This window comes from Azospirillum sp. INR13 (genome assembly GCF_015390205.1).
GTDB lineage: Bacteria > Pseudomonadota > Alphaproteobacteria > Azospirillales > Azospirillaceae > Azospirillum.
In genome coordinates, this window is sequence record NZ_VUOI01000001.1 from 1 (window position 1) to 55,781 (window position 55,781).

53 protein-coding genes and 4 pseudogenes (1 of these 57 running past the window's edge) are annotated in these 55,781 nt (G+C 67.3%); 26 read left to right on the forward strand and 31 right to left on the reverse strand.

The window, feature by feature from the left end; genetic code table 11:
* Nucleotides 1-151: 151 nt before the first annotated feature.
* The gene (locus F1643_RS00005; protein WP_194909638.1) at nucleotides 152-376 is read left to right on the forward strand and encodes a hypothetical protein; all 225 of its coding nucleotides are present in this window, start codon (nucleotides 152-154) and stop codon (nucleotides 374-376) included.
* Nucleotides 377-607: 231 nt separating this feature from the next.
* Here the strand turns inward: F1643_RS00005 and F1643_RS00010 are convergent.
* The 5 genes and pseudogenes from F1643_RS00010 to F1643_RS00025 form a co-directional block, all read right to left on the reverse strand.
* Nucleotides 608-1,027, reverse strand: a pseudogene (locus F1643_RS00010) (EVE domain-containing protein).
* A gap of 17 nt (nucleotides 1,028-1,044) precedes the next feature.
* A complete protein-coding gene (locus tag F1643_RS00015; RefSeq protein ID WP_014248716.1) occupies nucleotides 1,045-1,329 on the reverse strand; it encodes a YciI family protein in 285 nt (94 codons plus the stop codon).
* Nucleotides 1,330-1,403: 74 nt separating this feature from the next.
* The gene (locus F1643_RS21870; protein ID WP_255542251.1) at nucleotides 1,404-1,541 is read right to left on the reverse strand and encodes a hypothetical protein; all 138 of its coding nucleotides are present in this window, start codon (nucleotides 1,539-1,541) and stop codon (nucleotides 1,404-1,406) included.
* 281 nt (nucleotides 1,542-1,822) lie between these two features.
* Nucleotides 1,823-2,047, reverse strand: a pseudogene (locus F1643_RS21875) (exonuclease); the annotation flags it as partial.
* Between the two features lie 22 nt (nucleotides 2,048-2,069).
* Nucleotides 2,070-2,672: an NUDIX hydrolase gene (locus tag F1643_RS00025; protein ID WP_194909640.1), complete on the reverse strand. Its 603-nt coding sequence runs from the start codon at nucleotides 2,670-2,672 to the stop codon at nucleotides 2,070-2,072.
* Between the two features lie 396 nt (nucleotides 2,673-3,068).
* On the opposite strand from F1643_RS00025, the gene F1643_RS00030 reads away from it, so the two are divergent.
* From F1643_RS00030 to F1643_RS00055, 6 genes are all read left to right on the forward strand, one after another.
* Nucleotides 3,069-3,992, forward strand: a complete 924-nt coding sequence (locus F1643_RS00030) for a cyclopropane-fatty-acyl-phospholipid synthase family protein (RefSeq protein WP_255542252.1) — start codon at nucleotides 3,069-3,071, stop codon at nucleotides 3,990-3,992.
* A gap of 360 nt (nucleotides 3,993-4,352) precedes the next feature.
* On the forward strand, nucleotides 4,353-7,040 hold the full coding sequence (gene acnA / locus F1643_RS00035; RefSeq protein ID WP_194909642.1) for an aconitate hydratase AcnA: 2,688 nt from the start codon (nucleotides 4,353-4,355) through the stop codon (nucleotides 7,038-7,040).
* Between the two features lie 253 nt (nucleotides 7,041-7,293).
* Nucleotides 7,294-7,515 carry a hypothetical protein gene (locus F1643_RS00040; protein WP_194909643.1) on the forward strand — a complete coding sequence of 74 codons (222 nt, stop codon included), beginning with the start codon at nucleotides 7,294-7,296 and terminating at the stop codon, nucleotides 7,513-7,515.
* Nucleotides 7,512-7,997, forward strand: coding sequence for a hypothetical protein (locus F1643_RS00045; protein WP_194909645.1), 486 nt, complete (start codon nucleotides 7,512-7,514; stop codon nucleotides 7,995-7,997). The genes F1643_RS00040 and F1643_RS00045 overlap by 4 nt, the downstream gene beginning before the upstream one ends.
* Before the next feature lie 377 nt (nucleotides 7,998-8,374).
* Nucleotides 8,375-9,358 (forward strand): MarR family transcriptional regulator, encoded by a 984-nt coding sequence (locus F1643_RS00050; protein ID WP_194909647.1) that lies wholly within the window; start codon nucleotides 8,375-8,377, stop codon nucleotides 9,356-9,358.
* Nucleotides 9,352-10,113 carry a hypothetical protein gene (locus F1643_RS00055; protein WP_194909649.1) on the forward strand — a complete coding sequence of 254 codons (762 nt, stop codon included), beginning with the start codon at nucleotides 9,352-9,354 and terminating at the stop codon, nucleotides 10,111-10,113. The genes F1643_RS00050 and F1643_RS00055 overlap by 7 nt, the downstream gene beginning before the upstream one ends.
* A gap of 18 nt (nucleotides 10,114-10,131) precedes the next feature.
* On the opposite strand, the gene F1643_RS00060 is transcribed toward F1643_RS00055, so the two are convergent.
* The 5 genes from F1643_RS00060 to F1643_RS00080 all read right to left on the reverse strand — a co-directional run bounded on the left by F1643_RS00060 (nucleotide 10,132) and on the right by F1643_RS00080 (nucleotide 15,751).
* Nucleotides 10,132-10,446, reverse strand: a complete 315-nt coding sequence (locus F1643_RS00060; RefSeq protein WP_194909651.1) for a hypothetical protein — start codon at nucleotides 10,444-10,446, stop codon at nucleotides 10,132-10,134.
* 63 nt (nucleotides 10,447-10,509) lie between these two features.
* A complete protein-coding gene (locus F1643_RS00065) occupies nucleotides 10,510-12,129 on the reverse strand; it encodes a TniQ family protein (RefSeq protein WP_194909653.1) in 1,620 nt (539 codons plus the stop codon).
* Nucleotides 12,129-13,154, reverse strand: a complete 1,026-nt coding sequence (locus F1643_RS00070) for a TniB family NTP-binding protein (RefSeq protein WP_194909655.1) — start codon at nucleotides 13,152-13,154, stop codon at nucleotides 12,129-12,131. Before F1643_RS00070 ends, F1643_RS00065 begins: the two co-directional genes overlap by 1 nt.
* Complete coding sequence (locus F1643_RS00075) at nucleotides 13,084-15,240, reverse strand: DDE-type integrase/transposase/recombinase (protein ID WP_194909658.1); 2,157 nt, start codon at nucleotides 15,238-15,240, stop codon at nucleotides 13,084-13,086. The genes F1643_RS00070 and F1643_RS00075 overlap by 71 nt, the downstream gene beginning before the upstream one ends.
* A gap of 7 nt (nucleotides 15,241-15,247) precedes the next feature.
* On the reverse strand, nucleotides 15,248-15,751 hold the full coding sequence (locus F1643_RS00080) for a hypothetical protein (protein ID WP_194909660.1): 504 nt from the start codon (nucleotides 15,749-15,751) through the stop codon (nucleotides 15,248-15,250).
* Nucleotides 15,752-16,374: 623 nt separating this feature from the next.
* Here F1643_RS00080 and F1643_RS00085 point away from each other — a divergent pair.
* From F1643_RS00085 to F1643_RS00100, 4 genes are all read left to right on the forward strand, one after another.
* Nucleotides 16,375-16,965, forward strand: coding sequence for a hypothetical protein (locus F1643_RS00085; RefSeq protein WP_194909662.1), 591 nt, complete (start codon nucleotides 16,375-16,377; stop codon nucleotides 16,963-16,965).
* 210 nt (nucleotides 16,966-17,175) lie between these two features.
* A complete protein-coding gene (locus tag F1643_RS00090; protein WP_194909664.1) occupies nucleotides 17,176-17,691 on the forward strand; it encodes a hypothetical protein in 516 nt (171 codons plus the stop codon).
* Nucleotides 17,692-17,705: 14 nt separating this feature from the next.
* A complete protein-coding gene (locus F1643_RS00095; protein WP_194909666.1) occupies nucleotides 17,706-18,134 on the forward strand; it encodes a hypothetical protein in 429 nt (142 codons plus the stop codon).
* Nucleotides 18,067-18,915 (forward strand): ImmA/IrrE family metallo-endopeptidase, encoded by an 849-nt coding sequence (locus F1643_RS00100; RefSeq protein ID WP_194909668.1) that lies wholly within the window; start codon nucleotides 18,067-18,069, stop codon nucleotides 18,913-18,915. Before F1643_RS00095 ends, F1643_RS00100 begins: the two co-directional genes overlap by 68 nt.
* A 139-nt stretch (nucleotides 18,916-19,054) precedes the next feature.
* On the opposite strand, the gene F1643_RS00105 is transcribed toward F1643_RS00100, so the two are convergent.
* Nucleotides 19,055-22,162, reverse strand: coding sequence for a PAS domain-containing protein (locus F1643_RS00105; RefSeq protein ID WP_194909676.1), 3,108 nt, complete (start codon nucleotides 22,160-22,162; stop codon nucleotides 19,055-19,057).
* A gap of 339 nt (nucleotides 22,163-22,501) precedes the next feature.
* Here F1643_RS00105 and F1643_RS00110 point away from each other — a divergent pair, with 339 nt between their 5' ends.
* Nucleotides 22,502-23,521 (forward strand): amidoligase family protein, encoded by a 1,020-nt coding sequence (locus F1643_RS00110; RefSeq protein ID WP_194909678.1) that lies wholly within the window; start codon nucleotides 22,502-22,504, stop codon nucleotides 23,519-23,521.
* Between the two features lie 14 nt (nucleotides 23,522-23,535).
* Nucleotides 23,536-24,312, forward strand: a complete 777-nt coding sequence (locus tag F1643_RS00115; protein ID WP_194909680.1) for a gamma-glutamyl-gamma-aminobutyrate hydrolase family protein — start codon at nucleotides 23,536-23,538, stop codon at nucleotides 24,310-24,312.
* Nucleotides 24,313-24,477: 165 nt separating this feature from the next.
* Here the strand turns inward: F1643_RS00115 and F1643_RS00120 are convergent, their stop codons facing one another.
* Nucleotides 24,478-24,873, reverse strand: a complete 396-nt coding sequence (locus F1643_RS00120; protein WP_194909681.1) for a hypothetical protein — start codon at nucleotides 24,871-24,873, stop codon at nucleotides 24,478-24,480.
* A gap of 1,013 nt (nucleotides 24,874-25,886) precedes the next feature.
* On the opposite strand from F1643_RS00120, the pseudogene F1643_RS21880 reads away from it, so the two are divergent.
* A pseudogene (locus F1643_RS21880) lies at nucleotides 25,887-26,372 on the forward strand (phospholipase); the annotation flags it as partial.
* A 573-nt stretch (nucleotides 26,373-26,945) separates the two neighbouring features.
* Here F1643_RS21880 and F1643_RS00130 read toward each other — a convergent pair.
* Entirely contained in the window at nucleotides 26,946-27,716 is a 771-nt protein-coding gene (locus tag F1643_RS00130) for an OmpA family protein (protein ID WP_194909683.1), read from the reverse strand.
* Nucleotides 27,713-29,029: a VTT domain-containing protein gene (locus tag F1643_RS21885; protein ID WP_255542253.1), complete on the reverse strand. Its 1,317-nt coding sequence runs from the start codon at nucleotides 29,027-29,029 to the stop codon at nucleotides 27,713-27,715. The genes F1643_RS00130 and F1643_RS21885 overlap by 4 nt, the downstream gene beginning before the upstream one ends.
* 160 nt (nucleotides 29,030-29,189) lie before the next feature.
* Between F1643_RS21885 and F1643_RS00145 the strand changes: the two genes are divergently transcribed.
* The 3 genes from F1643_RS00145 (at nucleotide 29,190) to F1643_RS00155 (ending at nucleotide 30,678) form a co-directional block, all read left to right on the forward strand.
* Nucleotides 29,190-29,861: an NnrU family protein gene (locus tag F1643_RS00145; RefSeq protein ID WP_194909685.1), complete on the forward strand. Its 672-nt coding sequence runs from the start codon at nucleotides 29,190-29,192 to the stop codon at nucleotides 29,859-29,861.
* A gap of 218 nt (nucleotides 29,862-30,079) precedes the next feature.
* Nucleotides 30,080-30,376, forward strand: coding sequence for a CBS domain-containing protein (locus F1643_RS21890; protein ID WP_370540420.1), 297 nt, complete (start codon nucleotides 30,080-30,082; stop codon nucleotides 30,374-30,376).
* Nucleotides 30,377-30,411: 35 nt separating this feature from the next.
* A complete protein-coding gene (locus F1643_RS00155; RefSeq protein ID WP_194909687.1) occupies nucleotides 30,412-30,678 on the forward strand; it encodes a DUF2934 domain-containing protein in 267 nt (88 codons plus the stop codon).
* An 18-nt stretch (nucleotides 30,679-30,696) separates the two neighbouring features.
* Here the strand turns inward: F1643_RS00155 and F1643_RS21895 are convergent, their stop codons facing one another.
* From F1643_RS21895 to F1643_RS00170, 4 genes are all read right to left on the reverse strand, one after another.
* Nucleotides 30,697-30,897, reverse strand: coding sequence for a cold-shock protein (locus tag F1643_RS21895; protein ID WP_255542254.1), 201 nt, complete (start codon nucleotides 30,895-30,897; stop codon nucleotides 30,697-30,699).
* A complete protein-coding gene (locus F1643_RS21900; RefSeq protein ID WP_255542255.1) occupies nucleotides 30,882-31,355 on the reverse strand; it encodes a hypothetical protein in 474 nt (157 codons plus the stop codon). Before F1643_RS21900 ends, F1643_RS21895 begins: the two co-directional genes overlap by 16 nt.
* A 302-nt stretch (nucleotides 31,356-31,657) precedes the next feature.
* A complete protein-coding gene (locus F1643_RS00165) occupies nucleotides 31,658-31,855 on the reverse strand; it encodes a hypothetical protein (protein WP_194909688.1) in 198 nt (65 codons plus the stop codon).
* A gap of 55 nt (nucleotides 31,856-31,910) precedes the next feature.
* The gene (locus F1643_RS00170) at nucleotides 31,911-32,498 is read right to left on the reverse strand and encodes a hypothetical protein (RefSeq protein WP_194909690.1); all 588 of its coding nucleotides are present in this window, start codon (nucleotides 32,496-32,498) and stop codon (nucleotides 31,911-31,913) included.
* Nucleotides 32,499-32,703: 205 nt separating this feature from the next.
* On the opposite strand from F1643_RS00170, the gene F1643_RS00175 reads away from it, so the two are divergent.
* Nucleotides 32,704-33,618: a DMT family transporter gene (locus F1643_RS00175; protein WP_014248737.1), complete on the forward strand. Its 915-nt coding sequence runs from the start codon at nucleotides 32,704-32,706 to the stop codon at nucleotides 33,616-33,618.
* 9 nt (nucleotides 33,619-33,627) lie between these two features.
* Here F1643_RS00175 and F1643_RS21905 read toward each other — a convergent pair whose 3' ends face one another.
* From F1643_RS21905 to F1643_RS00210, 9 genes and pseudogenes are all read right to left on the reverse strand, one after another.
* Nucleotides 33,628-35,196, reverse strand: a complete 1,569-nt coding sequence (locus F1643_RS21905; RefSeq protein ID WP_255542256.1) for an ATP-binding protein — start codon at nucleotides 35,194-35,196, stop codon at nucleotides 33,628-33,630.
* 121 nt (nucleotides 35,197-35,317) lie between these two features.
* Nucleotides 35,318-35,719, reverse strand: a pseudogene (locus F1643_RS24285) (PAS domain-containing protein); the annotation flags it as partial.
* 80 nt (nucleotides 35,720-35,799) lie between these two features.
* The gene (locus F1643_RS21915; protein ID WP_255542257.1) at nucleotides 35,800-36,219 is read right to left on the reverse strand and encodes a LytS/YhcK type 5TM receptor domain-containing protein; all 420 of its coding nucleotides are present in this window, start codon (nucleotides 36,217-36,219) and stop codon (nucleotides 35,800-35,802) included.
* A 151-nt stretch (nucleotides 36,220-36,370) separates the two neighbouring features.
* Nucleotides 36,371-37,021, reverse strand: coding sequence for a maleylacetoacetate isomerase (gene maiA / locus F1643_RS00185; RefSeq protein ID WP_194909692.1), 651 nt, complete (start codon nucleotides 37,019-37,021; stop codon nucleotides 36,371-36,373).
* Nucleotides 37,022-37,269: 248 nt separating this feature from the next.
* The gene (locus tag F1643_RS00190) at nucleotides 37,270-37,974 is read right to left on the reverse strand and encodes an ABC transporter ATP-binding protein (RefSeq protein ID WP_063635298.1); all 705 of its coding nucleotides are present in this window, start codon (nucleotides 37,972-37,974) and stop codon (nucleotides 37,270-37,272) included.
* 14 nt (nucleotides 37,975-37,988) lie between these two features.
* On the reverse strand, nucleotides 37,989-38,813 hold the full coding sequence (locus F1643_RS00195) for an ABC transporter ATP-binding protein (RefSeq protein WP_206692219.1): 825 nt from the start codon (nucleotides 38,811-38,813) through the stop codon (nucleotides 37,989-37,991).
* Nucleotides 38,810-39,598, reverse strand: coding sequence for a branched-chain amino acid ABC transporter permease (locus tag F1643_RS00200; protein WP_255542258.1), 789 nt, complete (start codon nucleotides 39,596-39,598; stop codon nucleotides 38,810-38,812). The genes F1643_RS00195 and F1643_RS00200 overlap by 4 nt, the downstream gene beginning before the upstream one ends.
* Before the next feature lie 173 nt (nucleotides 39,599-39,771).
* Complete coding sequence (locus F1643_RS00205) at nucleotides 39,772-40,647, reverse strand: branched-chain amino acid ABC transporter permease (RefSeq protein ID WP_194909694.1); 876 nt, start codon at nucleotides 40,645-40,647, stop codon at nucleotides 39,772-39,774.
* 190 nt (nucleotides 40,648-40,837) lie between these two features.
* Nucleotides 40,838-42,004: an ABC transporter substrate-binding protein gene (locus F1643_RS00210; protein ID WP_194909696.1), complete on the reverse strand. Its 1,167-nt coding sequence runs from the start codon at nucleotides 42,002-42,004 to the stop codon at nucleotides 40,838-40,840.
* A gap of 447 nt (nucleotides 42,005-42,451) precedes the next feature.
* Here F1643_RS00210 and paaX point away from each other — a divergent pair, with 447 nt between their 5' ends.
* The 4 genes from paaX to F1643_RS00230 all read left to right on the forward strand — a co-directional run bounded on the left by paaX (nucleotide 42,452) and on the right by F1643_RS00230 (nucleotide 46,553).
* Nucleotides 42,452-43,300 carry a phenylacetic acid degradation operon negative regulatory protein PaaX gene (paaX, locus tag F1643_RS00215; RefSeq protein WP_255542259.1) on the forward strand — a complete coding sequence of 283 codons (849 nt, stop codon included), beginning with the start codon at nucleotides 42,452-42,454 and terminating at the stop codon, nucleotides 43,298-43,300.
* A gap of 223 nt (nucleotides 43,301-43,523) precedes the next feature.
* Nucleotides 43,524-44,009, forward strand: coding sequence for a BLUF domain-containing protein (locus tag F1643_RS00220; RefSeq protein ID WP_194909698.1), 486 nt, complete (start codon nucleotides 43,524-43,526; stop codon nucleotides 44,007-44,009).
* A 263-nt stretch (nucleotides 44,010-44,272) separates the two neighbouring features.
* On the forward strand, nucleotides 44,273-45,301 hold the full coding sequence (locus F1643_RS00225) for a hypothetical protein (protein ID WP_194909700.1): 1,029 nt from the start codon (nucleotides 44,273-44,275) through the stop codon (nucleotides 45,299-45,301).
* A 199-nt stretch (nucleotides 45,302-45,500) separates the two neighbouring features.
* Nucleotides 45,501-46,553 (forward strand): 2Fe-2S iron-sulfur cluster-binding protein, encoded by a 1,053-nt coding sequence (locus F1643_RS00230; protein WP_194909701.1) that lies wholly within the window; start codon nucleotides 45,501-45,503, stop codon nucleotides 46,551-46,553.
* A 16-nt stretch (nucleotides 46,554-46,569) separates the two neighbouring features.
* Here F1643_RS00230 and F1643_RS00235 read toward each other — a convergent pair whose 3' ends face one another.
* The 3 genes from F1643_RS00235 to F1643_RS00245 form a co-directional block, all read right to left on the reverse strand.
* Nucleotides 46,570-48,654 (reverse strand): methyl-accepting chemotaxis protein, encoded by a 2,085-nt coding sequence (locus F1643_RS00235; protein ID WP_194909703.1) that lies wholly within the window; start codon nucleotides 48,652-48,654, stop codon nucleotides 46,570-46,572.
* A 308-nt stretch (nucleotides 48,655-48,962) separates the two neighbouring features.
* The gene (locus tag F1643_RS00240; RefSeq protein WP_194909705.1) at nucleotides 48,963-49,979 is read right to left on the reverse strand and encodes a fumarylacetoacetate hydrolase family protein; all 1,017 of its coding nucleotides are present in this window, start codon (nucleotides 49,977-49,979) and stop codon (nucleotides 48,963-48,965) included.
* 49 nt (nucleotides 49,980-50,028) lie between these two features.
* The gene (locus F1643_RS00245; RefSeq protein WP_194909707.1) at nucleotides 50,029-51,153 is read right to left on the reverse strand and encodes a homogentisate 1,2-dioxygenase; all 1,125 of its coding nucleotides are present in this window, start codon (nucleotides 51,151-51,153) and stop codon (nucleotides 50,029-50,031) included.
* 157 nt (nucleotides 51,154-51,310) lie between these two features.
* On the opposite strand from F1643_RS00245, the gene F1643_RS00250 reads away from it, so the two are divergent.
* On the forward strand, nucleotides 51,311-51,856 hold the full coding sequence (locus F1643_RS00250; RefSeq protein ID WP_194909708.1) for a MarR family winged helix-turn-helix transcriptional regulator: 546 nt from the start codon (nucleotides 51,311-51,313) through the stop codon (nucleotides 51,854-51,856).
* 6 nt (nucleotides 51,857-51,862) lie between these two features.
* Here the strand turns inward: F1643_RS00250 and F1643_RS00255 are convergent, their stop codons facing one another.
* Nucleotides 51,863-52,501, reverse strand: coding sequence for a transferase hexapeptide repeat family protein (locus tag F1643_RS00255; protein WP_194909709.1), 639 nt, complete (start codon nucleotides 52,499-52,501; stop codon nucleotides 51,863-51,865).
* A gap of 234 nt (nucleotides 52,502-52,735) precedes the next feature.
* On the opposite strand from F1643_RS00255, the gene F1643_RS00260 reads away from it, so the two are divergent.
* From F1643_RS00260 to F1643_RS00270, 3 genes are all read left to right on the forward strand, one after another.
* A complete protein-coding gene (locus tag F1643_RS00260; RefSeq protein WP_194909710.1) occupies nucleotides 52,736-54,391 on the forward strand; it encodes an FAD-dependent oxidoreductase in 1,656 nt (551 codons plus the stop codon).
* A 24-nt stretch (nucleotides 54,392-54,415) separates the two neighbouring features.
* Nucleotides 54,416-54,613: a DUF2783 domain-containing protein gene (locus F1643_RS00265; RefSeq protein WP_014248756.1), complete on the forward strand. Its 198-nt coding sequence runs from the start codon at nucleotides 54,416-54,418 to the stop codon at nucleotides 54,611-54,613.
* A 259-nt stretch (nucleotides 54,614-54,872) separates the two neighbouring features.
* Nucleotides 54,873-55,781 carry the 5' portion of a CocE/NonD family hydrolase gene (locus tag F1643_RS00270; RefSeq protein ID WP_194909711.1) on the forward strand. It continues 468 nt past the right edge of the window, so 909 of the gene's 1,377 nt are visible here — the first part of the coding sequence; its start codon is at nucleotides 54,873-54,875; its stop codon lies off the right edge, out of view.

Consider the following 55,781-nt stretch of genomic DNA (forward strand, 5'->3'; position numbering starts at 1 on the left):
CGGTCCCTTTGCCGCGACCATCCGCCGCGCCGCAGTGCAAAACGCGTCATGACGGTCTTGTAACGGGCGATCCTTGCTTAACCCGACCTTAACCGGGTGGCCGCTATAGAGTTGCTGCATCACGGTAACGATCATCGCCGCAAGGATCGCAATGCCCAGCACCACGAACGCGGACGATCTTCCCGAAACCGGCGAGCGCAGCGACCGCCTCGCCGGTCTGGCCGACCGCACCAGCCTGATGGCCATCGACGCCACGCTGCGCACGCTTGGCGCTCCCCTCAACGTGAATTCCGCCGCCAGCGTGGCGGACATCGCCCGGCGCATGAAGCAGGCGACCTGCGACTTCCGCACTGTGATGCGGGAGGCGGCGGAGTGATCTTGCGGGTACGTTGGACCCCCACCTAAACCTCCCCCGCTCTCAGCGACCTACGGTCCGCCTGCCGCGTCAGCACAAAGCATGGCTTTGTGCGAGAGCTGGGCGGGGGAGGGACTGCCGCTACCCGACCAAGCACTTGTCCCCTCCCCCGCATCGGACCGACCTTCGGTCGGCCGAGAGCGGGGGAGGGTTGGGGTGGGGGCAAGTGTCACCTCAGTTCCTCACGCCCCCTCAGGCCGGAACGCCGACCCCCGCCAGATCGCACACCCGCGCCCATTCGTCTTCGCTGACCGGACAGACCGACAGGCGGGACTGGCGGACCAGGGCCATCGACTGCAGCAGCGGGTCGGCCTTGATCTGCTTCAGCGTGACGGGCGTCCGCACCGGCATCACCGGGGCAACGTCGACCATGCCGAAGCGGCCGGACTCATCGCTGGGGTCCGGGTAATAGGTGCGGACGATCTCGACGATGCCGACGATCTCCAGGCCTTCGTTGGAGTGATAGAAGAAGGCCCGGTCGCCCACCTCCATCGCCTTCAGATTGTTGGACGCCTGATAATTGCGCACCCCGTCCCAATGGGTCGGCCATCGGCGACCATGCGGTCCCAGGAATATTTGAACGGCTCGGATTTTACCAAACCAGTAGGCCATAGCCGGCGCTCTCCCGCTCAGGCCTTGGGGTAGACGCGGCGCCAGGGCCGGATCGTCACGCTGTCGAACAGGCCGGCCTTGGCATAGGGGTCGCCGGCGGCGAACGCCTGCGCGGCGGCGGCATCGGCGCACTCGACGATCAGCAGGCTGCCGACCATGCCGCTCTGGTCGTCCGACAGCAGCGGGCCGGCAGCGAAGATGCGGTCGGCGTTGGCCTCCAGATAAGCCAGATGCTCGGCACGGTTGGCGGCGCGGACATCGGCGGCACCCGCCTTGTCGACGCAATGGAACATGAACAGCATGCGGTCCCCTCCTCCATTCGGTGGAGCGGGAGCCTAGCGCAGGGGACTGCGGCGGGAAAGCGCCGCCTGCAGCTTCACGCCACCACGCGCGGACGCCGCGGCGGCGCCTTGCCGCGGCCCTTGCCGCCTTTGCAGGGGGAATAGCCGCCGGGCGCGATGCGGCCCAGGCTGATGCCGGTGCCCTCGATCTCGCCGAAGCCGCGCAGCCCCATTTCCTGCGTTGCGGCCAGCGCGATGCGGCCGCAGGCCTCGGCGTCGCTGCCGGCATGGTGGTGGTCCAGCGCGAATGCCCAGGAAGTCGGCCAGATGGTTCAGCCTGTGCGCGGTCAGCGTCGGCCAGGCACGGCGCGCCAGCACGACCGTGCAGAGATAGTCGCAGGCGGGCCAGTCGAGCCCGTAGTCGGTCAGGGTGTGGCGCAAGACGCTGAGGTCGAAAGGCGGCGTTGTGCGCCAGGATCAGCCGGCCCTGCACCCGCTCGCGCAAGGCCGCCCATACCTCCGGGAATTCGGGCGCTCCGGCCACATCCTCTTCCCGGATGCCGTGGATAGCGCTGTTGAAGGAGTTGAAGCGCAACTCCCGCGGGCGGATCAGGTGTTCCTCCGTCCCGGCCACGCGGCCGTTCTCGATCCAGGCGACGCCGATGGAGCAGGCGCTGGTGCGGGTCTCGTTGGCGGTTTCGAAATCGATGGCGACGGCGTGGCCGGTGATGACGGTCATTGATGTCCGATTTGCAGGCGGGTCAGAGGCGGAGAATGCCGGCGAGATCCTCGGGCAGCGCCTCTTCCGCCGCCAGCACCCGCAGCTTCAGCAGGCTGGCGACCGCCATGGCATCGGTGATGGCGCCGGCCAGCACCATGTCGATCACCTCGGCGAAGGGCACGCGGCGAACCGCCAGCACCTCGGTCTCGTCGGGAGTGGCCTCGCCCTGCTCCAGACCCCAGGCGACGAAGGTATATGCCACCTCGTCGGTGATGCAGTTGGACAGGTGCAGTTTCATCAGCGGCATCCAGCGCCGCGCCGTCAGGCCGGTTTCCTCACGCAATTCGCGCGCCGCCGACTCCTGCGGCTCCACCCCCTTGCGCCCGCCGCCTTCCGGAATTTCCCAGCTGTATTGCTTCAGCGGAAATCGATACTGGCCGACCAGGGTCACCGTGCCGTCATCGTGGATCGGCACCACGCCGGTGGCGAGGCTGCGGGGATGGACGACGCCGTAGATGCCGGGAGCGCCCTTCGGAGTCAGAACCTTATGTTCGACCACCTCCATCCAGGCATTCTCGTACTTCGTCGTGCTGGTCAGCACGGTCCAGGGATTGCCGGTGGACTCACCGGTTTCGATCGGCACGCGAGGCCCCCTCCGTCGGTTGCGACGGGAGTATAGGGAGACAGCCACCCGGTCGCAATGGCCGCACCGCAGCAGGTCACAGACAAAAATGATAAAATTTCCAACAATTAAGTGAAACGAAGTCCAAATCGTTAAATAATGGTTTTCTTGACAGACAAATCGACCGCTCTTACTTCTAAATTGCAGCAGGAAAAGTCGCAGCCATACTCCGAAAGGGTGAGGCAACGGCCTGCCCATTGACCTGGAAAGGGAAGCTGCGTGGCTCCTCAGTTCGGTCCACAGGATTTGGAGCGGTGGCGAAATCCTGACTGGCGTATCCGTCTGGCCGCTTGGTGGGAAGGGTATGACCTGTCCCGCCTGCCCCGCGTTACGAACCGGTCTGCCCTGCGTAACTCGATGGACCAGCGCAGAAACGGGCCGGTCAATGCGGTCGGCACCGCGTTCGGTCTTTCCGCCCCCTTCCCCGCTGCGGACGATCCGCTTGCCCCCGGACCAGCGGCTGGCGGCAATCCGGAACTGGATCGGCTGGCGTTGATGCAACTCGACCGCCACGGCGAACCCGTCTGGTCGCCGGCACGCAGCGAGGGGGCACAGCTTCTGTGGGGCCAGGACATGACCGGGCCGGAGGAAGCGGCGTGGATGCTCGACTCGGTCCGCTCCTTCGGCCTGAATCCGGCCAAGAGCGTGCTGGACCTGTCGGCCGGTCTGGGAGGCACCGCCCGCGCCCTGGTGGAGAGCTGCGACACCTGGGTGACCGGGCTGGAACCGTCGCCGCTGCTGGCGAAGCTGGCGATGGACCGGTCGAAGGCGCTGGGACTGTCGAAGAAGGCGCCGATCGCCCATTACGACCCGGAGCATTTCAACCAGGCCGGCAGCTTCGACCTGGTGATGGCCGACCGCATCGTCCACCGGGTGCGCGACAAGGAGCTGTTCCTGGACCGGGTCGGCGACTGCGTGAAGCCCAAAGGCGGCATTGCCCTGTTCGATTACGTGATCGACGGCGCCCCCGGCTCCTGGGATGCCTGGAGCGCATGGCGGGACGAGGAGCCGATGGAGGTCTATCCCTGGACCGCCACCCGCATGGCCGACGAGTTGACGCAACGCAACCTCGACCTGCGCATTTCCGAGGATCTGACCCAGTTGCACCGCCGCCACATCATCGACCGGGTGCGCAAGCTGGCAGACACGCTGACGAACGCCGTACCGCCGGCGCCGGTGCTGACGGCGCTGAAGCGCGAGCTTGCCCTGTGGTGGGCACGGCTGAAGGTGCTGGGCAGCGGCCTGCGCTTCGTGCGCTATGTGGCGATAAAGCCTGCATAAGGCGGCGGAGCAGACCTCTCTAATGTTCATATGAATAAAGAGAGAATCTGCTGAAATGGCATAGGATGTTCGATGGATATCGCCCTAAGATCGGACCGGCGGATTGGGTCCGGGCGATGCTCCACGACCATGCCCATGCTCCCGCTTTCTTCGTGCCAAGCGTTTGATCTGTACAGACCACGCCCTACATCTTGCCTGCATGACGCGCGGGCGCCGTGGCGGCCGTCCCAGTCTTTTGGACGATCTCCGGCGTCCTTCTGACCGTCATCAGCCGGACCGTAACCGAAGCGCTCTCCCAAGCGCCGCCCAAGGCGCACGCCCGACCCAAAGGCCCCAATTCAAGAACCATGGAGGCTTCCCGTGACCACCTTCACCGGTCAGGATTCGCTGAAGACCCGCCGCTCGCTCAGCGCGGGCGGCAAGAGCTACGACTATTTCAGCCTGAAGGCCGCCGAGGAGGCGGGCCTCGGCGATCTGTCGCGGCTACCGTTCTCGATGAAGGTGCTGCTGGAAAACCTGCTGCGCTTCGAGGACGGGCGCACCGTCTCCGTCGACGACGTGAAGGCGGTGGCCCAATGGCTGGTCGACAAGCGGTCCGACCGTGAAATCGCCTATCGGCCCGCACGGGTGCTGATGCAGGACTTCACCGGCGTGCCGGCGGTCTGCGATCTGGCGGCGATGCGCGAGGCGATGGCGTCGCTGGGCGGCGATCCGGCGAAGATCAACCCGCTGGTGCCGGTCGACCTCGTCATCGATCATTCGGTGATGGTCGATTACTTCGGCGGCAACGACGCCTTCGAGAAGAATGTCGAGCTTGAGTTCGAACGCAACCTGGAACGCTACGCCTTCCTGCGCTGGGGCCAGAAGGCTTTCGACAATTTCCGCGTCGTGCCGCCGGGCACCGGCATCTGCCATCAGGTGAACACCGAATATCTGGCGCAGGTGGTGTGGGCCGACAACGACCCGTCGGGCAAGCCGGTGGCCTATCCCGACACGCTGGTCGGCACCGACAGCCACACCACCATGGTCAACGGCCTGTCCGTTCTGGGCTGGGGCGTCGGCGGCATCGAGGCCGAGGCCGCGATGCTGGGCCAGCCGATCTCCATGTTGATCCCGGAAGTCGTCGGCTTCAAGCTGACCGGCCGGATGAAGGAAGGCATGACCGCCACCGACCTCGTGCTGACCGTCACCCAGATGCTGCGCAAGAAGGGCGTGGTCGGCAAGTTCGTCGAGTTCTTCGGGCCGGGCCTGGACAGCATGACGCTGCCCGACCGCGCCACCATCGGCAACATGGCGCCGGAATATGGCGCCACCTGCGGCATCTTCCCCATCGACGCCGAGACCATCCGTTATCTGACCTTCACCGGCCGCGACCCCGACCGCGTGGCGCTGGTCGAGGCCTATGCCAAGGCCCAGGGCATGTGGCGCGAACCGAACAGCCCCGATCCGGTCTTCACCGAGGTTCTCGAACTGGACATGGCCACGGTGGAGCCGTCGCTGGCCGGCCCGAAGCGTCCGCAGGACCGCGTTGCCTTGTCGGCCCTTGCCCAGGGCTTCGCCAAGGACATGACCGAGGCCTACAAGGCGGACGACCCCAACAAGGCGGTTCCGGTGAAGGGCGCCGATTACAGCCTGGAACAGGGCGCGGTCGTGATCGCCGCCATCACCTCCTGCACCAACACCTCCAACCCGGCGGTGCTGGTCGCCGCCGGCCTGCTGGCCAAGAAGGCGGTGGAAAAGGGGCTGAAGCAAAAGCCTTGGGTGAAGACCTCGCTGGCGCCGGGCAGCCAGGTGGTCACCGACTATCTCGCCAAGGCCGGGCTGCAGCCCTATCTGGACCGCATCGGCTTCAACATCGTCGGCTATGGCTGCACCACCTGCATCGGCAATTCCGGCCCGCTGCCGGAGCCCATCGCCGCGGCGGTGGAGGAGGGCAACCTCGTAGTCGGCGCCGTACTGTCGGGCAACCGCAACTTCGAAGGGCGGGTCAACCCGCACACCCGCGCCAATTATCTGGCCTCGCCGCCGCTGTGCGTCGCCTATGCGCTGGCCGGCAACCTGAACATCGACCTGACGACGGACCCGATCGGCGAGGGCACCGACGGCCCGGTCTATCTGAAGGACATCTGGCCGACCAACCGGGAGGTTCAGGACGCCATCGACGCCTCGCTGACCGCGGACATGTTCCGCAGCCGCTATTCCGACGTGTTCAAGGGCCCGGAGCAGTGGCAGGCCATCGCCACGGCGGAGGGCCAGACCTACCAGTGGCAGGAGGGCTCCACCTATGTGAAGCTGCCGCCCTTCTTCAGCGGCCTGACCAAGACGCCGGACCCGGTGTCGGACGTGCGCGGGGCGCGGGCGCTGGCGGTGCTGGGCGATTCGATCACCACCGACCACATCTCCCCCGCCGGTTCGATCAAGCGGACCAGCCCGGCCGGCGAATATCTGCTGAGCTATCAGGTCCGTCCGCAAGATTTCAACAGCTACGGCGCCCGCCGCGGCAACCATGAAGTCATGATGCGCGGCACCTTCGCCAACATCCGCATCCGCAACGAGCTGATCCCCGGCGTGGAGGGCGGCGAGACGAAGCATTATCCGTCGGGCGAACGGCTGCCGATCTACACCGCCGCCATGCGCTACGCCGACGAAGGCGTGCCGCTGGTCGTGGTCGCCGGCAAGGAATACGGAACGGGGTCGAGCCGCGACTGGGCGGCGAAGGGCACCCGGCTGCTGGGCATCCGCGCGGTGATCGCCGAGAGCTTCGAGCGCATCCACCGCTCCAATCTCGTCGGCATGGGCATCCTGCCCTTGCAGTTCAAGGACGGCCTGACCCGCACCGAGTTGAAGCTGGACGGGTCGGAGACCTTCGACATCGCCGGCATCGAACAGGACCTGCGCCCGCGCAAGGACGTGACACTGACCCTGACCCGCGCCGACGGCAAGGTGGAGACCTACCCGCTCCTGCTGCGCATCGATACGGTCGACGAGGTGGAGTATTACAGGAACGGCGGCGTGCTGAACTTCGTGCTGCGGAATCTGGCGAAGTAAGGCTGTGCTCCAATAAACTGCCGGCAGGGAACACCTTTCCCGGCCGGCAGCCCTGAGACAGCAGGATACGACACCAGAGCGTGTGGTACGGAAGCGCCTCTCTCTCGGAAAAGGCGCTTGACCCTAGGCGACCATTGCCCTACCCCTTCCGATAGGTAGGTAGCTAGGAACCTACCTATGTGTACAGGTCCTCGAACCCGGCCTTCGGATCCGCGCCGTGCGCGAGCCGGGGCGAACAACATGGGTTAACGCCATGCCAAACCTTCAGGACGTCGTCGACAATCCCGAACTCCTTCAGGAGTCCATCAGGACGATGATGAGCCTCAGGGGCAGCCGCGGCGAGGTCTGCCTGAACCACGGCATCCGCACCTCGGAAGAGCTGGATGCGCTGGTCCGCCGTTCGCTGGAGCAGAACGCGTCCGACGACGTCGACGTGGCGGCCTTCCGCCGGCTGTTGGGTATCGAACAGGAATGAGCGGCGGTGCCGGTGCGGCGGCATCCGCTCCCCCAATCATCATTTCCGACAATATCCGACAGCAGATCTACACTGACTATGTCGGCTTCCTGATCGAGGCGTGCCGCGTCTTCCGGCTGCCCCTGTCCTGCGTCGAGTACAGCCAGCAGGAGCTTGCCCTCGCCATCGACGAGGCGGAGATCGACGTGCAGGCTATGCAGGCGCGCCGCTCCCGTACCCACGGCATTTCACCCGGCAAGATCGCCGGGGTCCTGGCGTTCCGGCTCAGCCGCTTCAAGATCGTCCATTTCAAGGAAGAGGCCTGGAAAAATAGCCACTTCCATCTGGTGCAGGAATTGGCGGCCACTCTGCTGGTGCGCAAGCTGTTCATGCCCTGCCAAGTGCCCGCAAAGAACATCCTCGAACTGAGCTACCAGCTCTCCCGCCGCCACGCGAACCAGGAGACGGCAGGGCTGTTCTTCGACGCCTTCGCGGCGGGCTGACGTAACGATTGTTGGGGCACACGAAAGCTGTCCACGTCGAGATCTTACCCGCCATAGACTTAAGCCTCCGGCCTATGGAATTCCCGTCCGTCGCGAATCCAAGAAGGCGTCCGCGCAACAATTGTGCGAGAGCGGTTCATTCGGCGCAATATCACGTCGGGGAAATGGAGTCGCGGCACACCGAATCAACCGTCCGTACTGCTCAATCCGCTGCCGAGCCAAGTCAGCATGTCGCCTACGCGATGCCCTTCGCTCTCATGTCCTCTGGACGCTTAACAGCTTGTGAATGCTAGAAAAACCGGCCACGAGTAACATCGAATTGCAAAATAACATTGACGATGTTATCTTGCAATTCGATGTTACCTAAGGATGCTCCAATGGAACCACTTCTCGAGGCGTTCGGACGATACATCGGCCGCATGACCGGTTCCGAGCCATCCATCGATCCGCGACAGACTGCAGGTCTGCCCGTGTTCTTGCGCCAACGTTTCGGGCTGTACGCCGTGCGCTTCGGACGGAATGAAAGCACCGGCCTTGTGCTACGCAACCCTGACGACTTCTCCCCAGCCGCTTTCGAGAAGCAGGTGCGCCAGTTCCCGGCGTCCGTTCAAGACAGCTACGTCCTGATCGCTGAACAGCTACCGGGATATGTGCGGAACCGCTTGGTTGAGCGCGGCATCCCCTTCGTTGTGCCGGATGTTCAGCTCCATTGGCCGGACCTTGGCATCGCCGCCCGCACGAGGGGAGGGCGAAAGCCTTCCTCTGTCGGTCAGCACCTGAGCCCAGCAACGCAAGCTACGGTGATAGCGGTCCTTTCCGGTTCCGTCCGAGACGGACTCGCCGCTCGGGACATGGCCAAGCTCCTCGGGTACACGAGAATGACAATGAGCAGGGTCTTTGACGAACTCGAAAGCGTCGGCTTGGCCAGAACAACGCGGCACCGCCACGAGCGGCGCCTGCACTTCAGCTGGCAAGGGCAGCAACTTTGGAACGCGGCACGTCCAAGACTGCGCGACCCGGTGCGCAAAACACTGCGCTTCCATGTCGAGGACATTTCAACGGCGGAGCCCTTGCTCGCTGGCGAGAGTGCCCTGGCGAAGATGAGTATGCTCGTCGCCCCGGCGGAACCTGTCTATGCCGTCGGCCCGAACGGCTGGTCGATGATCCGCGACACCGCTCCCGAGGTGATCCCAGTCGGGGATACCGGCACCTGCCTGCTGCAAATTTGGGCGTACGACCCCACCATCGCCGGCCGCGATGGGCGAGTTGATCCGTTCTCGCTGGCCCTCAGTCTTGCGGAGATCGAGGACGAGCGTGTCACCTTGGCTTTGGAGGAAATGATGGAGACGATCGCATGGTAAAAGGACTTGACCGCTTCGCCAGCCACTTCAAGGGCTACGAGAACCAATTCGTTCTGATAGGTGGAACAGCGCTCGTTGTCGCCATGGAAGAAGCCGGAATCGACGCCCGGGCAACCAAGGACCTGGACATAGTCCTGTGCCTTGAGGTGCTCGATCCTGGATTCGTGAACCACTTCTGGGCGTTCATCAAGCAGGGCGGCTACGAACGCCAGGAGCGTGGCGAAGGCAAGCGGGTCTTTTACCGCTTCCAGAAGCCGACGGACCCGTCCTTCCCGGAAATGCTCGAGCTGTTCTCCCGCAAGCCGGACGCGCTCACCCTGGCCGAAGGACAACATCTCACCCCAATTCCAGCCGGAGAGGAGGCTGAGAGCCTGTCCGCGATCCTGCTCGACGACACCTATTACGCATTCCTTCACGAGCGCAAGCACATGATCGGCGACCTCCCGCTGGTCGATCCGTTGGGATTGATCGCCTTGAAGGCATACGCGTGGAAACAACTCTCGGCTCAGAAAGCGAGTGGCGGAGGCGGTGACAGCAAGAACATCACCAAGCACCGAAACGATATCTTCAGGCTCTTCGCGATGGTGGATCCCGATGCGCGCATCGCGGCGCCCCCTCAGATCAAGGATGACATCGCACAGTTCTTGAGCGGCCAGGATCCCGCACTTGATCTCAAGCCTTACGGGCTGGTCGGCACCAGGGCTGGCGAGATGATCCAGGCCCTCAAAGCGATCTACGGTCTCGATGGCGGATAATAACCGACATCTCTACAATTAACGAGGGCGAGGCTCTTCAGGAGCCTCATCTTCATCGAAAGGGCAGGCGTCGAGATCACGGCCCGTCTCGGCAGGTGCCCGAGATGCACTCACCATCAGCAACGCCGTTTCCGCCTCCTCTCGCAAATAGAACGGCCTCGGTCTTCCGATCTTCCCGCCCGCGCCGGCCGGCCGCACGCCCGCTGCGTCGAGGCGCAGCTTCACGGCGCGGAGTCCAATGCCGCCGCACGCCTCGTTCAGCGTCACGATGTCGGCGAAGTCCCGCAGGAACCGATCGGCGTCATCCGGCCGTACGCGGAAGCGCTGCCGCATGCTGCCACCGCTCACCACATGCGCTAGCAGCCCTGCTCGGCAAGCGTTCCTCAGCATCTCCGGTCAAGCGCCCCGCGCAGCGCCGAGAATGTTCAGATCGGCTCGACCGTCTGCATCCAGCGGGCAGGCCGACGCGGCCAGCGCCCGCAACCCGTCGTCGGACAGCAGCAAGCCGCCAAGACCCGGCAGATCCGGATTCCGGCCGATCGGGCGCAGACGTCCTTCGCGAACAGCCCGCAGAACATCGGCAGGCGCCAGCCCGGAGCGACGAATACAACTCTGCCGGAGATTTGCGAACTCTACCGCCCCAAGTGGCCGCGGCATGCTCGCCAGGCCCTCGGTGGCCGCCTTCAGAAAACGTGCGATCTCCACGCGCTCGACGCGCCACCATCCGTCGAGGGGCTGCCCTGGACCGCGCCAGGCAGCCAGCGCCCCTTCAGTCAGCAGCTCCTGGACGATCTTCCGACTGAGTCCCAGCAGTTCGGCCGCGCCATCAACACCCACGGAGCCTTCGATGCGGCGGGCGAGGCGATGAGCTGATGCAATGTCTGCGTTCATGACCTTGGCTCGGGCCGCCTTATCGCATGCCCCATCCAAGAGCCCGACATCGAGCATCCGCTCCAGCAATCTTCGGTCCTTCACGCCCGCGATCGCCGCGACGCCGCCAAAGCTCAGCACCCCGGTGTGCTCGGTGACCTGCCTGAAAAGGGCCTTGCCATCCCGGCTGAGCTTTCCCAGGTGGGCTTCGATCGCCTCATGCATGAATCCGATGGAGCCGAGGGTGCCGTTCCGCCTCATGGCCTTCGACAACTCCCCGAACCTTCCGTTTCGCCCATTGCCACGATTGGTCACAGCGTGTGTCGCCGCCACCCGCTCCAGGTAATCATCGATCCGTTGAGGCCAGTCCGCCAGCGTCCGGGCCACCCGGATCAAGAGAGAGCGCCGGCGGTCCGGGGACTCCGTGCCGAAAGACTGCATGGCCCGGGTCGCCGTTATGCAGTCCGGCTGCGCCAACATGGTAATCAAGCCCACCAGGCGATCGAACTCCAGTTGTTCGATCCCGTCCGGGAAGAACACGCCATCGGCAGGCGCCGACACGGACGCTCCCGCGGATCGCAGCAGGATTTGGACAAGAGCCAGTTCCTCCGGTTCCGCAGCGCCACCTACAATCCCCGCCAAATCGGCGCCGCAACAGCATGTCGCCACGCCCAGCCGATTCCAGGCCAAGCGCTTACCACAGCGCCGGCATTCATGGGTCATCACCCGGCCATGCTCGGGACACACCGTTGTGAAGCTCATCTCCCAATGCCAAGGAATCGTCCGACGCCCCTCCTGGAAACAAATGGGGCAGACCGGCGCCTGCTTCGCCTCGACCAGGACGCGCAGGATGGGAACCCCGGACGGGAGAGCAACCCGTCCTGAGGCCCAACCCGCGTCGAGCGCCGGATAACCGATCTTCCGAAGCACTTCCGGGGACACGCCCGTCAAGGACGCCAGTGTCGGAAGGTGGCGCGACACGAAATCGACGGACAGCCGTTGGTTCGATTGATACCCAGCCATCTTCGGAATCCAAAGTGGCCGGTCATAGATGTTGAGCTCTGCCAGCCTCAGAAGGTAGCCGAAGATCGATTCGTCCGGATCGGGAGCGCGCTTCACGACCAAGCAGCAATGATTGTGAATCATCAACGTGGCTCCGCAACCGGTACGCCAGTGGGGCGGCTGGCTACTCGAGCCGTCTTCGCGCTGTCCAGCTGTCCCGCAGCCGCGAAGGACTGAACAAGATCAGTGCGACCGCCATAGAGCGCGGCCGCTGCGGCCAGGAGCGCCGATGCGTCGATCCCCAGCTCACCGGCATCAACCGCGATGTCCAGGGCATGCTCGACGAGTTGGACCGTCTGGCCGATCAGCCCCTCGCAATGTGCGTGAATAGCGCGGGCAAGCGGCAGCGCATGAAGCGCTGATGGTGCAGAGAAGGGGAGGCTGCGTCCAAGTTCACGGAGAAACAGGCGATGCTCGGCCCGATCGTCGGGATCGGACCAGGAAAAGGGCTCCATCGAGAACTGGGCTCGTTGACGGCGCTTGATTTCAGGCTGGGCGATGAGGCGCCCCTCCGCCTCGCCGTTGACGACCAGGACGATCGGAATGCGAAGACTCTCCGAGATCATCTTCAGGGCATCTTTGGCGTTCCGCGACATGGTGCCGACGGAGCCGCTAGAGTTCGCCAGGACCAGATGATGGACCTCGTCGAGGATCAGCATTCCAACGCCGAGTTCCGCCACGAAGGCCTTGGCACGCAGAAGCATGCGCGACTCCGACCCACGCTCCCAATGCGGATCGCCCAGAGCCTGTAGGATGTTCATGGCGATCCCCTTGGTGCTCGCATTGCGCGACGGGCAAGTAACGCGCACCGCCTTGCCGTCCCCGGCAGGACCACGGATCGCCCCGACCACTTCCTCTGCGAATTTCCGGACGACCCGGCTCTTGCCGGACCCGCTCTCACCGACCAGCAGCATGAGCAGTTTGTCCTCCTCTGGGTCGGCACGGAGCCCAAACGCATAGAGATCCGCCATCCGGCGCAGCGCGGTCCGCGCGCGGCGGTGCATGAAGAACATACCGGACAAGGACGCCTTGCGGTCCTCAGCCGTCGCCTCCGGCGCCGTCCGCCTCGGCATCGTCAGCGTCCCCAGGGGCGCGATCAGCCCATCCATCGGCGTAGTGCTCCCGAGCCCAGGCATCGAGCGCCCCGTCATCTCCATCGTCGATTTCGAAGGGGTCGAAGTCAGGATCCTGTTCGGCGTGCGGAAGGTGCTGTCCGCCGGCCCGCCGACTCCCGGCACTTCGTCCAGCGCCTCCCTGCGCGCGTCGTCCATCCTTCCGAATCCCTTCTGTTGTCCCCGGTCCGCGATCACCGATACCTTCCTTGTTGCCTGACGAACGTGGCGGGGGGATATCCGCCTGGACATGGAGATCGTCATAGCCGCCGGGGGACGGCGGCACTGCCTCCTTCATGGACTTGACCGCGAGGCCGGGCGGCACCGTCTCACCGCGCCGCCACTTCGGTGCGGCAACATTGGCTGGTTTGGCCTCCGACGCTTTCGTCAGCCCGCTGAGAATCTCGTCCTGCCGTGCCCTGCGATCACTGTCGGGCAATCCCGCTGATCCCGGCCTCTGGCTTCGCGCCGCCGCCAGCGCCGCAACGGACGCGGCGTCCGCGCTTTCCACACACACGAGATCGATCCAGCGCCTCCCCGACGCGTTATAGGCCCAGAGCCGCAAGCGATCGTCCGGATCGTGGCGACAGAGGATCCTATCCGGCGCCTCCCTCAGCACATCAACGTCGGGACCGCTGTAGTGCAGGTTCCCGATGCGGATTTGCCCATGGGACAGGCGCCGATGTTCTTCATGCCCTGTAACGATGCGCAGGAGACGCTCGTCGATGGGGAGAAGCATGGCGCCGTGCTTCTCGATGCCCCGCGCCCAGATGTCTGCAGGGATGCCACCCAGACCGCGATGGAACCGCAGCTCATAGACCTCCCGGATGAACCGATCCAACGCGGCCTCGAAGTCGGCTCGATGCACGACAGCGTGTGCTACCGGGTCGTAGTCACCACGCCGTCCAATAGAACCGAACGTGGTGCCTGGGATACGGTGGATAAGCCCCTGGTTCAGCGTCCTGAACACCCGCTCCATGATGCCCTTGTGGTACGGTGTTCCGACCTCACAATACTCGACGATGATGCTCAGCTCACCGCAAGCGCGGCGGAAGCGTTCGGAAACGAACGCCGCACCGTTGTCGACCAGAATTCGCCGTGGAACCACCCCGGACTCGAGAAGGGCCTTCCGCAGGCAATCCAGCGCCGCCTGGGTGTCTGGGCCATCGGAGATATGGAAGGACAGGATCCGACGGCTGTAGGCGTCAATGATCGCGGCAAGCCAAAGACGCACTGGCTGCACGCGCCCCTCTTCGACCAGCATCACGTCCAGAACGGCGAAATCCATCATCACGACCTCACCCGGAAACGCAGCGGACGGCATGGCGTAGACCGGCTTGAACGCCTCGTCCGCCGCCTTGCGCCCCTCGCGGACAACCATCAGGAAATACGGGTCACGCTGACGGATCGCCCGGCGAATCGTCTCGTCAGACGGCAGGTGCAGAGCATCTTCGGGTGGCCGGGTTGCGTTCTCATCGGCAATGTAGCGCTTCAGGCGTCCGACCACGTCTCCGAGCGTCGTGCGCTCACGCCGGAGGAAGCGCTCGTCGATGGCTGTCTCAATGAGTTCACGGAGCTTCGGATGCAGGCGGGCGGACTTCGGTCCCTTGTCGATATGACGGTCGATCAGGCAGCGAACATCTGGACAGGATCGATACTTGGTGACCCAGCGACGCACCGTGCGCGGATCCCGAATGGGAAGAACGTCGCGCGGCGGCCGGATCGACGAGAATGCATCATGCACCGCCTCACCCGAGCAGCACCCATCATAGTGGTCGAGCAGGAAACGGACGATCTTCTCACGCCACTGCGCGGTAGACAGCAATGGGCCGGTGAATTCGATCGCTTCGCCACCGCGCATCCGCACATGGTCGATGCGTCCGTTTCGGTCCCGGAAGAAGACGCCGACCTTTCTCTTTCCCAAGGCGACATCGAATTCTGGCCGCGGTACCGTGCGCCACTGCCGTCCCAGGCTGTCGTTGAGAATGACGAAATCGTCCGCGACCACACCCACCACGCAGTGTGTCCGTCCGAAGCGGATTGCGGTTCCCCGCGGCAGGCAAGAGGCATCAACGGTGATCATGACGGTCTCACTCGCCGCACAGCCGGACGACAGTGTCCGGGCACAAGGCGGTCCTATCGTCAAAGCTCAACACGCCACCACAGATCAGCCCCATGATCCTTGCCACCGCATGAATGCCCTCCATCGCGCGGGCGAGCCGATCAATGCTCATCCCGTCGCAACGTCCAAGGATCCGACGAACCTCCACCTCATCGGCGACGGTCCGTCCATGCTGGTGGCAGTGGAACAGCTGCCGCACATTGCTCAGGCGCGGTTCTCGTTGCAGTTCCATCTCGGTGAGCACCCGGTATTCATGCCCGAGGGACTCCATTGCGGCCTTCTTGGCGCGCAATTCCCTGTTCGTCTCCGGCCGTCGCGCCCATCGCATAGGCTTCACCTCTACGTATCGAGTGCGTCCCTGGCGAACGACTTCGAAGTCCGGGACGAAGCGGCGCATACCAAGCGGTCCATATGAGAATGAGCCCGGCTGCGCCTTGTAGGCAGTCACATCCGGATCGACCTCGAACAGCATTGCTGCCTCCGCTTCGAGCGGCGATGCGCAGGCGATCGGCGCACCCATCTTGTGACTGGCCAGCAGACACGGCCTGGTTACCAAGCTCTTCCGGACGTGCCCATATGATTGGTCGTTGCGATCTGGCATGACTCTCCCCGTCCCGCCGTCTGGTGACGCCGGTCCCTCCTGGATCGTGTTGCTGGGTTTAATGGCAGGCTATCGGTCCTGCCCGTCGCTCATCCGAGCATCACGGAAGATGTCCGTGCTGCGACACCCTTGGGGTCGGCAAAGGCCTCCGCAACGCCTCACTGCAACATTGAGGAATCACTCTATCGCCCCACTTGGTTGCGTTTGGCTGCCCCCATTTCAATAAGCATTCATGGCGGCTTTTGTAGCTCGATATTGGCACTAGGCTATGAGGAGAGTCGGATAGGCGACGGCTTATGCTTATGAGTCAAACGTTAGGCAGATAATAGAATAGGTGTATTCCAAGAATAGATCTCCCATAATTCTTATTACCTTCATATTTATAAGGGCGCCAAATAGCATAGACGTACGACACACTTCAAAGATAGAGGCTGCCGGCAAGCCAGCGCCGCTGATCACTACTGCTCTCCGCATCACGCGCGTTTCGCGGTTTCATGTCTGATGCGCAAGTCCTGCATGGCTGCACTTCGGCGACGCGCATGCGGATCCGCGGTCTGCGGGGTGGCGGCGCGTGCAGCGCCACCCCGCAGACCGCGGATCAAGCCATGCAAGGAGAAATTCATATGTCCGGAATCTTCACCCCAAGAGCCATCGACGCCCAGATCAGGAAGATCGAGCAGGCCAGCGAGGCCGAACTCCGGGCCATGGCCACCGCGGCCGGCGAGGATTTCGACGAAATTGGTGCGCGTATGCGCGCCCGCACCGCAGAACTTCTGAAGCGGTCGGCAGTCAATTCCTTCAAGGCAACGACCCCGGCATTCGACACGGGCACCAAGACAATCACACGCGAGGATCTCGCACGATATAAATCGATCTGTCCTGAACTGGTCGCCTTCACCCACTCCCTGTGCGTCGCCCTGAATGAAGTCGGGAACGCCGGATGGGAGGTCAGCGGAAATGCGGACACCAGCGAAGACGATATGTACAGCTTCGGCAGTACGAACGACTATGATCTGCTCAATGAAGTATTGAATGAACACCAAATGACCATCCAGCTTGCGACGGATCTCACCGACGACGATTGATGGTCATCCATTCCAGAGAGGACAGGATTCCCCTTCCTCCACCACCGATCATCAGATCACTCGGGAGACAACATACCGCACGTATGGGTAGATTACGGGTGGACGCGCCACGCCTCCTTCGTTAGTCTTAGCGATCTGCCGACGACAAACGATGATCGCCCCTTGTCCCAGCACGCGCCCCTGCACCTTGTGCGCCTTCAGATCTCTAGCTTGACGGAGACTGATTACAACCGCTTGGTACGCATCGTCCGCACCGTAAGGCCTGACACTCCTTTGAAGGCGGCAGAGGACATCGTTCACGAGACAATCGAGTCGATCCTCATCGGGGAAAGAGGTTGGCCAGCCAAGGTGGCGTTCCCCACCTTCCTCAACATGGCCGTGCGATCCAGAGTCAACAGCGACCGGAAGACGCAGAGGCGATGGGCTCAGATCATAATTTCGCCTCCATCCGCTACAATTGATCGGGAAGATGGAGCCCAACACGACGACGGTGTGGAGGCCATCCCCGGCAACACACCGGGTCCTGAACGCATCGTCGAGGCATCCCAGATCGTCGAACGGCTTCATAAGCGGTTCGCCCACATGCGCATCGAATCCGGGGTGATCGAAGGTCTGGCAATGGGACGGAAGGCAAGCGAGATCATCGGGCGACTTGCGATTCCACGATCCCGGCTTGAGAAGACCTGTGCCATGCTACGCACCGAAGCACAGAGGATCATCGGATGATGGGGAACGATCCAATGCCCAAGCCCGAAGAATTCCTCGATAGAATCGCCGAAGCACAAGTCGAAGCTGTTATGGAGGCCGACGAAGCGGAGCTTCGGGAAATCGTCGCATCCCACGGCGATGACTTCGATCAGATTGGAGCCCGCATGCTCGCCCGTACGCGGGAAATGCTCCAACGAAACGCCGAGGACAACCGCCGAAACGCGATCAAGCGCCTCCAGGAATTCGAGCAGCAGGATGCCTCGCGCAGGCGTCGCCTCCCCAATGACCCGACAAAGCGGCGGCTTCTCCTCGACGCGGTGATGGCAGCACACGCCGCCATTCCCGGCTCCTTGACGGTAGCGTATCGCCAAGGGCAAGGCTTGAGCGACGAAGATGTCCTCGGTCTCCTCGAAGACCTGGATGATCTTGGGCTGCTGGCAGACGACAGGAATGTTGACTGACCAGCGCTACCGTCCGGGCGAAGCACTCCTCGACGAACTCGGCATACGCCGTCCCGAGGACATCGATCTGCGCATCATCGCCGCCCACCTTGGGCTGCGAATACGGCGTCGATGCCTGGACGGCTGCGTCGCACGTCTTGTAACCGGTCCCCGAGGGGGCATCATCACGGTCAGCCCAGATGCGTCCGGACCCCGCCGCTCCGACGGCAGTCCGCGGGAGAGATTCTCGATCGCCCACGAGATCGGCCACTGGACCCTCGGCCACATCCATTCCGCTTGTGCCCACGGCGACATCCCCTACGGCCGCGGAGGGCGCCACGAAGCCGAAGCCAATGCATTCGCCTCGGGTCTGCTCCTGCCAGATACCTTCCTAAGAGATTCGATGCCAGGGGCAGACTTCGATCTGGGAGATGCACGAACCATCGCGCGACAGTTCGGCGTCAGCATCACGGCAGCGGCGTTGCGACTTGTGGACCTATCCCTACATCCGGTCATACTCACGGCTTACAATGCCAACGGCCTCGCATGGTGGCGCAGATCACCAACCTTTCCCCGGCATTGGCGGCCAGTCACTACAGCATCCACCGGTTCGTACGTACATGAAGTCTTCCACGATCTCGGTCGTGGACTTCTTGGCGAAGGTGGGCCTCATCCGAAAGCAGCCTCGTCATGGTTCGCTGCTCCTGATGCGGACGGGCGCACCGTCATCGACCACACGCTACGAGCCGGTGGCGATGGCTCCGGCTTCCAAGCCATCAGCCTCGTCCGGCTGCTTCCATGATCGGGAAGCGACGTGAATCCGAGGACACGAAATAATCTTGCTCGCGGGCGCAATTGGTTCCCAATGTGCGCCTAAATAATTGATATAAAAGGGAAATTTCGGACATTTTCTCTGTGGGCAAAAAGATACCTCCGCTACCTCACGCAGCTCCGGCGCTCGCCATCATGCGGCGGAGGTCGTTCGGGAAGACGGGCTTGTGCATGAGGCGGAAGCCGCGGCGTTCGGCCTCTTCCTGGCGTTCGGTGCTGGTGTCGCCGGTCAGGATGATGCCGGGAACGGTCCGGCCCAGCATGGTCTGCACCGCAACGACCGCCTCCGGGCCGGTGCGGCCCTGCTGGAGCTGGTAGTCGGCCAGCACGATCTTCGGACAGCGTCCGTCGGCGCGCAGCCGTTCCAGCGCCTGATCCCCCGACTTGGCGGTCAGCACGTCATAGCCCCAGCCCTCCAGGATCGCCTTAAGGCCGAGCAGGATGATCGCCTCGTCGTCGATCACCAGCACCATGCCCTTGGCATCCGCTTCCTTGCTGGGCGAGACCGCAGTCTTGACCGCAACGTCGCCACCCGTCACCCCCCTGCCCTTGCCACCACCGAACGCGCTGGCAATGGCGCTGATCGCCTGTCCCCGGTCGTTGGCGGCGGCATTGGCCGCATCGTTGGCGGCGGCGACGCGGCGGGCCAGCGTCGCCGCGGCGGCGGCCGTGCCGCTGGCGGGACGGGCATTGCCCAGGATCACCCGCGGCAGTTCCACCGCGAAGACCGAGCCCTTGCCCTCCCACGACCGCACCGTCACCGGATGGCCGAGCAGCCGCGACAGCCGCTTGACGATGGCCAGCCCCAGGCCCAGGCCGCGCTCGCTGCGCTCGCCCAGCTGGGTGAACTCCTCGAAGATGTCCTCCAGCCGGTCGGCGGGAATGCCGGCGCCGGTGTCCCACACCTCCACCCGCATGCCCGACGGCGTGCGGCGGCAGCCCAGAAGCACCTTGCCGCTGGTGGTGTAGCGCAGCGCGTTTTCCACCAGATTCCGCAGGATGCGCTCCAGATGGGCCGGGTCGGTGCGGACCCAGGCACGGGTCGGCACCGCGCGCAGCTCCAGCCCCTTCTGGGCGGCGCGCGGACCATATTCGGCGACCAGGCGGCCGAGCAGCTGGTTCAGCCGCACCTCGACCGGAGTGGCGACGATCTTTCCGGACTCCAGCCGCGACATGTCGAGCAGTCCGTCCAGCAGGGTCTTCAGTGTGTCCAGCCCCTGGCGGATGTTGTCCAGGATCGGCAGCGCCGGGTGCCCCTGCAGCCGGTCGCTCAGCGCCGCGGTGAAGAGATAGAGCGACTGGACCGGCTGGCGCAGGTCGTGGCTGGCGGCGGCCAGGAACTTCGATTTGCCTTCGTTGGCCTGGTCGGCCTCCTCCCGCGCGCGGTGCAGCTCGGCCTCGGCCTTCTTGCGGTCGGTGACCTCGACGGCGGCGCAGGTGACGCCCTCCACCCGGCCGGAGGGATCGCGCAGCGGATCGACTGTCAGGTCGAAGAAGCGCTCCTCGCCCTTGCAGCGGATGCGGACCTCTTCCCGCGCGCCGACGCCGCTCTCCATCACGCGGCGCTTCAACGCCATCAGGTTGTCGGCTTCCTCGCCATGGTCGAACAGGTCGGCGTCGGTACGGCCGTTGAGCGTCTCCGGCGAGAAGCCCAGCAATTCGGAATGGGCCCAGGTGTAGCGCAGGTCGCGGTCCTGGTTGAACACCGCCACCCCCGAATTTCGCAGGCCGGTGCGCACGCGCTCCTCGGCGACGCGCAGGGCCTCCTCGGTGCGCTTGCGCTCGGTGATGTCGATGCCCGACGCGATCAGGTGGGTGACATGGCCGTCGGCATCGACCATCGGGGTCAGGTTGACGTCCACCGTCAGCTCGCGCCCGTCGCCCAGCCGCAGCCCGGAGTCGAAGCGGGAGGAGCGGCCGTGCGCTCCCAGCGCCAGCGCCTGACGCAGCCGTTCCCGCCCGGCGTCGTCGAAGGACAGCCAGCAGATCTCGTCGAAGGGACGGCCGACGATGCGGGCGGCCGGCAGCCCGGCGGCATCGGCGGCGGCACGGTTGACCTGGGCCACCGCCCCGTCCGGCGTCAGCACGCCGACATAGGCCGGCAGCGCGTCCAGAACGGCGCGGATGTGGCTTTCCGACTGGCGCAGCGCCGCTTCGCGCGCTTCCAGCCGGTCGGCCATCATGTCGAAGGCATGGCCGAGCTGGCCGATCTCCGACGAGCGGTCCGACAGCTTGACGCGGGTGGCGGTCTTGCCCTCGCTCCAGTCGCGGGCGGCGCAGACCAGCGCGTCGACCGGGCGGCGGATGAACAGGGTGCCGCCGATCCAGGCGGCGGCGGCGGCGACCAGGAAGCCGGACAGGGTCATCAGCAGCCCGTCGCGGGTGGCGCGGTCCACCGCCCCCATCGCGGCACCGCGGTCGACGCCGACGCCGATGAACAGGTCGCGGATCCCGGCGGTGGGTGGGGAGAAGGCCAGGATGCGGGAGACGCCGTCCAGTCCGGGCAGCATCGTCACACCCATGTCGGTCGCCGACAGCAGCGGCAGGTAATTGTCCGGCAGCCGCTCGCCGGCGCGGCTCTGGGTGCCCGGCAGCTTGACCAGGATGGTGCCGGACCGGTCGGCGACGGTCAGGGCAGTGTTCTCCGGCATCGGACGGGCGGCGAAGATGGAGGTCAGCCGCGGCACGTCGAGAGACAGGGCGATCACGCCGGCCCGCTTGCCATCGGCGTCGGTGTAGGGAACCGCGACCGGAAGTTCGCCGCCGGCGACACCGGAATGGGTGATCGTCCATTCGCCGACCACGAAACGCCCCTGGGCCATCGCCCGGCGGAAATGCGGCTGGGAGGTCAGGGAGGAGCCGATGCGCGACGGGTCGGCGCTGCACTTGATGCGCCCGCCGGCATCGGTGACCGACAGGGTGCGGTAGTCGGCGGAGCGGGCGGAAAGACGCTCCAGATAGGCTTGGCAACCGGCGACCTCGCCCCCGCTCCCGTCTCCGCGCAGGAAGGGGGCCTCCGTCACCGCGGTGACCATCAGTCGGGCGCTGTCCAGGATGCGGACATGTTCGCTCTCCACCTGACGCAGCAGCCGTTCGGCCTGGAGGGTGACCTCCGCCTCGCGTTCCGCCCGCTGTTCGAGCACGCTGTAGATCTGGATGCCGATCGCCGGCAGAACCGCGAGCAGGACCAGGATGAAGAGGCGTGCCAGAAGGGTCATGGCGTAGACGAGGCTCCCACCGCGAATCCGACCGGATGGCGCACCAGACGCACCACCGTGCCGCTTGCCTATCGCTAACGCAACTATGGTTAAGCGCCGGTTAATTTAGAAAGCAGCTGAGTAGAATAGGCGGAACGCTCCCGCCCGATCGAAAGAAACGCCATCAGAAATGCCGGTTGGTCAGCCGCATTTGTTTAAAAATTTAAAACATACCCCCAACGAGTGGTTACGACCAAAAGAGGTATGACGTCGCCGGGACCTGAACCTCCACCCCAAGGCCGGATTTGGATTTCCGACGGTGCGGGAACAGCGCAGGGAATGGGGTGTTGATGGCTTGCAATGACCCATACCTTCTTCCTCCCCCCGCTCCGCACCACCCCCCAGGGCACGCCGCGCCGCGTCGGGGTGGAACTTGAATTCGCCGACCTGGACGCGCCGTCGGCCGCGTCCTGCGTGCGCGAACTGTTCGGGGGGACGGTCACCGTCGAAAACCCGCACCGATGTCTGGTGAGCGGCACCGCCCTGGGCGACTTCACGGTGGAACTGGATATGCGCTCCGCCCATCCCGGCAAGGGAGGGGCCGCGGTGCTGGACCCCTTGCGTCCGCTCTGGGGCAATATCGGCAGTCTGGTGATGCCTTTCGAGATCGCCGCTCCGCCGGTGACGGTGGAGCGGATGCCGGACCTGGAGAGGCTGGTCGCCTGCCTGCGCGACCGCGGTGCCGCCGGGACGGAGTCCAGCCCGCTGTTCGCCTTCGGCCTGCATTTCAATCCGGAGGTGGCACGGACGGACGGCGACTATGTGCTGGACCACCTGAAGGCCTTCCTGATCCTGGCGCCCTGGCTGCGGCGGGAGATCCGCGTCGATCCGACCCGCCGCCTGTCCGGCTTCATCGCCGCATTTCCCGCCCCTTATGCCGCCAAGCTGGCCGATCCGGCCTATCGCCCCGACCTGGGCGGGCTGATCGACGATTATCTGGCCGACAACCCCACCCGCAATCGCGAATTGGACCTGTTCCCGCTGTTCGCCCATCTCGACCCCGACCGCCTGGCGAAGGCGATGGAGGACCCCCACATCCGCCCACGCCCGACCTTCCATTACCGGCTGCCCAACGCGCGGCTGAGCGATCCGGACTGGTCGCTCGCCGCCGACTGGAATCGCTGGGTGGCGGTGGAGCGGCTGGCGGCGGACCGCGCCTTGCTGGACGGGCTGGGCGCCGAGTACCGGCAGATGGCCGGGACGCAGGCGCCCGATCGCTGGGCCGAGCGGATCGACGGCTTCATGGCCGCGAATCCCGCTATCCATGGCCCGCCCGGCGAGGAGGATGCCGCGGACGGCACCCTGCGGCAGGCCGTTTGAAGAGGGAGCGTGCCATGGCAGCCGTCATCGGAAGATCCCGGCCGCTGGTCGGCATCACCGCCTCCGTCCATGGCAGCCGCATCGCCGCCATGGCCAACCGGCTTGCCCTGTGGCGGGCCGGTGCCGCGTCGGTCCGCATCACCACAGAGTCGCCCTTCCCCATCGACCGGCTGGACGCGCTGGTGGTCGGCGGCGGCGACGACATCGACGCGGCGCTCTACGGCGAATCCGCCCGGCCGCACATCCGCATCGACCCCGAACGCGACCGGCTGGAGATGCGGGCGCTGGATTGCGCCGCGAAGCTCGGCCTGCCGGTGCTGGGGATCTGCCGCGGGTCGCAGATGATCAACGTCCACCGCGGCGGCTCGCTGCACGTCGACATCCACGAGGTGTACGAGGAAGCGCCGCACATGCGCACCGTGCTGCCGCGCAAGCGCATCCGCATCGAGCCCGACAGCCGGCTGTACCGTATCCTCGGCATCGCCGAATGCCGGGTGAATGCCCTGCACCACCAGTCGGTGGACCGCGTCGGCGACGGCCTGCGCGTCGTCGCCCGCGAGCGCGCCGGCATCGTCCAGGGCATCGAGGCGCCCGACGAGCCCTTCATGATCGGCGTGCAGTGGCACCCGGAGTATCTGGTGACGGACAGCCGCCAGCAGGGTCTGTTCCGCAGTCTGGTCGCCACCGCCATGGGCACCGAGCCGCTGGACGACATCGCCGGAACCGCCCCGGCCGACCTTGACCGGACCGAGGCCTCACCCACCCGCCAGTCGGTGCGGGCGCAGGGCTGAGGCGTCCCGATCTCGGCAACTACCGCGCCTTTCCCCTGGATCGGCCCTTTGAGGACGCTCAATTCCAAAGCAACGCGGGCCAAAACGACGCAGGCCAAAACGACACGGGCGCCGCCGGAGGGATGGCTCCGGGGCGCCCGCGGTATCATGGCCGCTGAGCGGACGTTACTGGCTGCCGCCCTGGTCCGGGCCGCAGTTCGGGGTGCCCGGCGGGCAGTGGGTGCCCGTGGCGGTCTGGTTGTCGCGCGGGATGTTGCTGCCGGTGTTGTTGCCCATGCCCGACGGCGCGGTTGTCACGCCCGGCGTGGACGAACCGGACATGCTGCCGCTGGAGGTGCCGGTCGAACCCGAAGTGCCCGGAGCGTTCACCGGGCCGTTGCTCGACGAGCCGGCCGATGGCGAGGTGGTGGCGCCCGGCGTGGTGCGGACCACACCGTCCGGACCGGTGTAGCTGGTGGCGCTGTCGGCCGAACCCTGCGGAACTTGCGGCGCCGTCTGGGCCAGGGCCGGGGTAGCCATCAGGAGAACCGCCGAAACGGCGCCGATCATCAGGTTACGCATCCTCGAACTCCTTCATGGTGGCAACGCCTCGCAGTCGGGCGTCTTTCGGATCGGGGCGGATGGCTGGCCTTGCATCGCGTGCCATGTCGGCGTCGCGCTTGCCGGCCGGGCCACCGCCTCTTTCACCGGGTTCAACAGGGCAATCCGCCCATGGTTTCGGTCGATGGATGCAATTTTCTCAAGAATCCGCGGCAAAAGCGTGCCTGCGGGGCCTCCTTCGGCGTGATCCCGACGCACTGGGCCTGCGGCGGGAACAACCGGCCCGCGCCGGGGTTCAAGCCGCGAGGCGGACAGTGTGCCGGACAGCCGACCGCACGGTATCCATGCGTTTCCGCCGCGCCCGGAGTCGATTTTTCCCGATGAAGCTCAATCCTTCCGCCCCGCCGATCCATTCCCCGCAGCCCGCAGCCGGGCCGGTGCTGCGCCCCGGCGTCACCTGCTGGCGGACGGAGCGGGCCGGGCGGGTGGCGGTTCTCGTCGACGGCGCCGATTATTTCGTCGCCGCCCGCGCCGCGATGGAAAAGGCGCGGCATTCGATCCTGCTGGTCGGCTGGGACGTCGATCCGCGCATGCGGCTCGATCCCCACAGCCCGGAAACGCTCGGCCGCTTCCTGGCCCGGCTTATGCGGTCGCGCCCAGGCCTGCATGTGCGGGCGCTGAAATGGGATATGCCCTTCCCCATCGCGCTCGACCACCCGCACGAACCGCTGGAGCGCTGGAACCGCAACACCGGCCGCCGGCTGAACGCCCGGCTGGACGGGGAACTGCCGGTCGGCGCCGCCCAGCACCAGAAGATTCTGGTGATCGACGACGCGCTCGCCTTCTGCGGCGGCATCGACTTCTCCTTCGACCGCTGGGACACGTCGGAGCATCGCGACGACGACCCGCGCCGCCGCGGGCCGGACGGCGAGCCTTACGGCCCCCGCCACGACGTGATGATGATGGTCGACGGCGACGCCGCCCGAGCGCTGGCGGAACTGGCGCGGGAGCGCTGGCGCTGCGCCACCGGCGAAATGCCGGAACCCTGCCCGCCACCGGATCACGACCCCTGGCCCGACTGTCCGTTGCGCGATTGCTCCCATCCGGTGCTGGCCGACGCGGTGATCGGCGTGTCGCGCACCGTGCCGGCGACCGACGACAGCCCGGCAATCCGCGAGAGCGAGGCGCTGACTTTTGCCGCCATCGCAGCGGCGGAGCGGACCATCTATCTGGAAAACCAGTATTTCGCCTCCGCCCGTGTCGCCAGCGCGCTGGCCCGCCGGCTGGCCGAGCCCGACGGGCCGGAAGTGGTGGTGGTGGTGTCGATGGAAAGCCCGAGCTGGTTCGACCGCATGGCGATGGACACGCCGCGGTCGGTCGCTTTGCGCTGCCTGCGCGAGGCCGACCGCTTCGGCCGCCTGCGCGCCATGACCCCGGTGACCGAACAGGGGGCGCCGGTGATCGTCCATTCCAAGGTGGTGGCGGTGGACGGCCGGCTGCTGCGCATCGGCTCCTCCAACCTGAACAACCGCTCGATGGGTTACGACACCGAATGCGACCTGTCCATCGAGGCGCCGGAAGAGGACGGTCCCGAGCGCGACCGGGCGGCGGACGCCATCACCGGCGTGCGCAACCGGCTGCTGGCCGAGCATATGGGCATCGAGCAGGACCGGCTGGAGGCCGAGCTGCGGGAGACGGGAAGCCTGATCGCCGCCATCGGCCGCCTGTGCCGGCAGTCCGGCCGCCGTCTGGTGGACCTTCCCGCCACCGATCCCAGCCTGACCGAGCAGGCCTTCGCCGCCCCTGCGCATCGCCGATCCCGACGATCCGGACGAGGCCTGGGCCCCGTGGAAGCGCCTGCCCGCTCCGCCGCGATCCGCCTTGCGCGTGGCCGCCGCGGCGCTGCTGACCGTGGGTCTGGCGGCGGGAGCCTGGGGTGTGGTGCGGGCGGTGCGGAAGGACGGACGCGGGCGGTAGGGCTTTTCGTTCTCAGGCCATCCTGCAACTGGAAGCGCTGCTTTGTGATGAGCGAAGCCCCTCTCCCGCAAGGGGAGAAGGGCTGTTTGTCGGAGATGTGGGGCGCGATGGCCCCTTCAGCGTGTCTGAGCCACCGTGCCGTCGTCGGAGATGATGATCTCGACGCGGCGGTTCTGCTGGCGGCCGGCATCGTTGCTGTTGGAGGCGACGGGCTGCGCCTCGCCCATGCCCTGGGTGACGATGCGCGACGGCGGGACGCCACGCGCCGACAGGGCGTCGCGAACGGCCTGGGCGCGGGCTTCCGACAGGCGCAGGTTGGTGGTGTCGCTGCCGGTGTTGTCGGTGTGGCCTTCGATCCGCACGGTGCGGGCCGGATGCGCCTGCAGGAACTGGGCGAGCCGGTCCATGCGCTCATAGGCGCCGGGGGTCAGTTCCGCCCGGCCGGTGGAGAACAGGATGTCGCCGAGCGTCATCACGAGGCCGCGCTCGGTGCGCTGGGCCTGCAGGTCGCGCAGCTGCTGCTCCAGCTCGGTGTTGCGGGCCTGGAGGCGGTAGGTGTCGGCGTTGGCGACCACGGTCTGGGCGCCCTTCACCCCGGCCGTCTCCTGCGCGATCTGCACGCGGCGGCTGACGAGGTAGGCCTGATGATCGACCTCGGAGGCCTCGGCGCCCTGGTCGCGCAGCGCCTCGGCCCGACGCAGGGCCTGTTCGGCGTCGCGCAGCTGCAGCGGAGCGTTGCCGGCGATCTGCGGGTTGGCGGCGGCGAGGCTGTAGTCCTGGCGCGCCTGGGTCAGGGCGGCACTGTCGGTCGGCTGGGTGGCGCAGCCGGCGAGGCCGAGCCCGAGGCCGGCCAGCACCAGCAGAGCGCGGGGGGCGAGCATGCTCATTGCCGCACCTCCGGATAGCTGTAGCCCCAGCTGTTGCCGGTGCTGGTCCCAAGCGAACCGGCGGGCGCCGGCGGAACGGCGGATGGTGCGGGGTCGCTGGAGCCGCTCATGCCCGAAGCGCTATAGCTCGACCCGCTGTAGACCGGCGCGGCATTCGGCGCAGTTGCCGACTGCGGCGCGGTCGGGGTGGCGGACCGGCGGACCGCGGTGGCGGCCTGCTGGGTCACCGCGCGCTGCGAGGTCACCGTCGCCAGTTCGGCATCGACGCGGGCCTCCTCGGCGAGGCGGCGGGCGCGGGTGCGCTCGTCGGCACGCATGGCCTTGTCGGCGGCGGCCAGCTTGTCGCGGGCGCTCTGCAGGGCGACCGGCGCATATTGCAGGGCGTTGGCGCGCTCGGCCTCCTGCACGGCCTGGGAGGCGGCGCCGAGCTGTGCAGTGGGCGGCGGCACGTCGGAGGCGCAGGCGGCCATGCCGAGCGCCGCCGACAGGACGGCGGCGGCACGCCACCGGTTCGTCGTTGCGGAATTGCGGGTCATCGCGTTGGGTCCTTTCGGAAGCGGCTCACGCCGAAAATCCTGGCCGACGCTACTGGCCGTAAGGCCATGTCCGTTCGGGTGGTTCGTGCCTCCAACGCGCAAGCCTGCACGAAGGTTCCACGGCGGTTTACGGCGGATCAGCCTCCGCTGCGCGATACCCCCGGTCCGGGCCGCGCGTCGGCTGGCGCGGCGGTGGCGGACCAGCCGCAGCACATAGGCGCCGATCAGGGCGATGAACAGCAGCAATGTCCCCGGCACCATCAGGTCGGCGATCCAGGGGAAACCCACCCGCACCAGATAGCCCGTGCAGGCCAGCACCAGCGACCACAGCGTCGCCCCTGCCGCGGCATAGAGCAGGAACACCCCCATCGGCAGTCCGCAGGCCCCGGCGGGGACGGAAATCAGGGTGCGCAGGCCCGGCAGGGGCTGGCACAGCAGGACGGCAAGGCCGCCGCGCCGGGCGAACCATCCGGTGGCGCGATGGACCTGCTCCGGCTTCACGGTCAGCCAATGGCCGTGACGGCCGAGGAAGGCTTCGAACCGCTCGCGCCCCATCCAGTGGGCCGGCGCATACCACACCAGTTCCCCCACTGCGGAGCCGAGCCCGGCAGCCAGCGCCACCAGCAGCAGGTTGAACTCCCCCGTCGCCGCCCCCATGCCGGCCAGCGGGATCACCGTCTCCGCCGGGATCGGCGGCAGCGCGCGGGCCAGGATCAGCATCAGGAAGATGCCGAGATAGCCGAACTGCTGCACGATCTGGATGATCCACTCGGTCATTTGCTCGATCGGGTTGGCGGTGGAATGGGGAGTTTCGATACTGTGAACCGCGCGACCGGCGTGGGCGTTCCCCGATTGCGCATGCGAACTCCTCTTGACCCGTCCCCTCTTGACCCGAGTCAAGGCGCGGGTCGTTCATCCACTGTTCAGTGTCTCCATCATGACCGCATCCCTCGCCCTCGCCGCCGCCCTGCTGTTCCTCAGCCATGCCCTGCCGTCCTGGCCGGGGGTGCGGCCCGCCCTGATCGCCCGGCTCGGCCGCGGCGGCTTCGTGACGATCCATTCCGTCGGCTCGCTGCTGACGCTGACCCTGTTCGTGCTGGCCTACCGCGCCGCCGATGGCGGGGAGGTGGTGTTCACGCCCTTCGACTGGGCGGCGCCGCTGGTGGCGGTGGTGATGCCGGTGGCCTTCCTGCTGCTGGTCGCCCGCGTCACCACCCGCTTCGGCAGCCAGGGCGATCCCAATCCGCCGCACGGCATCTACCGCCTCACCCGCGCACCGGGCAGCCTGGCGCTGCTGCTGTGGGCACTGGCGCATCTGAACGCCACCGGCGACGGGCGCCGCGTGCTGCTGTTCGGCACCATGGCGGCCATCGCGCTGTTCGCGCTGGTCAAGAACGAGATCGTCCTGGGCCGCAGCCCGGCCGGCCGCGCCTTCCGGGCTGAGACCTCGCTTCTGCCGCTGGCCGGCCCGCAGGGGATACGCGGCGCGCTGACGGGTCTGGCGGAAATGGGGCCGGCGCGATTGGCCGGAGGGCTGGCCGCTTATGGGGGCATGCTGTTGCTGCACCCCTGGCTCTTCGGGGTGGAACCCCTCTACTGGATAGGTTGAGCGCGACGGCGGACCGGCGCATCTGTTGAGGCGGGACTGGAGTACCGCGCCTCACCGCCACTGTGCCAGGAAGCCCCGCATGAAAATCCGCGAGATCATGACCCGCGACGTGCAGACGGTCCGGCCCGACGACAGCATCCGCCGGGCCGCGCAATTGATGGACGAGTTGAAACGTCGGCATCCTGCCCGTCTGCGAAGGGCGGGATCTGGTCGGCGTGGTGACCGACCGCGACATCACCGTCCGCGCCATCTCGGCCGGAAAGCAGCCCGACCGCTGCAAGGTGGCGGAGGTGATGACCACGAATCCCCGCTATTGCTACGAGGACGACCCGGTCGGCAGCGTCACCGAATTGATGGCCGGCCAGCAGATCCGGCGCGTGCCGGTGGTCGACCGCAACGACCGGCTGACGGGCATCGTCTCGCTGGGCGATCTGGCAACCGAAGCCAAGAACGACCGCGCCGTGCAGGGCGCGCTGGAGCGGATCTCCTCCCCCTCCCAGCCGGACCGGAGCTGACCGGCCCGCAACCCTTCGAAGTGGAGCCGACCATCATGGAACACACACTGGGTCCGGACGACCCGCGGGTCCGCGAACGCGCCTATCAGCTTTGGGAACAGGAAGGGCGGCCCGAACACCGCCATCTCGACCACTGGGCGCAGGCCGCCCGCGAGATCGAGGAGGAGGACCGCCGCAACTCGGGCGGTCCCCGCGTCAACAGCCCGGACGCCGGGCTTGCCGTCCCCGACGACCCCGCCGCCCGCAACCAGCGGGAAGCGGCGGAGCATCTGGGGCAGTCTACGGTACCGTCCGACCAGTAGGCCGGACGGCGGAAGCGGTCACTCGACTTTGAGGCTGACCGCTTCCATGCCCTTTTCGGTCTGGCGCACGGTCATGCGCACGCGCTGCCCGTCATCCAGGCCGCGCAGGCCGGCACTCTCCAGCGCGCGGGCCGGGATGAACACGTCGCGCCCGCCGCCGTCGGGCTGCGCGAAGCCATAGCCCTTGCCGCCGTTGAACCACTTCACGGTGGCGCCCATCTCGCTGGTCGGGCCGCTGTCCTGCTGCGGACGGCGGGACCGCGATCCTGGAAGCCACCACGGTCCTGGCTCCGGTCCTGGAAACCGCGACCTTGGCCACGATCCTGGAAGCCGCGACCCTGACCGCGGTCCTGGAAGCCGCCCCGGTCGCCGCCCCGGTCGCCGAAGTTGCGGTCACGCGGGCCACCGGCATCGCGGCGCGCTCCGAACCCGCGATCGCCGCCCCGATCACCAAAGCCGCGGTCACCTCCCCGATCCCCGCCCCGATCGCCGAAGCTGCGCTCGCCGAAGCCACGGTCGCGTCCCTGCGGACGGGCCGGGGCGGCGGCGGTGGAGAGATCGACGGAATGCAGGACGCTGACCTGCTGGCCCTTGCGGTCCTCGACGATGTCGACGACGACGGTGGCGCCGTCCGGCAGGGTGGTGTGGCCGGCGGGCACGACGAGCGAGGCCGGCAACAGGGCGTCCTTGGCCGCTGTCCCCGACCTTGACGAAGCCATAGCCGCGTTCGGGGTTGAACCATTTCACGGTGGCCGTCACCTGGGTGGCGACGACGTTGGGCTGACGATAGACGTGGCTGCGGGGCGGCTGATTGTACATGGGAAACCCGAACTCCGGCAAACAGAAGCGGCGCCCGAACCTGTCCCGACATGGACCGGCGGACGCCAACCTCTGACACATCGCCCGTTCCTGGCGGCTTTGGCAAGTCGGGACCGCTCCGAATACGCCGGACAGGCTGTAAAATCTTACGGCCAGGCCGTCAGCCCATCAGGCGGTCCATCAGACGGTCGGGCACCGGCGGCGGTTCGCGCGGCGGAACGGGGATCGGTGCCGGCGGCTCCCCCAGCGGCGGGCGGGACGGATCGCCCGGCACCGGCAACGGTTCTTCGGGACCGACCGGGGGAATGGACGGCTCGCGCGGCGGAGACGGCGGAAAAGGACCAAGGCTGAAATTCATGCTCGGTGTCCTCCATCGGTGGAAGGGCAGCGGTGATTGGAATGGACGCGGCGGGTCAGCCGCCCTGGCCCCCGGGAGCCGTCTGCGACAGGCGGCGGGCGTCGTTCAGGCTTTCCATGCAGCGGGCCTCGTCGCCGTCGCGGGCGGCACTGCGGGCCGCCGTGACCAGGGCCTCCAACTGGGCGTTGCGCGCCGCCTGCCCCATCAGCCCGTTGGCCCCGCCGGAGCCGCCGGGTCCGCTGTCCGGCATCGCGCGGGAGTTGGCCTGCGGAGCGACGGAAGGGGCGGTCGGCATGTTGCTGCCGGTCGCCGGGGGTTCGATCACCGACCGGTCGCCGACGGCGGGCGGCGCCACCATGCCGCCGGACTGGGCCAGGTCCTCGCTGCTGGTGCCCGATCCGGAACCGGAGCCCAGCTCGTCACGCGGGGTCGAGCCGGACAGGCCGGGCGGCGCGCTGTCGGGAACGGCGACCGGCGGCGGTTCGGTCGACAGGCCGCGGTTGGCGGCGAACTGCTCCACCATCGCGGCGCAGCCGGTTTGCGCCCCGGTCTGTGCGGCAGCCGGCTGGACGGCCAGAAGCCCGGCCGCCATCGCGAGCGCGAGGGGGGCGACGGGGCCAAGCCTCGTGAAATCTGTCCGCATCGGTCGCATCCTCCTCGGTTGGCTGTGCCACGGACGGCGTATGTCAACCGAGTCAACGGCGACCGGCAGGGCCGGGTTCCGGTGGCTGGTTCCGATGGCCGGGCGGAAGATAGGCCCGGCCATGCAGCTTGCTCATTTCGCGGGCAGTCGCCGGCTGCTGTAGAGTGCCGGTCCACGACCTCAACCAACGGTTCATAAGTCCATCATGATCGCCAATATGGCTGCGCTCGGCGCGGCGCTGTGCTGGGCCGCGGGCGGCCTGATCGCCATCGGGCCGGTGCGGGTGCTCGGCTCCATCGCGTTCAACCGAGTGCGCCTGACCATCGTCGCCGCGGTCCTGCTGGTCGCCACCACGCTGCTGGGCGGCTGGGAGACGCTGGACACGGGCGCGGTCCTGACCTTGGCCCTGTCGGGGGCCGCCGGCATCGTGATGGGCGACATGGCGCTGTTCTGGTCGCTCAGCCGGCTGGGGCCGCGGCGCAACGTGGTGATCTACGCCGCCAACGCGCCGCTGACGGCCCTGCTCGGCTACACCCTGCTGGGCGAGGCGCTGGGGACGTGGACGACTCTGGGGATCGTGCTGGTGACGCTGGGGGTGATGCTGGCGGTGGCCCTGCGCTCCGGCTCCACCCACAATTGGGAAGCGGTGCAGGGCAGCCTGCTGGCCGGCGTCGGCGTCTGTCTGGTGGCGGCGGTGGCGCAGGCGGTGGGATCGGTGATCGCCAAGCCGGTGATGGCGGCCGGCGCCGATCCGGTCGCGTCGGCTACCGTGCGGGTGACGACGGCGGCGCTGATGTTCACCGCCATCGGTGCCCTGTCGGCGCTGCGGGGCGGCGATGCGGCGGCGGCCGGCGGCGGCCTGTTCCTGCCGCGCGGGCTGACGCCGAAGCTCGCCCTGCAGGTCGCCGGCAACGGGCTTCTGGGCGTCGGTCTGGGGATGACGCTTCTGCTGGTCGGGCTGGCACACGGCAACGCCGGCGTGGTCGCCACCCTGTCGGCCCTGAGCCCGGTGCTGATCCTGCCGATGATGTGGCTGATGACCGGCCAGCGCCCGTCGCTGGGCGCCTGGGCCGGCGCCGCGGTCGCCGTGGCCGGCGTGGCCCTGATCGTCAACCGATAGAAGACATCCTCAGCGCGCCTCGACCGCGACGCCCAGGGTGGACAGCGCCGCCTGCAGCGCGGCGGAGCCGCGGTTGATGGCATCGCGCAGCTGCGCCTTGAGCGCCGGCACCTCGGGGCGATCCTGTTCGCAGGCATGCTGCAGCTTGCGGGCCAGCCGCGACAGCTCCAGCAGGCCGACATTGCCGGCCAGCGACACCATGGCATGGGCATCGGCGGCGGCGTCCTTCATGGTCTCCGCCTTGCCGATGCGGTCGGCGCGCAGGGCCAGTTCGGCCAGCGTGCCGGTGACGAAGCGGGGAAGCACGTCGCCGCCCAGCGTATCCGCCAGCGTGTCCAGCGCGCCGCGGTTCAGCACAGGCGCGCCGCCGGACAACGGAGCAACCCTGGCCAGCGCGCCCGCCTCCTCCGCGTCGCCGCCGGGCCGGGCAGTATCCGCCGCAGCCCCCGCCGCAGCATTCGCATCTGCATCCGCCTTGGCCTCCAGCCAGCGGTCGACCGCCGACAGCAGGGTGTCGCGCTCGATCGGTTTGGTCACATGGTCGTTCATGCCGACATCCAGGCAAAGCTGCAGCTGATCGGTCAGCGCGTTGGCGGTCAGCGCGATGATGGGCACGGCACCCCGCCGTCCGCCAAGCTGACGGATCGCCGCGGTGGCCTGCAAGCCGTCCATCCGGGGCATCTGCATGTCCATCAGGACCAGGTCGAACTCGCCGCCGCGCACCGCCTCCACCGCCAGCACGCCGTCCTCCGCCACCTCCACCGTGTGGCCGGCCTTGCAGAGGATGGAGGAGGTGACGATCTGGTTCATCGGCACATCCTCGGCCAGCAGGATGCGGGCGAAGCGCCCGGCGGCACCCTCCGCCCGCCGCTCCGCCACGAGGCCGGGAGCCTCCGCCACCGGAAGCGGCAACTCGAACCGGAAGGTGCTGCCGACGCCCGGGCTGCTCTGCACGCCGATCCGCCCGCCCATCAGTTCCGACAGCTGCTTGGAGATGATCAGTCCAAGCCCGGTGCCGCCGAAGCGCCGCGTGGTGGACCGGTCGCCCTGGCTGAAGCGCTGGAACAGGTTCGCCTGATCGGCTGCCGGAATGCCGGGTCCGGTGTCGCTGACGGAGAAGCGGACCAAGGCCGGCGCGTCCTCGCCATGGCCGTCCGCCTCCCCCGACAGCAAGCCGACGGAAACCAGCACCGATCCGCGTTCGGTGAACTTCACGGCATTGCCGACCAGATTCAGCAGGATCTGGCGGATGCGCGCCTCGTCGCCGCGGACGAAGCGCGGCACCGTGCCGCCCAGCGACAGTTGCAGCAGCAGCCCCTTCTGCGAGGCGGCGTTGCTCATCAGGTCGCGGCAGTCGCGCAGCAGCCGGTGCAGGTCGAAGGCGCGTTCTTCCAACTCCAGCTTGCCGGCCTCGATCTTCGAATAATCCAGGATGTCGCCGATGATCGCCAGCAGCCCGCGCCCGGCCTCGCGCTGGAGCGAGACATACTGGCGCTGTTCCGGCGTCAGGTCGGTGCCCAGCAGCAGGTCGGCGAAGCCGATGACGCCGTTCAGCGGCGTACGGATCTCGTGGCTCATCGAGGCCAGGAAATTCCGACTTCACGCGGTTGGCCGCCTCGGCCTCGGCGCGGGCGGCGGACAGTTCCTCCTCATGGCGCTTGCGCTCGGTCACGTCGCGGACGACGCCGACCACGACGAACACGCCGTCGGCCCCCACCGTCGGGCGCATGCTGGATTCGACCCACAGGTAATGGCCGTCGCGGTGGCGCAGCCGGTGGGTGAAGGTGACGGGCGGCGACCCCGGCTGCATGCCGGCGAAGGCCATCGCCGCACTTTCCAGATCGTCGGGGTGCAGCAGGGTGGCGGGGGCGCGGCCGACGAGCTCCGTGGGATCATGACCCAGGATGTCGCGGACCGACGGCGACAGGTAGCGGACCGATCCGTCCGCCTTCATCTCCAGGATCATGTCGGTGGCATTGTCGGCCAGCAGACGGTAACGCGCCTCGCTCTCGCCCAGCCGCTGTTCGGAACCGTGATGGCGCTGCTCGCGCAGCAGCAGGACGCCGAGGAACAGGGTGCCGAGCGGCACGATCGCCAGCATGGGCGCCGCCGTCCGCCCCGCCACCTGCAGCGCCAGTTCCAGGTTGGGAAGCAATGCCAGCGTGGACAGCGACGCCAGCGTCAAAAGCAGGCCGAACAGCAGGAGCGGCAGCACCCCAGCCCGACGCGGCGCCGCTTCACCCAGACGGCGAAGCCGACGCCGACCAGGAAGGACAGCCCGGCATTGGCGACCCCGGCCTCCATCCCCACGCCGCCCAGGGAAAAGCGGTAACCGGCGACGCCCGCCGCCGCCATCGCCGCGGAGACCGGCCCGCCGAACAGGGCGGCCAGTCCGATCAACGGGGTCCGGGCGTCGATGAAGATGCCCGGTCCGACATGGATCGGGTGGACCATGGAGAACAGGGCGGTCAGCGCCATCACCGCGCCGAAGACGACCTGTCGGGTGAGTTGGTTCCATCCGCCGGACCGGCGGATCAGGAAGGTATAGGCGAGAACGACGAAGGCGCTTGCCGCGATGTTCTCGGCAAGATCGTAGGCCATCGAAGAAAAGTTGCCCAACATCGCCCGGCCGTCGTTCCCGCACAATTCCCGGCTACCACTATACCACGGAAGAGTGTCGCGAAACCGCTAACACCGGCGGGTGGGATGTGACCTGGACGGGACAACAGCCGGGCTGTCCGACGATTCCGCCTCACGCCTCGGCGTCGGGCTGGCGGTCGGGAGCGGCGGCGGCGAAGGCGGGCAGGGCACGGCAGGCTTCGTCGATGCGCAGCAGGGTCGGATAGCCGTCCAGCGGGCAGGCCAGCCGGCGGGCGTTCGCCAGCTGCGGCACCAGCAGGATGTCGGCCAGCCCCGGCGCGTCGCCATGGCAGAAGCGGCCGGTGCGCAGATCGCCGGCCAGTTGAGCCTCCAGCGCGGTCAGCCCGACGCCGATCCAGTGACGGTACCAGTCGTCGACCTCCTCCTGGCTGTGGCCCATCGCCTTCAGCCGGCCCAGCACCCGCAGATTGTTCAGCGGATGGATGTCGCAGGCCACCGCCAGCGCCAGCGCCCGCACCCGCGCGCGGCCCAGCGGATCGGCCGGCAGCAGCGGCGGGCTGGGATGAGTCTCGTCCAGATACTCGATAATGGCGAGCGACTGGGTCAGCACATGGTGCCCGTCCGGACCGTCGACCTCCAGCGCCGGCACCAGATGCTCCGGGTTGAGATCGGCGAAGGGCGGCTTGTCCTGCTCGCCCCGGCGCAGATGGACGAAGGCCTGCTCCGGCGCCAGCCCCTTCAGGTTCAGGGCGATGCGCACGCGGTAGGCGGCGGAGGAGCGGAAGTAGGTGTGGAGTTTCACGGGCGTGGGTCCGTTGTAGTGTCGCGGCGGTTGCCCCCACCCCGACCCTCCCCCGCTCTCGGCCGACCGAAGGTCGGTCCGATGCGGGGGAGGGGATAAGCGCAAGTTCGGCAGAGTGGCGGCAGTCCCTCCCCCGCCCAGCTCTCGCACAAAGCCATGCTTTGTGCTGACGCGGCAGGCGGACCGTAGGTCCGCTGAGAGCGGGGAGGTTAGGTGGGGGCATCCGAAGCCGACACTCTACCGAAGCGTCACAGCCCCAGATAAGCCTGCCGCACCCGCTCGTTGCTCAGGAGCGCGGCGCCGCTGTCGCTCAGCACGATCTCGCCGGTCTCGATCACATAGCCGCGGTCGGCGATGGCGAGTGCGGCATGGGCGTTCTGCTCCACCAGCAGGATGGTCGTGCCCTCGCGCTTCAGCCGCTGCACGGCGTCGAAGATCTCCGCCACCAGCAGCGGCGCCAGCCCCATGCTGGGCTCGTCGAGCAGGAGCAGGCGGGGCTTCGCCATCAGCGCGCGGGCCAGCGCCACGATCTGCTGCTGGCCGCCCGACAGCGTTCCGGCGGGCTGGTCGCGCTTGACCTTCAGCACCGGGAACATCTCGTACAGCCGCTCGATGTCGTCGTCGGGCTTGCCGCTGCCGCGGCGGAAAGCGCCCAGGCGGAGGTTGTCCTCGACACTCTGCGGTCCGAACAGCTGCCGGCCTTCCGGCACCTGCACCACCCCTTCGGCGACGCGGCGCGACGCCTTCATCCGGGTGATGTCGCAGCCGTCGAAGGTGATGCGCCCGCTGCTGGCGGGGTGGACGCCGGACAGGGTGCGCAGCAGCGTCGTCTTGCCGGCGCCGTTGGCGCCGACCAGCGCCACCAGCTCCCCTTCCCGCACGGACAGGCTGGCCGATTTCAGCGCGTGGATGCGGCCGTAATGGCTGTTGAGGCCCTCGATCTCCAGAAGCATGGTCCGGACCTCCCTTACGGTGCCGCGCCGAGATAGGCGGCGATGACGTCCGGGTTGGCCGCCACCTCCTGCGGCGTGCCTTCGGCCAGCATGCGGCCCTGGTTCAGCGCGGTGATCCGGTGCGAGATGCCCATCACCATCTTCATGTCGTGCTCCACCAGGACGATGGTGACGCCGCTCCCCGCCACGGTCTTGATCACCTCGTCGATCTCGCGGCTTTCGGTGGCGTTCAGGCCGGCGGCCGGTTCGTCCAGCAGAAGCAGCTTCGGTTCCGACGCCAGCGCGCGGGCGATCTCCAGACGCTTCAGGGCGCCGTAGGGCATGGAGGCCGCGTCGGCGTCGATGTACTTCTCCAGCCCGACCTCGGTCATCAGCCGGGCGGCGCGGTCACGCGCCTCCCGGTCCTTGCGCACCAGCGAGGGGAAGCGGAACAGCGCCGGCAGAAGCCGGGTGTTCAGGTGCAGGTGCCGCCCCACCATGACGTTCTCCAGCGCCGTCATGTTGAAGAAGATCTGCAGGTTCTGGAAGGTGCGCGACATGCCGCGTGCGGCCAGCCTGTAGGGCGCCATGCCCGACACGTCGGCCCCGTCGAACAGCACCCGGCCGCCCGACGGCTTGTAGACGCCGGTCACAAGGTTGAACAGCGTGGTCTTGCCCGCCCCGTTCGGACCGATGATCGAATGGATGTCGCCGGCCGCGATGGTGAAGCTGAGATCGCCGACGGCGAGCACGCCGCCGAACTCGCGGCTGAGATGTTCCACCTTCAGGATCGGCGGGCCGATGCGGCGGGCCTGGGCCGTGGTGTCGGCGGCGAGGTCGGTCGTGGTCAGCATGTTCATGCCCGCCTCCGCGCCGGGATCAGCGCCGCCAGGGTGGGAAGAAGGCCCTTCGGCATGAAGACCATCGTCGCCATCAGGATGCCGCCCAGCACGATCTGCTGGTAATCCTGGAAGACGGTCAGCGCCTGGGGCAGCAGCGTCAGCACCACGGCCCCGACGACGGCGCCGAAGGTCGAGGCCATGCCGCCGAACACCACCATGGTCACCAGCTCGATCGACTTGAAGAAGTCGGCCTTGGCCGGGGTGATCAGGCCGGCGTAGTGGGCGAACAGGCTGCCGGCCACACTGGCGAACACCGCCGACAGCACGAAGACCAGCACCTTGAAGCGCGCGGTGTCGACGCCGACCACCTCGGCCGCGACCTCCGACCCGTGGACGGCGCGCAGCGCCCGGCCCATCGGGCTGTCGATCAGGTTCAGCGACAGCCAGACCACGCCGATCAGCAGCACGCCGACCACCCAGTACCAGACCTTTTCGCCATACAGCTCGACGCCGAAGATCCTGAACGGCTCCACCATCATGCCGTCCGGGCCGCCGGTCAGGCCGCTTTCGGTGCGCAGCACGATCGACACGATGATTCCGATGCCGAGCGTCGCCATGGCGAGGTAATGGCCCTTCAGCCGCAGGATCGGCTTGGCGACCAGGAAGGCCAGCAGCCCGACGAAGACGGCACCGGCCAGCAGCGCCATCACCGGCGGCCAGCCGTAGCTGCCGACCAGCACGCCCGACGCATAGGCGCCGATGCCGAAGAAGCCGGCATGGCCCGAGGCTGATCTGCCCGGCATAGCCGATCAGCAGGTTCAGGCCGACGCAGACCACGGCGTTGAAGCCGGCCAGGATGGCGATGTCGAGATAGAAGTTGTTGGGCAGGAAGGCCGGCAGGATCGCGATCACCGCGCCCAGTGCCAAAAGCCCGGTCAGCCGCCCGTGAAGGAGTGCGTTCATCGTTATCCGGTCCTTACACCCGTTCGGTGCCGCGCTTGCCGAACAGCCCGTTCGGCATGAAGAGAAGGACGGCCAGGATGATGATGAAGGCCACCGCATCCTTGTAGGCCGAAGAGATGTAGCCTGCGCCCAGCGCCTCCGCGACGCCGACGATCAGCCCGCCGGCAACGGCGCCCGGCCCGTGGCCGAGGCCGCCCAGCACCGCGGCGGTGAAGCCCTTCAGCCCCAGCATGATGCCCATCTCGGTGTAGGAGAAGGTGATGGGAGCCACCACCGCCCCGCCGATGGCGCCCAGCGCCGCCGACAGCGCGAAGGAGGCGAGCACCACCCGCTTCACGTCGATGCCGACCAGCTGCGCCGCCAGCCGGTTGTGCGAGGTGGCGAGGATCGCCTTGCCGGTCAGCGTCTTGTTGAAGAACAGGCCGATGGCGACGATCAGCACGCCGGCCGTGCCCACCACCCACAGCGACTGCGGCTGCATCGAGGCGCCCAGGATCTGGATCGGCGTCTCGCCGGAGAAGGCGTCCAGCCGCTTGAAATCCTTGCCCCAGATCAGCTCGGCGACGCCGCGCAGGAAGATCGACGCGCCGATGGTGATGATGATGAGGGTGACGGTGGAGGCGTTGCGTGCCCGCTCCACCGCGAATTTCGCCACCAGGACGCCGACCAGCATGGCGCCGCCGCAGCCGATCAGGATCGCCAGCGGCAGCGGCACCCCCGACGCGGTCAGGGTGGCCGACGCCATGCCGCCGACCATGATGAACTCGCCCTGGGCGAAGTTGATGACATGGCTGGCGTTGTAGATGATCGAAAAGCCGAGCCCCGCCAGCGCATAGATCGCGCCGATGGTCAGCCCCGACAGCATGTATTGCAGCAGTTCCGCGAACATCGTTGGGTTCCTGATGTTCCTCTCCCGCCGATTCCCCCTCTCCCCCCCGGGGAGAGGGTCGGGGTGAGGGGGACGCGTGGGGTGGATTGCGGGGATGACCGCGGCGTCACAATTCTTGTGAATCCACGCAGCGCATCCCCCTCACCCTAACCCTCTCCCCAGGGGGGAGAGGGAACTTGAGCGGCGCTCGTCACTTCACCAGCGCCCAGTCGCCTTGGCGGACCTCCACCATGTGGAAGGCGTCCAGCGTCAGGCCCATGTGGTCCTTGGCGCTCATGGTCACGGTGCCGCCGGTGCCGACATAGCCCTTGGTCTGCTCGATGGCGTCGCGCAGCTTGGCCTTGTCGGTGCCGCCGGCGCGCTTCACCGCGTCCAGCGCGATCATCAGACCGTCATAGGCATGGCCGGCAAAGGTCGAGACCTCGGTGTTGAAGCTGTCCTCGTAGACCTTGGTGAATTCGGTCACGACCTTCTTCTGCGGGTCGCTGTCGGGCAGCTGCGCGGCGACGACCAGACCCGCGGCCGGCAGGCGGACACCCTCGGCGGCACCGCCGGCCAGCCGGATGAACTCCTTCGACGCCACGCCGTGCGACTGGTAGATCGGCAGCGAGATGCCGAGCTGGCGGTAGTTCTTGGTCACCACCGCCGGCCCCTGGCCCAGGCCGAACACCAGCACCGCTTGCGCTGCCGCGTTGTTCTTGATCTTGGTCAGCTGGGCGGTGACGTCGGTGTCCTTGGCGCCATAGGTCTCGTCGGCGACCAGCTCGATCCCGCGCTCCTTGGCGACGGCGATGGTCTGGTCGCGGCCCGACTTGCCGAAGCCGGAATCCTCCGACAGCAGCGCCAGCTTGGTCAGCCCGCGCTTCTTCATGTCCTCCATCACCTTTTCCGCGGCCATGCGGTCGGTATGGGGGGTCTTGAACACCCACTTCTTCACCGGCTCCACGATCACCACGGCGCCGGCCAGCGAGATGAAGGGCACGCCGGCCCGCTCGACCAGCGGCACCGCCGCCATGGTCGCCGCGGTGGTGGTGCCGCCGACGATCACGTCGACGCCGTCGCTCTCGATCAGGCGCTTGGTGAAGGAGGCTGCCTTGTCGGCGGCGCCGCCGTCGTCATAGACGGTCAATTGCACCTGACGGCCGTCGACGCCGCCCGCCTTGTTGATGCGGTCGGCATACAGCTCCAGCACCTTCTTCTCCGGATCGCCGAGGAAGGAGGCCGGGCCGGTGGCCGAGACGATGGCGCCGACCTTGATCGGGTCCGCGGCCTGCGCCGCCCCGGACAGCAGGCCGGAAACCGCGGTCATGGCGGTCAGTGCAGTGAAGGCGATGGTGGCGAACAGGCGTTTGCGCATGATGTCCTCCCTTGGGCTGCCCGCCTTGACACCGGACCGGGCGGCGGCCCGGTCCCGGCGCGGCGGGACGATTTGCATCACATAATGTTTCAAACGAAACAGTTTCGAAAGAAGATTTTTGGCCCTCGTGGCCACAATCGAAGTACGGATGTTGCCGTCCGCCTCCCCTTCCCTTTGCGATCCCTCCATCTTCGGCCCAGGGGATCGTCGTTTCGTTTTATGACACAAATTTGTTTTGATGATCCAACGTAGTGTATCACATTAATGATTGTCAAACGGAAAGTCCGGATTGCCTCCTATCGGCCGCCGGCGCGCTTTCCGTTCCGGTCGTCCGCGCTGTCGTGGCACTGGCCGAACCGGGTCCGGGTTTCGTATACAACTCCGTCGCGCCGCCTCGCCCGGCTCCACCCGCATCGCAAGCCGTATCGATAAGGACGTCCCCACCGCATGGCCCGCCCGCGCCGCCCCGAAGACCTTGCCGCCCAGCTGACCGAGACGATCGCGCCGCGGGCGAAGTCGCTGATCATCACCGTCTATGGCGACGCCGTGCTGCCGCATGGCGGATCGCTGTGGCTGGGCAGCCTGATCGACCTGATGGGACTGTTCGGGATGAGCGAGCGGATCATCCGCACCTCCGTCTTCCGGCTGTGCAAGGACGATTGGCTGACCAACACCCAGATCGGCCGGCGCAGCTTCTACCGCGTCACCGACAGCGGGAAGGAACGCTTCGCCGCGGCGGAGCGGCGGATCTACGCACCGCTGGCCCGCGAATGGGACCGCGGATGGGACCTGCTGATGGTGCCGCCCAACGCGCTGGACGCCGAGACGCGCGATGCCCTGCGGCGGGAGCTGACCTGGCAGGGCTTCGGCGCCGCTTCGGCCACCGTCTACGCCCACCCCAACTGCGACGAGGCGGCGATGCACCGCTCGCTGGCGGAATTGGGGGTCGCCGATAGGATCGTCCACATGAAGGCCAGCCTGGACCGGGCGGAGGGGTTCGGGGCGCTGCGCGATCTGGTGCGCGGCTGCTGGGATATCGATCAGCTCGAGCACGACTATGCGGCGTTTCTGGATCACTTTCGTCCGGTCTGGGCGGCGGTCGATGCCGCCGACACCCCGGACCCGGCATCCTGCTTCGTCCTGCGCACGCTGATGATCCACGATTTCCGCCGCATCCTGCTGCGCGACCCGATGCTGCCGCCCGACCTGCTGCCGGCCGACTGGCCGGGCCAGGAATCGCGGATGCTCACCGCAACCTCTACCGCCGGCTGGCCGGTCCGTCCGAAGCCTTCCTGATGCAGGCGGCGACCACCGCCAACGGTCCGTTGCCCGATGCGCAGCCGGCCTTCCACGGCCGGTTCGGCGGGCTGGAGAGCGTCCCGGCCGGTTGACCTGCCCCCCTGCGACAATGGGCCTTGAGACCAATGGGTGAGCGGCTGCGAACTTCATACAATTAACGCAAAAAGCGCGGTAAGCTCGGATTGTTGCCGTTCGATCGGTCCATTCCGGGATATCGCCCATGCTGACCATCGTCTACCGCAGCGAGGCCGTCTACCGGCTGCCCTACAGTGCCCTCGCCGACATCTGCCTGTTCAGCGCCCGCAAGAACCGGGAGCTGGGAGTGACCGGCTTCCTGGTGGAGTTCGAGGGCATCTTCCTGCAGGTGTTGGAAGGCGAAGCCGAGGTGGTGGAACGGCTTTACACCCGCATCGCCGCCGACCAGCGCCACCGCGGCATCGAACTGCTCCTGCGCGAGAGTTCGGCCGGCCAACCCACTTTCGGCTTCTGGGCGATGAATTTCGGACCGCTCGACACCCCGACCTTCTGGCAGGCGGTGTTCGGTTCCCCGGTCCGGATCGAGGAGTTCCGCCGCCGGTCGCACGATGCCGACTTCGCGCTCGACGTGCTTGCCCGCGCCTATATGCATGCCTGCATCCTGGCCGACGTCGATCCCGCCACCCGTGAACTGGTGCACGGCAACATCCCCTGCTTCGCGCCCGGCTGATTTCAGGCCGGCGCCGCCTCCGCGGTGGCGGGATCTCGATACCATTTCATCTGAGAAGATTGGCATCTTGAACGAATTGATCTGGATCAATTCGCCGCTTCTGCATGCTTTCCCCTTAAAATCAATGGATTATGCCAAACGCCCCCGCAGGTAGAAGTGATACAGGAAATCTTGAGATAAGCCGTTCTCTGTGTCATATAAAGACCACAGGGCGCCGATGGAAAAGTGAGCGCCCGCCGAAATGTCCCGGAGGAAACGCCCCCATGTCCAAGGACTACACCCCCATCGCCAACACGATGGAGTTCCCGCCCGCCACGCCGCAGCCGAACGTCTATCCGCTGTCCTGGGTGTCGCAGACCAAGAAGCTGGAAGAGGTCTACGCCGCCGCCCAGCGCGAGAACTGGGACCCGGCCAAGCTGCCCTGGGACAGCTTCGACGTGTCGCGCTACAGCTGGGAGGAGCGGGAGGCCATCGCCTATTGGTGGACCATCCTGTCGGTGTTCGACGCGTCGGCCCCGCCGGTCTTCGCCCATGCCCTGATCAAGACCTACGAGGTGCATGAGGAGGATCCTGTCCGCCGCTGCTTCTTCTCCGTCACCCGCGACGAGCAGAACCACGAGCAGATGTGCGGGCTGGCCATCACCAAGCTGCTGGAGGCCGACAGCCCGCTGACCTACGAGCCGAAGACCGATCTCGGCCGCCGGCTGCAGAAGAACGCCCACTGGCTGTACTACAACGGCGGGCGCTATTGGGACGGCTACAAGAAGGCGGTTCCGAAATACTCGCTGGCCGTGCTGTTCAGCTCCTTCCTGATGGGCGAGATCGCGGCGGCGACCATCTTCCACCAGATGGCGGCCGGTTGCAGCGAGCCGGTGTTCAAGGAAGCCTTCCGCAACATCGGCCGCGACGAGGGCCGCCACATGGCGATCTGCATGTCGGTGATGGAGCGCGACTATCCCCATCTGGCGGTGGAGGACAAGTCCGTCATCACCAAGCAGATCCGCGCCGGCTACCTGTTCCTGTCCGCCGTCCTGTTCGAACCGCCGCCCCAGTTCTGGGATTTGCCCGACGACTTCATCGCCACCCAGCGCGAGGCCGAGGCCATCGCCCGCAACGCCGGCTTCCACATCCCGGATTACGAGGCGAAGAAGGAGAACTGGCGCAACGCCATGCTGAACCTCAAGGGCGTGCTGGACCGCTACGGCATCCCGTTCCCGGCGATCCCGGAGGTCGGCATCACCGGCGAGGAAGTCCGGGACGTCGACATGGACGAGATCATCCCGGTGTTCTGAGGCGGTTCGTCAGAGCGCCAGCCCATTTGCCCCCACCCTAACCCTCCCCCGCTTCGCAGGGGAGGGAACCGCCGCCACTCTCCCGCATCAGCACTTGCTCCCTCCCCTGCATCGGACCGGCCTCCGGTCGGCCGAGAGCGGGGGAGGGTCGGGGTGGGGGCAAGTGTCCCTCTGTAAAACGACCCCAAGGATCCCCCCGGTGAGCCGCATCCGCCTCCACCCCTCCGGCCGCACGGTCGAGTGCCGTGACGGCGAGACCGTCCTGTCGGCGCTGGAACAGGCCGGCTACGCCCTGCCCAACAACTGCCGCGCCGGCGCCTGCGGCGAATGCAAGGTCAAGGTCCTCAGCGGCCAGTTCGACCAGGGCATGGTCCTCGACATGGCGCTGTCCCAGGGCGAGCGGAAGGACGGCTATGGCCTGATGTGCATGGCCAAGCCGATCTCCGAAGAGCTGGTGATCGAATACGGCACCGCCGACGCCCAGCCCAAGCTGTTCCCGCCGCGCGAGAATGTGCTGTTCATCGTCACCGACCGCATCCCGCGCACGCCGCGCATCGTGGAACTGCGCCTGCGCCCGCTGGGCCAGCCCCTGCGCTACTGGCCGGGCCAGTATGTGATGCTGGGCGACGCCGCGGCCGGCGCGCCGCCGCGCTGCTATTCCATCGCCAACGCGCCCCGCCCGGACGGCGAGATCGTGTTGCAGGTCACCCGCGTCGACGGCGGCCCGACCAGCGGCTGGATCCACGACACGCTGACGGTCGGCAGCATGGTCAAGCTGTCCGGCCCCTACGGCACCTTCATCGGCGACCCGTCGGTGGACAGCCCGGTGCTGTGCATGGCCGCCGGCTCCGGCCTCGCGCCCATCCTGGCGCTGACCGACGCGGCGCTGCGCCGCGGCTACCGCCCGCCGGTGACGCTGCTGTTCTCCGCCTGCACCCGCGCCGACGTGTACGAGCTGGGGCTTCTCAGCTACTGGCAGGCCAAATACCGCAACTTCAAGGTCAAGGTGACGCTGACGCGGGAAACCAGCCCGGATCACCTGACGGGCCGCATCCCCGCCATCCTGCCCGGCCTGTTCCCCGACCTGTCCGGCCACGCCATCTTCACCGCCGGCAGCCCCGCCTTCGTCGAGTCCTGCGTCGCCGCCGCCCGCGCGCTGGGCGCCAGCGACGACCGGATCCACAGCGAAGGCTACGTCTCGCAGCACATTCCGGAAACGCTGCCGGCCGACCGGCTGATGGCGGTGGGGTGACCGGAAGACCGGACCCTCAAGCCTTGTGGACGCCGGCGATGAAGCCGTCGATCTCGCGGGTCAGATCCTTCGACTGGCCGGCGAGCGCGGCGGCGGCGGCGAGCAGCTGGTCGGCCGCCGCACCGGTATCGCCGGCACCCGCCCGGATGCTGCCCATGCCGCCGCTGACCTCCTGCGCCCCGTCGGCCGCCTGGATCACGCTGCGGGCGATCTCCTGCGTCGCCGCCGCCTGCTGATCCACCGCCGCCGCGATGCCCGACGCGATGCGGCTGACCTGGGCGATGGTCTCGCTGATGCCGTGGACGGCGGTCACCGCCTCATGCGTCGCGTCGCGGATGCCCTTGATCTGGCCGACGATGTCCTCGGTGGCCTTGGCTGTCTGATTGGCCAGGTTCTTCACCTCCGACGCGACGACGGCGAAGCCCTTTCCGGCCTCGCCCGCGCGCGCCGCCTCGATGGTGGCGTTCAGCGCCAGCAGGTTGGTCTGGCCGGCGATCGAGTTGATGAGTTCCACCACCGCGCCGATCCGCCCGGCGCTCTCCGCCAGCCCGGCGACGGCCTCGTCGGCCCGCCTGACGTCCGACACCGCGGCGTCGGCGATGCGGGCGGACTCCGCCACCTGCCGCCCGATGTCCTGGACCGAGGCGGACAGTTCCTCCGTCGCGGCGGCGGCGGTCTGCACATTGTCGGCCGCGGCGCGGGCGGAAGCCGCCACCTGCTCCGACCGGCCGAGGCTCTGGTCGGCGATGCCGGTCAGGGCGCGAGCGGTCGATTCGAGCTGCTGGGCGGAGGAGGCCAGCGCCCCGGTCAGGCCGCCGACGCGGGTCTCGAACGCCTTCTGCAATTCGGTCAGCGCGGCGGCGCGGGCCTCCTTGGCCTGCCAGTCGGCCTGCTGCTGGCGGGCGAGTTCCTTTGCCCGGACCAGCCCCTCCTTGAACACCTCGACGGCGCGGGCCATGCCGCCGGCTTCGTCGTCGCGGTCGGCGCCCGGCACCGTCGCCTCCAGGTCGCCGGCCGCGAGCCGGTCCATGGCGGCGGTGACGGCGGTGACCGGCCGGGCGATGCCGTCGCCGACCTTCCACGCCACCAGACAGCCCAGCGCGACGCAGCCCAGGCTGACCAGCACGGTCAGCAGGGTCAGCCGGTTGGCGTCGGCCATCACGCTGGATTGCGGCGCCGCCACCATGAAGGACCATGCGCCGTCCGCGCCGGAGAAACGCACCGGCGCAAGCCGCAGGTAATGGGGGGCGCCGGCCAGCGTGACGATGCCGTCGAACGCCCGCCCCTCGGCGACGGCGCGGCGGGCCGCTTCCGGCAGGTCGTCGGCGGCCTTCGACAGCTTGCCGTCGTCGGGATGGGCGACATAGAGGCCGGAACCGGTCAGCACCGCCGCGAAACCGTCGCCATAGGGCTTCACCGAACGGACCACGTCGGTCAGGCCGGTCAGCGCCATGTCGACCCCGGTGACGCCGATCACGCGGCCCCCGCCGGCGGTCCCATCCATCACCGGCGCCGCGGCGCTGGTCATCAGCCGCTTGGTGAAGTCGTCGAGATAGGGTTCGGTCAGCACCGGCTTCCGCGCCGCGGCGGCCGACTTGTAATATTCCTTCTCCTGCACGTCGGCGAAGGGATAGCCCTCGCTGTCGTCGGCCTGCACGCCCTGCGCGCCCGGCAGCCACAGCAGGCTCATCCGGCCGGTCTTGGGCAGGCCGAGGATCTCGGCGGAGCGGTCATGGTCGGCGAAGGCCGCGTCCCGGCCGTCGAACCCGTCGTGGGCCATGTCCACCCACACCCCGGCATAGAGCGGATTGGCTTCGGCGACGCGGCGCAGATAGCGGTTCACCGTTTCGCGCCGCGGTGTCCCGGTGGACCGTTCCACCTCCACCAGCGCCGCGGCGGCGCGGGCGGCGTCCAGCGCGGCGGAGATATCGGCGGAGACCCGCGCGCCATGGCGGTCCGCCATCTCGGCAGCCAGGGTCACGGCGGCCTTGTGCCCGGCGTCGCGCGACAGGGTGAGCGACACCGCCGTCACCGCGGCGGCACCCGCCGCCAGGACCGCCGCCACGCCGATGATGATCTTCGTCCTGAACCGAGCCTTCATGCCGCGCGCCTTCGTCCGGTCCGCCCAATGTTCGGGAACGAACGGCAAGGCGGCACCAAATAGGAATAAGGAGCGGCACCTTATAATCGATAACGATGGGATGGCACATCAATTTTCGGGACTTGCGGGTTGGCAGTTCAACCCCAGAACCGCTTCCGGACCGGCAGGCGATGTCACGACGGCAGGCGGATTGATTTTGCTGCAACCGCGAAAAAGTGCCGGCAGGGCAAATCCACCCCCACCGGCACCTCGTTTCACACCCTTCAATTCGGCAGGGCGCCGGATTTCACGCCTCTGCCGGTTCCAATTTACGGACCGTCGTACCGCACCACCTGCTGGTCGATGGCGCCGAACACGCTGGCGCCGTCCTTGTCGAACAGCTCGATCCGCACCCGGTCGCCGAAGCGCATGAACGGTGTCTTCGGCGCACCGTGCTCGATGGTTTCGATCATCCGCAGCTCGGCCAGACAGGAATAGCCGACGCCGCCGGCATCGACCGGCTTGCCGGGACCGCCGTCCAGCTTGTTCGACACCGTGCCCGAGCCGACGATGCTGCCGGCCGCCAGACGGCGGGTCTTGGCGGCATGGGCGATCAGCGTTGGAAAGTCGAAGGTCATGTCGACACCGGCATTCGGGCAGCCGAAGGGCTCGCCGTTCAGCGTCGTCACCAACGGCCGGTGCAGCTTGCCGCCGTCCCAGGAATCGCCCAGCTCGTCCGGCGTCACCGCGACGGGGGAGAAGCTGGAGGCCGGCTTGGACTGGAAGAAGCCGAAGCCCTTGCCCAGTTCCGCCGGGATCAGGTTGCGCAAGGACACGTCGTTGACCAGCATCAGCAGCCGGATATGGCCGCCCGCCGTCTCCGCCGGGACGCCCATCGGCACGTCGCCGGTGACGACGGCGATCTCCGCCTCGAAATCGATGCCCCAGGCCTCGGTCGCTGCCGGGATCGGGTCGGTCGGCGCCAGAAAGCTGTCCGAGCAGCCCTGATACATCAGCGGATCGGTCCAGAAGCTGGGCGGCATCTCCGCCCCGCGCGCCTTGCGGACCAGCTCCACATGGTTGACGTAGGCCGATCCGTCCGCCCACTGGTAGGCGCGCGGCAGCGGCGAGGCCGCCGCGGCCGGGTCGAAGGGCCGGCCGGCCGCCGGATCGGCGTTCAGCGCGCGATAGGCCTCCTCCAGCTTGGGCGCCAGTGCCGTCCAGTCGTCCAGCGCCGCCTGGAGCGTGCGGGCGATCTCCGCCACCGGGGTGGCGCGGGTCAGGTCGCGCGACACCACGACCAGGGTGCCGTCGCGCCCGCCCGCCTTCAAACTTGCCAGCTTCATTCGTCTCTTCCCTTCCTTGGAATTCAGCGTCCGGCAGCCTTATGGCCGCTCATTTCGCTTTCCAGCTGTCGGCGTAGCCGCCCCATTCGACGCCTTCCATCGCCGGATAGACGTCCAGCGGGTCGCGGGTGTCGATCATCACCGCGACCTCGTCGGTCTCCTTGCGCTCGAACTTCTGCGCCACCTCGTAGGCCTTCGGATGCGGCCCGTGCGGGAAGCCCGAGGGGTGGTAGGTCACCATGCCGGGATGGATGTTGTCGCGCGAGAAGAACTGGCCGCGGTGATAGAACAGCACCTCGTCGAAATCCTCATTGGAGTGATAATAGGGCAGCTTCAGCGCCTCCGGGTCCGACTCGATGGGCCGCGGCACGAAGGTGCAGATGATGAAGCGCCCTGCGATCCAGGTGCTGTGCGCCGAGGGCGGCAGGTGGTAGCGGTGGCTCATCAGCGGCCGGATGTCGCGCCAGTTCAGCCGCACCGGGGCGAGGTCGCCGTGCCAGCCCACCGCGTCCAGCGGGTTGAACGGATAGGTCATGGCGCAGAGCTGCCCGCGCTTCTTCACCCGCACCAGCGTCTCGCGCTCGTGCTTCTGCTCCTGGAAGGCGTCGTCCAGCGCCGGCACGTCCAGCACCGCCGGATCGAAGATGGCATGGGTGCCGACCAGCCCCTTGTGCGGCAGCTTGTAGGCGTCGTTGGTGGCCTCCACCATCAGCACCATCACCGCCTCGTCGGTCTCCAGCCGCCAGCAGGTGTTGCGCGGCAGCACGACATAATCGCCCTCTCGCACCTCAAGATGGCCATAGTCGCAGAACAGGTGGCCGCCGCCCTGGTGGAAGAACAGCAGGTCGTCGCCGTCGGCGTTGCGGACGAGATGGTCCATCCTGCCCTTGAAGCGCCACAGCCTCACCTGCGTCGCCCCGTTGCCCATCAAAGCCGGCGCCTCCAAAGGGCAGCCCGGCATCTGATCGACATGGTTCAGGTCGAAGGCGCGCGGGCGCAGCGGCCCGTCGAAGCTGGTCCAGCCGGTCGGCGGATGGGCATGGTGCATCTGGGTCGCCGGGCCGAAGAATCCTTCGCGCCCCATCTCGCGCTCATAGGTGCCGGCGGGAAGCCGGACATGGGCCTGACGCGACGCGGTGCCCTCGACCTTCGGAAACGAAATCCAGTTCTTCATGACGCTTCCCCCTCAATGCCGCAGGCCGCTTCCATGTCGGGCGCCGGCAGGCTTGTTCCGTTGCCACCATTTTAGTTTCGTTTGAAACTGTTGCAAGAGCCAAATTCCGGCGCAGGATGGGGACACCCGCGATTCTTCCCACAGACGATGCCCGCCGATGCCGCCCGCCCGCCGTTCCCGCACCCCCTCACCCTCTTCATCATCCGGCCCGGCGGATCGGCCGGCGCTGCACCTGACGCGCTTCCTGCCCTACCGGCTGTCGGTGCTGGCCAACACGGTCAGCCACACGCTGGCCAAGCTGTACGAGAAGCGGTTCGGCATCACCATCCCGGAATGGCGGATCATCGCCGTGCTGGGCAGCGGCGAGACGATGAGCGCCGGCGAGATCGCGCAGCGCACCGCGATGGACAAGGTGCAGGTCAGCCGCGCCATCAGCCGCATGCTGGAGTCCGCGCTGATCCTGCGCGAGTCGGGCGACACCGACCGGCGCAAGGCCCTGCTGACCCTGACGCCCAAGGCGCTGGCGATCTATGCCGAGATCGTGCCGATGGCTCTGACCTATGAGGAAGAGGCCACCGACGCCCTGTCGATCGACGAGCGGGCGCAGCTCGACACCCTGCTGTCCAAGCTGCAGGCCCGCGCCGACCAGCTCGCCACCCGCCCGGCGCCGGTCAGCGCACAGGGGGAGCCGGTGGAAGAGTAAAGCCGCTCATCCCCCCTTCAGCTTGTGCAGCGGCTGGCTGGTGCCGGCATCGACGCGGCCGCGGCCGGGTTCCTCCGCTTCCAGGGGGGCGCAGGCGACCATCGTGGCGAGCGAACGGCGGGCTAGGCGCTGGTACTCGTCGGTTCCTTCCGACTTCCAGGCGACTTCGTCCGGCCGCAGCTCGCGCATCACCTTGGCCGGCAGACCGGCGGCCAGCGTGCGCGGCGGCACGACGAAGCCGGCCTTGACGAAGGCCATGGCGGCGACGATGGACTCCTCGCCGATCTCCGCCCCGTCCATCACCACCACATTCATGCCGACCAGCGCGTTGCGGCGGACGATGCAGCCGTGCAGCACCGCGCCATGGCCGACATGCCCGTCCTCCTCGACGATGGCGTCGTGGCCGGGGAAGGCATGGAGCGTGCAATTGTCCTGCACGTTGCTGCCCCGCTGCAGCACGATCCGACCGAAATCGCCGCGCAGGCTGGCGCAGGGGCCGACATAGCAGCCCGGTCCCACCACCACGTCGCCGATCAGCACCGCGGAGGGATGGACGAAGGCGGTCGGATCGATGACGGGGATCACCCCGTCGATGGCGTAGACGGTCGGACGCGGCAAGGTGGGCGTGATGGTGGGAGCGGTCATGATTGGCGTTCCTCGGTGTCTCTATCCGGTCTTTTGCCGCAAGGCTACACCGCAGCGCCCTATACGCGATACTGATTTTCAGTCATGGTAGCTTTCCCTGTATCGTGTCCATATCCGTCGCGCTGAGCGCTTGATTGGTATCAAATGAAACTGTATCGTTGGCAACCATAGCGGTTCGTTACAAGCCGGCGCGCAAAAGCGCTCGATCATGGTTTCCGAGGGAGGAAACGCCCAATGCACGCGACCTTCAGCTATCCCAAATACAGCTTCATACCGTCGGAGGAACAGCGCACCGGCAGCGTCCGGCGCCACCCTGTGGTGGTCATCGGCGCCGGCCCGGTCGGGTTGACCGCTGCGCTCGACTTCGCACGCAAGGGCGTGCCGGTGGTGGTGCTCGACGCCGAGGACACCGTCAGCGTCGGCAGCCGCGCCGTCTGCTATGCCAAGCGCGCGCTGGAGGTGTGGGATCGGTTGGGCGTCGGTCAGCGCATGATCGACAAGGGTGTGGTGTGGAAGATCGGCAAGGTCTTCAACGGCGACAGCATGGTCTACCAATTCGACCTGCTGCCGGAGCCGGACCACAAGATCCCCGCCTTCATCAACCTCCAGCAATATCACCTGGAGGATTTTCTGGTCACGCAAGCGCGCGAGAGCGACCTGATCGACCTGCGCTGGCTGTCCCGCGTCATCTCGGCCAAGCAGGAGGCCGACCATGTCGTGCTGCAGGTCGAGACGCCCGACGGCGTCCATGCGGTGGAAGCCGATTGGGTGATCGCCTGCGACGGCGCCAAGTCGTCGGTGCGCAAGATGCTGGGGTTGGAGTTCCAGGGCGAGGTGTTCAAGGACCGCTTCCTGATCGCCGACGTGGTGATGAAGGCCGATTTCCCGGCGGAGCGCTGGTTCTGGTTCGACCCGCCCTTCCACCGCAAGCAGTCGGCCCTGCTGCACATGCAGCCCGACAATGTCTGGCGCCTGGATTTCCAACTGGGCTGGGACGCCGACCCGGAGGAAGAGAAGAAGCCGGAGCGCGTCATTCCCCGCGTCCAGGCGATGCTGGGCGCCGACACGCCGTTCGAGCTGGAATGGGTGTCGGTCTACACCTTCCAGTGCCGCCGGCTGGAGCGCTTCCGCCATGGCCGCATCCTGTTCGCCGGCGATTCGGCGCATCAGGTCTCGCCCTTCGGTGCCCGCGGCGCCAACAGCGGCGTGCCCGATGCCGACAATCTGGTGTGGAAGCTGGCGCTGGTGCTGGACGGCAAGGCGCCGGACTCGCTGCTGGACAGCTACAGCGACGAACGGGTGGCGGCGGCGAAGGAGAACATCCTGAACTCCACCCGTTCCACCGACTTCATCACGCCGAAGAGCGAGATGAGCCGCGTCTTCCGCGACGCGGTGCTGGAGCTTGCGGTCGACCAGCCCTTCGCCCGCTCGCTGGTCAATTCCGGCCGGCTGTCCACCCCCACCACCTACACCGACAGCCCGCTGAACACGCCGGACGCCAACGCGTTCGCCGGGAAGATGGTGCCGGGCGCGCCGGCCACCGATGCACCGGTGGAACGCGACGGCCAGCCCGGCTGGCTGATGGAGGCGCTGGACGGCCGCTTCACCGTGCTCTACGCCGCCGGTGACGGGCCGGTCCCGGCCGAGGTGGCGGAGGCGCTGGACGGCCTCGCCACCGGACCGTTGCCGCTGGCATGGCACGCAGTGACCGAGCGGCGCCGCGGCATCGCCAGGGAACTGGTGGACTGCGCCGGCCGCCTGCGCGAGCGCTACGACCTGACGCCGGGCAGCGTCTATCTGATCCGCCCCGACCAGCACATCGCCGCCCGCTGGCGCCGCTTCGACGCCGCGGCCCTGTCCGCCGCGCTGGCCCGCGCCACCGGCCGCTGACATACGAACTTGTGGAGCCCACCCATGGCCAAACTGATGACCGAGCAGCGCTTCGCCAGCCCGGACGACGTCTACCAGCTGCTGATCGACAGCCACCGCGACCTGACCCCCGACCAGAGCACCCGCCTGAACGCCAAGCTGATCCTGCTGCTCGCCAACCACATCGGCGACGCCGAGGTTCTGGCCGAAGCGCTGCGGGTGGCGCGGCAGGGGGTGGAGTGAGGGACTAGTGGTGCAAAGTTAGACCCCCACCTAACCTCCCCCGCTTTGCGGGGGAGGGACTGCCGCCGAACGCCGACGAAGGTCCAATCCCCTCCCCCGCCCAGCTCTCGCACAAAGCTCCGCTTTGTGCGAGAGCTGGGCGGGGAGGGTCAGGGAGGGGGCATCGTCAGCCGACACCCCACCACCTCCCCCACTGACGCCAAGCCCAAGATGGCGTACAAAAGGCGCAAGCCCCCCTCTTGCGGAGACTGCGCCCGCCATGATCCTGCGCCGCCTGATCGCCCTGCTGTTCATGCTGTCGTGGTGCGGACCGGCGCTTGCCGAAGGGCTGGTGCAGGCTCCGCTGTCGATCCCCGCGCGCTTTCCCGACGGATCCTCCGCAACGTTGGAAGCGATGCTGCTGCGGCCGGACGGCCCCGGTCCCTACCCCATCGCGATCATCAGCCACGGCACCCCGCGCGACCCGGCGGAACGGGCGCAGATGACGCCGTTGCGCTATCTGCCGGAAGCCCGTGAGTTCGCCCGGCGCGGCTGGGCGACGGTGGCGGTGATGCGGCGCGGCTATGGCGGATCGGACGGTCCCTACAGCGAAACGACCGGCGCCTGCAACAACCCCGACTACCTGCATTCCGCCCGGCAGAGCGCCGAGGACCTGCGTCAGGCCGTCCGCCATGTGGCGACCCAACCCTATGCCGATCCCGGCCGCGTCATCGCGGTGGGCGTGTCGGCCGGCGGGCTTGCCAGCATCGCGCTCAGCGCCGATCCCCCGCCCGGGCTGAAGGCGGCGATCAGCTTCGCCGGCGGGCGCGGCTCCATCGCCGACAACGAGGTTTGCCGGGAAGAGCGGCTGGTCGCCGCCTTCGGCACGCTGGGCCGCAGCTCGCGCGTTCCAACCCTGTGGATCTATGCCGAAAACGACCTGTTCTTCGGCCCCGACCTCGCCCGACGCCTGTGGGAGGCTTTCACCCATGAGGGCGGCCGGGGCGAGTTCATCGCCGCACCGCCGAACGGAAAGGACGGGCATTCCTTCTTCAGTGCCGCCATCGCGGAATGGACGCCGATGGTCGACGGGTTCCTGGCGCAGAACGGGCTGGTTCCGCGCAAGACGCCGATCGCGCTGTCCCTGCCGGCTCTGCCGCCGCCACCCGAACTGTCCGCCGCCAACCGG

Coding starts and splice junctions, on each gene's coding strand:
- F1643_RS00005 (WP_194909638.1), top strand. CDS start 152: ATGCCCAGCACCACGAACGCGGACGATCTTCCCGAAACCGGCGAGCGC.
- F1643_RS00015 (WP_014248716.1), bottom strand. CDS start 1,329: ATGCTGTTCATGTTCCATTGCGTCGACAAGGCGGGTGCCGCCGATGTC.
- F1643_RS21870 (WP_255542251.1), bottom strand. CDS start 1,541: ATGGGGCTGCGCGGCTTCGGCGAGATCGAGGGCACCGGCATCAGCCTG.
- F1643_RS00030 (WP_255542252.1), top strand. CDS start 3,069: ATGGACCAGCGCAGAAACGGGCCGGTCAATGCGGTCGGCACCGCGTTC.
- F1643_RS00040 (WP_194909643.1), top strand. CDS start 7,294: ATGCCAAACCTTCAGGACGTCGTCGACAATCCCGAACTCCTTCAGGAG.
- F1643_RS00045 (WP_194909645.1), top strand. CDS start 7,512: ATGAGCGGCGGTGCCGGTGCGGCGGCATCCGCTCCCCCAATCATCATT.
- F1643_RS00050 (WP_194909647.1), top strand. CDS start 8,375: ATGGAACCACTTCTCGAGGCGTTCGGACGATACATCGGCCGCATGACC.
- F1643_RS00055 (WP_194909649.1), top strand. CDS start 9,352: ATGGTAAAAGGACTTGACCGCTTCGCCAGCCACTTCAAGGGCTACGAG.
- F1643_RS00060 (WP_194909651.1), bottom strand. CDS start 10,446: ATGCGGCAGCGCTTCCGCGTACGGCCGGATGACGCCGATCGGTTCCTG.
- F1643_RS00065 (WP_194909653.1), bottom strand. CDS start 12,129: ATGATTCACAATCATTGCTGCTTGGTCGTGAAGCGCGCTCCCGATCCG.
- F1643_RS00070 (WP_194909655.1), bottom strand. CDS start 13,154: ATGGATGGGCTGATCGCGCCCCTGGGGACGCTGACGATGCCGAGGCGG.
- F1643_RS00075 (WP_194909658.1), bottom strand. CDS start 15,240: ATGATCACCGTTGATGCCTCTTGCCTGCCGCGGGGAACCGCAATCCGC.
- F1643_RS00080 (WP_194909660.1), bottom strand. CDS start 15,751: ATGCTGTTCGAGGTCGATCCGGATGTGACTGCCTACAAGGCGCAGCCG.
- F1643_RS00085 (WP_194909662.1), top strand. CDS start 16,375: ATGTCTGATGCGCAAGTCCTGCATGGCTGCACTTCGGCGACGCGCATG.
- F1643_RS00095 (WP_194909666.1), top strand. CDS start 17,706: ATGCCCAAGCCCGAAGAATTCCTCGATAGAATCGCCGAAGCACAAGTC.
- F1643_RS00100 (WP_194909668.1), top strand. CDS start 18,067: ATGTCCTCGGTCTCCTCGAAGACCTGGATGATCTTGGGCTGCTGGCAG.
- F1643_RS00105 (WP_194909676.1), bottom strand. CDS start 22,162: ATGACCCTTCTGGCACGCCTCTTCATCCTGGTCCTGCTCGCGGTTCTG.
- F1643_RS00110 (WP_194909678.1), top strand. CDS start 22,502: ATGACCCATACCTTCTTCCTCCCCCCGCTCCGCACCACCCCCCAGGGC.
- F1643_RS00115 (WP_194909680.1), top strand. CDS start 23,536: ATGGCAGCCGTCATCGGAAGATCCCGGCCGCTGGTCGGCATCACCGCC.
- F1643_RS00120 (WP_194909681.1), bottom strand. CDS start 24,873: ATGCGTAACCTGATGATCGGCGCCGTTTCGGCGGTTCTCCTGATGGCT.
- F1643_RS00130 (WP_194909683.1), bottom strand. CDS start 27,716: ATGAGCATGCTCGCCCCCCGCGCTCTGCTGGTGCTGGCCGGCCTCGGG.
- F1643_RS21885 (WP_255542253.1), bottom strand. CDS start 29,029: ATGACCGAGTGGATCATCCAGATCGTGCAGCAGTTCGGCTATCTCGGC.
- F1643_RS00145 (WP_194909685.1), top strand. CDS start 29,190: ATGACCGCATCCCTCGCCCTCGCCGCCGCCCTGCTGTTCCTCAGCCAT.
- F1643_RS00155 (WP_194909687.1), top strand. CDS start 30,412: ATGGAACACACACTGGGTCCGGACGACCCGCGGGTCCGCGAACGCGCC.
- F1643_RS21895 (WP_255542254.1), bottom strand. CDS start 30,897: ATGGGCGCCACCGTGAAGTGGTTCAACGGCGGCAAGGGCTATGGCTTC.
- F1643_RS00165 (WP_194909688.1), bottom strand. CDS start 31,855: ATGAATTTCAGCCTTGGTCCTTTTCCGCCGTCTCCGCCGCGCGAGCCG.
- F1643_RS00170 (WP_194909690.1), bottom strand. CDS start 32,498: ATGCGGACAGATTTCACGAGGCTTGGCCCCGTCGCCCCCCTCGCGCTC.
- F1643_RS00175 (WP_014248737.1), top strand. CDS start 32,704: ATGATCGCCAATATGGCTGCGCTCGGCGCGGCGCTGTGCTGGGCCGCG.
- F1643_RS21905 (WP_255542256.1), bottom strand. CDS start 35,196: ATGAGCCACGAGATCCGTACGCCGCTGAACGGCGTCATCGGCTTCGCC.
- F1643_RS21915 (WP_255542257.1), bottom strand. CDS start 36,219: ATGGCCTACGATCTTGCCGAGAACATCGCGGCAAGCGCCTTCGTCGTT.
- F1643_RS00190 (WP_063635298.1), bottom strand. CDS start 37,974: ATGCTTCTGGAGATCGAGGGCCTCAACAGCCATTACGGCCGCATCCAC.
- F1643_RS00195 (WP_206692219.1), bottom strand. CDS start 38,813: ATGAACATGCTGACCACGACCGACCTCGCCGCCGACACCACGGCCCAG.
- F1643_RS00200 (WP_255542258.1), bottom strand. CDS start 39,598: ATGCCGGGCAGATCAGCCTCGGGCCATGCCGGCTTCTTCGGCATCGGC.
- F1643_RS00205 (WP_194909694.1), bottom strand. CDS start 40,647: ATGTTCGCGGAACTGCTGCAATACATGCTGTCGGGGCTGACCATCGGC.
- F1643_RS00210 (WP_194909696.1), bottom strand. CDS start 42,004: ATGCGCAAACGCCTGTTCGCCACCATCGCCTTCACTGCACTGACCGCC.
- paaX (WP_255542259.1), top strand. CDS start 42,452: ATGGCCCGCCCGCGCCGCCCCGAAGACCTTGCCGCCCAGCTGACCGAG.
- F1643_RS00220 (WP_194909698.1), top strand. CDS start 43,524: ATGCTGACCATCGTCTACCGCAGCGAGGCCGTCTACCGGCTGCCCTAC.
- F1643_RS00225 (WP_194909700.1), top strand. CDS start 44,273: ATGTCCAAGGACTACACCCCCATCGCCAACACGATGGAGTTCCCGCCC.
- F1643_RS00235 (WP_194909703.1), bottom strand. CDS start 48,654: ATGAAGGCTCGGTTCAGGACGAAGATCATCATCGGCGTGGCGGCGGTC.
- F1643_RS00240 (WP_194909705.1), bottom strand. CDS start 49,979: ATGAAGCTGGCAAGTTTGAAGGCGGGCGGGCGCGACGGCACCCTGGTC.
- F1643_RS00245 (WP_194909707.1), bottom strand. CDS start 51,153: ATGAAGAACTGGATTTCGTTTCCGAAGGTCGAGGGCACCGCGTCGCGT.
- F1643_RS00250 (WP_194909708.1), top strand. CDS start 51,311: ATGCCGCCCGCCCGCCGTTCCCGCACCCCCTCACCCTCTTCATCATCC.
- F1643_RS00255 (WP_194909709.1), bottom strand. CDS start 52,501: ATGACCGCTCCCACCATCACGCCCACCTTGCCGCGTCCGACCGTCTAC.
- F1643_RS00260 (WP_194909710.1), top strand. CDS start 52,736: ATGCACGCGACCTTCAGCTATCCCAAATACAGCTTCATACCGTCGGAG.
- F1643_RS00265 (WP_014248756.1), top strand. CDS start 54,416: ATGGCCAAACTGATGACCGAGCAGCGCTTCGCCAGCCCGGACGACGTC.